61 protein-coding genes and 4 pseudogenes (1 of these 65 running past the window's edge) are annotated in these 54,881 nt (G+C 67.2%); 31 read left to right on the forward strand and 34 right to left on the reverse strand.

Annotated features, from left to right (window positions below):
• The first annotated feature begins 318 nt into the window (after window positions 1-318).
• The 3 genes from IEX69_RS20300 (at window position 319) to IEX69_RS20310 (ending at window position 3,295) form a co-directional block, all read left to right on the forward strand.
• A complete protein-coding gene (locus IEX69_RS20300) occupies window positions 319-1,146 on the forward strand; it encodes a M23 family metallopeptidase (RefSeq protein ID WP_085021889.1) in 828 nt (275 codons plus the stop codon).
• 116 nt (window positions 1,147-1,262) lie between these two features.
• Complete coding sequence (gene resB / locus IEX69_RS20305; RefSeq protein ID WP_229756509.1) at window positions 1,263-2,747, forward strand: cytochrome c biogenesis protein ResB; 1,485 nt, start codon at window positions 1,263-1,265, stop codon at window positions 2,745-2,747.
• Window positions 2,748-2,770: 23 nt separating this feature from the next.
• Window positions 2,771-3,295, forward strand: a complete 525-nt coding sequence (locus IEX69_RS20310) for a DUF3093 domain-containing protein (RefSeq protein ID WP_229756510.1) — start codon at window positions 2,771-2,773, stop codon at window positions 3,293-3,295.
• 436 nt (window positions 3,296-3,731) lie between these two features.
• Here the strand turns inward: IEX69_RS20310 and IEX69_RS20315 are convergent, their stop codons facing one another.
• Together IEX69_RS20315 and IEX69_RS20320 are read right to left on the reverse strand one after the other, a co-directional pair.
• The gene (locus IEX69_RS20315; protein ID WP_085021891.1) at window positions 3,732-4,010 is read right to left on the reverse strand and encodes a hypothetical protein; all 279 of its coding nucleotides are present in this window, start codon (window positions 4,008-4,010) and stop codon (window positions 3,732-3,734) included.
• Complete coding sequence (locus IEX69_RS20320) at window positions 4,007-4,240, reverse strand: hypothetical protein (protein ID WP_085021892.1); 234 nt, start codon at window positions 4,238-4,240, stop codon at window positions 4,007-4,009. The genes IEX69_RS20315 and IEX69_RS20320 overlap by 4 nt, the downstream gene beginning before the upstream one ends.
• A gap of 68 nt (window positions 4,241-4,308) precedes the next feature.
• On the opposite strand from IEX69_RS20320, the gene IEX69_RS20325 reads away from it, so the two are divergent.
• Window positions 4,309-4,584 (forward strand): SOS response-associated peptidase family protein, encoded by a 276-nt coding sequence (locus IEX69_RS20325; RefSeq protein ID WP_174604652.1) that lies wholly within the window; start codon window positions 4,309-4,311, stop codon window positions 4,582-4,584.
• Between the two features lie 11 nt (window positions 4,585-4,595).
• Here the strand turns inward: IEX69_RS20325 and IEX69_RS21015 are convergent, their stop codons facing one another.
• The 8 genes and pseudogenes from IEX69_RS21015 to IEX69_RS20355 all read right to left on the reverse strand — a co-directional run bounded on the left by IEX69_RS21015 (window position 4,596) and on the right by IEX69_RS20355 (window position 10,048).
• On the reverse strand, window positions 4,596-4,853 hold the full coding sequence (locus IEX69_RS21015; RefSeq protein ID WP_229756511.1) for a hypothetical protein: 258 nt from the start codon (window positions 4,851-4,853) through the stop codon (window positions 4,596-4,598).
• 183 nt (window positions 4,854-5,036) lie between these two features.
• A complete protein-coding gene (locus IEX69_RS21020) occupies window positions 5,037-5,270 on the reverse strand; it encodes an ATP-dependent DNA ligase (protein ID WP_229756512.1) in 234 nt (77 codons plus the stop codon).
• A gap of 104 nt (window positions 5,271-5,374) precedes the next feature.
• A pseudogene (locus tag IEX69_RS21235) lies at window positions 5,375-5,521 on the reverse strand (ATP-dependent DNA ligase); the annotation flags it as partial.
• Window positions 5,522-5,530: 9 nt separating this feature from the next.
• A complete protein-coding gene (locus tag IEX69_RS21025) occupies window positions 5,531-5,887 on the reverse strand; it encodes a DUF2188 domain-containing protein (RefSeq protein WP_229756513.1) in 357 nt (118 codons plus the stop codon).
• Window positions 5,888-6,120: 233 nt separating this feature from the next.
• The gene (locus IEX69_RS20340; RefSeq protein WP_157127537.1) at window positions 6,121-6,621 is read right to left on the reverse strand and encodes a ParB family protein; all 501 of its coding nucleotides are present in this window, start codon (window positions 6,619-6,621) and stop codon (window positions 6,121-6,123) included.
• Window positions 6,618-7,496: a ParA family protein gene (locus IEX69_RS20345; protein WP_085021896.1), complete on the reverse strand. Its 879-nt coding sequence runs from the start codon at window positions 7,494-7,496 to the stop codon at window positions 6,618-6,620. Before IEX69_RS20345 ends, IEX69_RS20340 begins: the two co-directional genes overlap by 4 nt.
• A 113-nt stretch (window positions 7,497-7,609) precedes the next feature.
• Window positions 7,610-8,131, reverse strand: a complete 522-nt coding sequence (locus tag IEX69_RS20350) for a hypothetical protein (protein ID WP_085021897.1) — start codon at window positions 8,129-8,131, stop codon at window positions 7,610-7,612.
• Between the two features lie 36 nt (window positions 8,132-8,167).
• Window positions 8,168-10,048 (reverse strand): hypothetical protein, encoded by a 1,881-nt coding sequence (locus tag IEX69_RS20355; RefSeq protein WP_229756514.1) that lies wholly within the window; start codon window positions 10,046-10,048, stop codon window positions 8,168-8,170.
• A gap of 751 nt (window positions 10,049-10,799) precedes the next feature.
• Between IEX69_RS20355 and IEX69_RS20360 the strand changes: the two genes are divergently transcribed.
• The 3 genes from IEX69_RS20360 to IEX69_RS20370 are packed head-to-tail and all read left to right on the forward strand — an operon-like array spanning window position 10,800 to window position 12,683.
• Window positions 10,800-11,294: a hypothetical protein gene (locus IEX69_RS20360; protein WP_085021899.1), complete on the forward strand. Its 495-nt coding sequence runs from the start codon at window positions 10,800-10,802 to the stop codon at window positions 11,292-11,294.
• Between the two features lie 2 nt (window positions 11,295-11,296).
• Window positions 11,297-12,277, forward strand: coding sequence for a hypothetical protein (locus IEX69_RS20365; RefSeq protein ID WP_085021900.1), 981 nt, complete (start codon window positions 11,297-11,299; stop codon window positions 12,275-12,277).
• On the forward strand, window positions 12,264-12,683 hold the full coding sequence (locus IEX69_RS20370) for a hypothetical protein (RefSeq protein ID WP_085021901.1): 420 nt from the start codon (window positions 12,264-12,266) through the stop codon (window positions 12,681-12,683). The genes IEX69_RS20365 and IEX69_RS20370 overlap by 14 nt, the downstream gene beginning before the upstream one ends.
• Window position 12,684: 1 nt before the next feature.
• Here the strand turns inward: IEX69_RS20370 and IEX69_RS20375 are convergent, their stop codons facing one another.
• Entirely contained in the window at window positions 12,685-12,999 is a 315-nt protein-coding gene (locus IEX69_RS20375; RefSeq protein ID WP_085021902.1) for an ArsR family transcriptional regulator, read from the reverse strand.
• Window positions 13,000-13,140: 141 nt separating this feature from the next.
• Here IEX69_RS20375 and IEX69_RS20380 point away from each other — a divergent pair, with 141 nt between their 5' ends.
• From IEX69_RS20380 to IEX69_RS20455, 15 genes are all read left to right on the forward strand, one after another.
• A complete protein-coding gene (locus IEX69_RS20380) occupies window positions 13,141-13,551 on the forward strand; it encodes a hypothetical protein (protein ID WP_188760999.1) in 411 nt (136 codons plus the stop codon).
• Window positions 13,542-15,053 (forward strand): hypothetical protein, encoded by a 1,512-nt coding sequence (locus IEX69_RS20385; protein WP_157127538.1) that lies wholly within the window; start codon window positions 13,542-13,544, stop codon window positions 15,051-15,053. The genes IEX69_RS20380 and IEX69_RS20385 overlap by 10 nt, the downstream gene beginning before the upstream one ends.
• A gap of 23 nt (window positions 15,054-15,076) precedes the next feature.
• Complete coding sequence (locus IEX69_RS20390; protein WP_157127539.1) at window positions 15,077-15,727, forward strand: hypothetical protein; 651 nt, start codon at window positions 15,077-15,079, stop codon at window positions 15,725-15,727.
• Window positions 15,724-16,017 carry a hypothetical protein gene (locus IEX69_RS20395; RefSeq protein ID WP_085021793.1) on the forward strand — a complete coding sequence of 98 codons (294 nt, stop codon included), beginning with the start codon at window positions 15,724-15,726 and terminating at the stop codon, window positions 16,015-16,017. The genes IEX69_RS20390 and IEX69_RS20395 overlap by 4 nt, the downstream gene beginning before the upstream one ends.
• A complete protein-coding gene (locus IEX69_RS20400) occupies window positions 16,014-16,766 on the forward strand; it encodes a DUF8175 domain-containg protein (RefSeq protein ID WP_085021905.1) in 753 nt (250 codons plus the stop codon). Before IEX69_RS20395 ends, IEX69_RS20400 begins: the two co-directional genes overlap by 4 nt.
• Window positions 16,763-18,364: a hypothetical protein gene (locus IEX69_RS20405; protein ID WP_157127540.1), complete on the forward strand. Its 1,602-nt coding sequence runs from the start codon at window positions 16,763-16,765 to the stop codon at window positions 18,362-18,364. Before IEX69_RS20400 ends, IEX69_RS20405 begins: the two co-directional genes overlap by 4 nt.
• Window positions 18,361-19,854 (forward strand): SCO6880 family protein, encoded by a 1,494-nt coding sequence (locus IEX69_RS20410; protein WP_085021907.1) that lies wholly within the window; start codon window positions 18,361-18,363, stop codon window positions 19,852-19,854. Before IEX69_RS20405 ends, IEX69_RS20410 begins: the two co-directional genes overlap by 4 nt.
• A gap of 2,083 nt (window positions 19,855-21,937) precedes the next feature.
• A complete protein-coding gene (locus tag IEX69_RS20420) occupies window positions 21,938-23,086 on the forward strand; it encodes a hypothetical protein (protein ID WP_157127543.1) in 1,149 nt (382 codons plus the stop codon).
• Window positions 23,083-23,346 carry a glutaredoxin-like protein NrdH gene (gene nrdH / locus IEX69_RS20425; RefSeq protein ID WP_085021910.1) on the forward strand — a complete coding sequence of 88 codons (264 nt, stop codon included), beginning with the start codon at window positions 23,083-23,085 and terminating at the stop codon, window positions 23,344-23,346. The genes IEX69_RS20420 and nrdH overlap by 4 nt, the downstream gene beginning before the upstream one ends.
• Window positions 23,347-23,385: 39 nt before the next feature.
• A complete protein-coding gene (locus tag IEX69_RS20430; protein WP_085021911.1) occupies window positions 23,386-23,748 on the forward strand; it encodes a single-stranded DNA-binding protein in 363 nt (120 codons plus the stop codon).
• Between the two features lie 3 nt (window positions 23,749-23,751).
• Window positions 23,752-24,171 (forward strand): hypothetical protein, encoded by a 420-nt coding sequence (locus tag IEX69_RS20435; RefSeq protein ID WP_085021912.1) that lies wholly within the window; start codon window positions 23,752-23,754, stop codon window positions 24,169-24,171.
• Window positions 24,168-24,788, forward strand: coding sequence for a DUF6668 family protein (locus IEX69_RS20440; RefSeq protein ID WP_157127544.1), 621 nt, complete (start codon window positions 24,168-24,170; stop codon window positions 24,786-24,788). The genes IEX69_RS20435 and IEX69_RS20440 overlap by 4 nt, the downstream gene beginning before the upstream one ends.
• Window positions 24,785-26,614, forward strand: coding sequence for a type IV secretory system conjugative DNA transfer family protein (locus IEX69_RS20445; RefSeq protein WP_085021914.1), 1,830 nt, complete (start codon window positions 24,785-24,787; stop codon window positions 26,612-26,614). The genes IEX69_RS20440 and IEX69_RS20445 overlap by 4 nt, the downstream gene beginning before the upstream one ends.
• Complete coding sequence (locus tag IEX69_RS20450; RefSeq protein WP_085021915.1) at window positions 26,605-27,294, forward strand: DUF4913 domain-containing protein; 690 nt, start codon at window positions 26,605-26,607, stop codon at window positions 27,292-27,294. The genes IEX69_RS20445 and IEX69_RS20450 overlap by 10 nt, the downstream gene beginning before the upstream one ends.
• Before the next feature lie 26 nt (window positions 27,295-27,320).
• Window positions 27,321-28,589, forward strand: coding sequence for a hypothetical protein (locus tag IEX69_RS20455; RefSeq protein WP_085021916.1), 1,269 nt, complete (start codon window positions 27,321-27,323; stop codon window positions 28,587-28,589).
• A gap of 75 nt (window positions 28,590-28,664) precedes the next feature.
• On the opposite strand, the gene IEX69_RS20460 is transcribed toward IEX69_RS20455, so the two are convergent.
• Both IEX69_RS20460 and IEX69_RS20465 read right to left on the reverse strand, forming a co-directional pair.
• Entirely contained in the window at window positions 28,665-30,278 is a 1,614-nt protein-coding gene (locus IEX69_RS20460) for a relaxase/mobilization nuclease domain-containing protein (protein WP_085021917.1), read from the reverse strand.
• Window positions 30,275-30,661, reverse strand: coding sequence for a plasmid mobilization protein (locus IEX69_RS20465; protein ID WP_085021918.1), 387 nt, complete (start codon window positions 30,659-30,661; stop codon window positions 30,275-30,277). The genes IEX69_RS20460 and IEX69_RS20465 overlap by 4 nt, the downstream gene beginning before the upstream one ends.
• Window positions 30,662-30,871: 210 nt before the next feature.
• Between IEX69_RS20465 and IEX69_RS20470 the strand changes: the two genes are divergently transcribed.
• Window positions 30,872-31,177: a hypothetical protein gene (locus IEX69_RS20470; RefSeq protein WP_157127545.1), complete on the forward strand. Its 306-nt coding sequence runs from the start codon at window positions 30,872-30,874 to the stop codon at window positions 31,175-31,177.
• Between the two features lie 573 nt (window positions 31,178-31,750).
• Here the strand turns inward: IEX69_RS20470 and IEX69_RS20475 are convergent.
• From IEX69_RS20475 to IEX69_RS20520, 11 genes are all read right to left on the reverse strand, one after another.
• Window positions 31,751-32,023, reverse strand: coding sequence for a hypothetical protein (locus IEX69_RS20475; protein WP_085021920.1), 273 nt, complete (start codon window positions 32,021-32,023; stop codon window positions 31,751-31,753).
• A 49-nt stretch (window positions 32,024-32,072) separates the two neighbouring features.
• Complete coding sequence (locus IEX69_RS20480) at window positions 32,073-32,459, reverse strand: ribbon-helix-helix protein, CopG family (RefSeq protein ID WP_085021921.1); 387 nt, start codon at window positions 32,457-32,459, stop codon at window positions 32,073-32,075.
• Window positions 32,456-32,725 (reverse strand): hypothetical protein, encoded by a 270-nt coding sequence (locus IEX69_RS20485; RefSeq protein ID WP_085021922.1) that lies wholly within the window; start codon window positions 32,723-32,725, stop codon window positions 32,456-32,458. Before IEX69_RS20485 ends, IEX69_RS20480 begins: the two co-directional genes overlap by 4 nt.
• Window positions 32,726-32,786: 61 nt before the next feature.
• The gene (locus IEX69_RS20490; protein WP_085021923.1) at window positions 32,787-33,095 is read right to left on the reverse strand and encodes a hypothetical protein; all 309 of its coding nucleotides are present in this window, start codon (window positions 33,093-33,095) and stop codon (window positions 32,787-32,789) included.
• Entirely contained in the window at window positions 33,092-33,421 is a 330-nt protein-coding gene (locus tag IEX69_RS20495) for a hypothetical protein (RefSeq protein WP_085021924.1), read from the reverse strand. The genes IEX69_RS20490 and IEX69_RS20495 overlap by 4 nt, the downstream gene beginning before the upstream one ends.
• Window positions 33,422-33,442: 21 nt before the next feature.
• The gene (locus IEX69_RS20500) at window positions 33,443-33,682 is read right to left on the reverse strand and encodes a glutaredoxin domain-containing protein (RefSeq protein ID WP_085021925.1); all 240 of its coding nucleotides are present in this window, start codon (window positions 33,680-33,682) and stop codon (window positions 33,443-33,445) included.
• Window positions 33,683-33,697: 15 nt separating this feature from the next.
• Window positions 33,698-33,925 carry a hypothetical protein gene (locus IEX69_RS20505; protein ID WP_085021926.1) on the reverse strand — a complete coding sequence of 76 codons (228 nt, stop codon included), beginning with the start codon at window positions 33,923-33,925 and terminating at the stop codon, window positions 33,698-33,700.
• A gap of 389 nt (window positions 33,926-34,314) precedes the next feature.
• Complete coding sequence (locus IEX69_RS21130) at window positions 34,315-34,440, reverse strand: hypothetical protein (protein ID WP_268235445.1); 126 nt, start codon at window positions 34,438-34,440, stop codon at window positions 34,315-34,317.
• On the reverse strand, window positions 34,437-34,982 hold the full coding sequence (locus IEX69_RS20510; RefSeq protein ID WP_085021927.1) for a hypothetical protein: 546 nt from the start codon (window positions 34,980-34,982) through the stop codon (window positions 34,437-34,439). Before IEX69_RS20510 ends, IEX69_RS21130 begins: the two co-directional genes overlap by 4 nt.
• A gap of 64 nt (window positions 34,983-35,046) precedes the next feature.
• Entirely contained in the window at window positions 35,047-36,543 is a 1,497-nt protein-coding gene (locus IEX69_RS20515; RefSeq protein WP_157127546.1) for a ParB/RepB/Spo0J family partition protein, read from the reverse strand.
• Between the two features lie 92 nt (window positions 36,544-36,635).
• Window positions 36,636-37,019 carry a DUF3846 domain-containing protein gene (locus tag IEX69_RS20520; protein WP_085021929.1) on the reverse strand — a complete coding sequence of 128 codons (384 nt, stop codon included), beginning with the start codon at window positions 37,017-37,019 and terminating at the stop codon, window positions 36,636-36,638.
• Window positions 37,020-37,402: 383 nt separating this feature from the next.
• Here IEX69_RS20520 and IEX69_RS20525 point away from each other — a divergent pair, with 383 nt between their 5' ends.
• The gene (locus IEX69_RS20525; RefSeq protein ID WP_085021930.1) at window positions 37,403-37,729 is read left to right on the forward strand and encodes a hypothetical protein; all 327 of its coding nucleotides are present in this window, start codon (window positions 37,403-37,405) and stop codon (window positions 37,727-37,729) included.
• A 96-nt stretch (window positions 37,730-37,825) separates the two neighbouring features.
• Here IEX69_RS20525 and IEX69_RS20530 read toward each other — a convergent pair whose 3' ends face one another.
• Window positions 37,826-38,731, reverse strand: a complete 906-nt coding sequence (locus IEX69_RS20530; protein ID WP_188761009.1) for an ArdC-like ssDNA-binding domain-containing protein — start codon at window positions 38,729-38,731, stop codon at window positions 37,826-37,828.
• A gap of 594 nt (window positions 38,732-39,325) precedes the next feature.
• Between IEX69_RS20530 and IEX69_RS20535 the strand changes: the two genes are divergently transcribed.
• Both IEX69_RS20535 and IEX69_RS20540 read left to right on the forward strand, forming a co-directional pair.
• Window positions 39,326-39,496 carry a hypothetical protein gene (locus tag IEX69_RS20535; RefSeq protein ID WP_188761011.1) on the forward strand — a complete coding sequence of 57 codons (171 nt, stop codon included), beginning with the start codon at window positions 39,326-39,328 and terminating at the stop codon, window positions 39,494-39,496.
• 313 nt (window positions 39,497-39,809) lie between these two features.
• Window positions 39,810-40,049, forward strand: coding sequence for a hypothetical protein (locus IEX69_RS20540; protein WP_085021863.1), 240 nt, complete (start codon window positions 39,810-39,812; stop codon window positions 40,047-40,049).
• 7 nt (window positions 40,050-40,056) lie between these two features.
• Here the strand turns inward: IEX69_RS20540 and IEX69_RS20545 are convergent, their stop codons facing one another.
• Window positions 40,057-40,251 (reverse strand): hypothetical protein, encoded by a 195-nt coding sequence (locus tag IEX69_RS20545; protein ID WP_085021864.1) that lies wholly within the window; start codon window positions 40,249-40,251, stop codon window positions 40,057-40,059.
• A 94-nt stretch (window positions 40,252-40,345) separates the two neighbouring features.
• On the opposite strand from IEX69_RS20545, the pseudogene IEX69_RS21240 reads away from it, so the two are divergent.
• Window positions 40,346-40,525, forward strand: a pseudogene (locus IEX69_RS21240) (hypothetical protein); the annotation flags it as partial.
• 1,061 nt (window positions 40,526-41,586) lie between these two features.
• Here the strand turns inward: IEX69_RS21240 and IEX69_RS21035 are convergent.
• Window positions 41,587-41,754, reverse strand: a pseudogene (locus IEX69_RS21035) (IS3-like element ISTesp3 family transposase); the annotation flags it as partial.
• Between IEX69_RS21035 and IEX69_RS21245 the strand changes: the two are divergent.
• Window positions 41,746-41,886 (forward strand): annotated as a pseudogene (locus tag IEX69_RS21245) (DDE-type integrase/transposase/recombinase); the annotation flags it as partial. The pseudogenes IEX69_RS21035 and IEX69_RS21245 overlap by 9 nt on opposite strands.
• Window positions 41,887-41,948: 62 nt before the next feature.
• The gene (locus IEX69_RS20555) at window positions 41,949-42,143 is read left to right on the forward strand and encodes a hypothetical protein (RefSeq protein WP_157127530.1); all 195 of its coding nucleotides are present in this window, start codon (window positions 41,949-41,951) and stop codon (window positions 42,141-42,143) included.
• On the opposite strand, the gene IEX69_RS20560 is transcribed toward IEX69_RS20555, so the two are convergent.
• The 6 genes from IEX69_RS20560 to IEX69_RS20585 form a co-directional block, all read right to left on the reverse strand.
• The gene (locus tag IEX69_RS20560) at window positions 42,128-42,460 is read right to left on the reverse strand and encodes a DUF7882 family protein (RefSeq protein WP_085021866.1); all 333 of its coding nucleotides are present in this window, start codon (window positions 42,458-42,460) and stop codon (window positions 42,128-42,130) included. The genes IEX69_RS20555 and IEX69_RS20560 overlap by 16 nt on opposite strands.
• 575 nt (window positions 42,461-43,035) lie before the next feature.
• The gene (locus IEX69_RS20565) at window positions 43,036-45,666 is read right to left on the reverse strand and encodes a carbohydrate-binding protein (RefSeq protein WP_085021867.1); all 2,631 of its coding nucleotides are present in this window, start codon (window positions 45,664-45,666) and stop codon (window positions 43,036-43,038) included.
• Window positions 45,667-45,764: 98 nt separating this feature from the next.
• Window positions 45,765-47,426 (reverse strand): hypothetical protein, encoded by a 1,662-nt coding sequence (locus IEX69_RS20570; RefSeq protein WP_085021868.1) that lies wholly within the window; start codon window positions 47,424-47,426, stop codon window positions 45,765-45,767.
• 43 nt (window positions 47,427-47,469) lie between these two features.
• Window positions 47,470-48,750, reverse strand: a complete 1,281-nt coding sequence (locus tag IEX69_RS20575; protein WP_085021869.1) for an ABC transporter substrate-binding protein — start codon at window positions 48,748-48,750, stop codon at window positions 47,470-47,472.
• 43 nt (window positions 48,751-48,793) lie between these two features.
• Window positions 48,794-49,729 (reverse strand): carbohydrate ABC transporter permease, encoded by a 936-nt coding sequence (locus IEX69_RS20580; RefSeq protein ID WP_085021870.1) that lies wholly within the window; start codon window positions 49,727-49,729, stop codon window positions 48,794-48,796.
• Entirely contained in the window at window positions 49,729-50,667 is a 939-nt protein-coding gene (locus IEX69_RS20585) for a carbohydrate ABC transporter permease (RefSeq protein ID WP_085021871.1), read from the reverse strand. Before IEX69_RS20585 ends, IEX69_RS20580 begins: the two co-directional genes overlap by 1 nt.
• Window positions 50,668-50,778: 111 nt before the next feature.
• Between IEX69_RS20585 and IEX69_RS20590 the strand changes: the two genes are divergently transcribed.
• A complete protein-coding gene (locus IEX69_RS20590; RefSeq protein WP_085021872.1) occupies window positions 50,779-51,819 on the forward strand; it encodes a LacI family DNA-binding transcriptional regulator in 1,041 nt (346 codons plus the stop codon).
• A gap of 812 nt (window positions 51,820-52,631) precedes the next feature.
• Window positions 52,632-54,113 carry an apolipoprotein N-acyltransferase gene (lnt, locus tag IEX69_RS20595; RefSeq protein ID WP_085021873.1) on the forward strand — a complete coding sequence of 494 codons (1,482 nt, stop codon included), beginning with the start codon at window positions 52,632-52,634 and terminating at the stop codon, window positions 54,111-54,113.
• Here the strand turns inward: lnt and lgt are convergent.
• Window positions 54,106-54,881: the 3' portion of a prolipoprotein diacylglyceryl transferase gene (gene lgt / locus IEX69_RS20600; protein ID WP_085021874.1), read on the reverse strand. It continues 169 nt past the right edge of the window; only the last 776 of its 945 coding nucleotides appear in the window; its start codon lies beyond the right edge, outside the window — the gene reads right to left on this strand; its stop codon occupies window positions 54,106-54,108. The two genes, lnt and lgt, sit on opposite strands and share 8 nt — an antisense overlap.

Below are 54,881 nucleotides of genomic sequence, written 5' to 3' on the forward strand. Positions count from 1 at the left end.
GGGCGCGACGCCGGAACTCCGGCGACTTCGCAGCAGGCATATCGGACTCCTCACTGAGACGATCATCGCCTCAACTCAGGTGTCCGGGAAACCGGGTCAAGCTCCGATCTTGCCACGGCTCAACAGACCGCGATCACACTGACCACCAGATGGGACGTCGCTCAAGGCGAAGCTGACGCAGCCGCGGCACGGGAAGCGCAGCTACTGGACCAGGTCAAGCGTGCGGAGACTGAGGCGGCGAAGACCAAGCTGACTGTCGGACAGCTGACTGCACAACTCACCCGCGTAGGAGGAACCGACCAACTCACCGCACGGCTCATGCTGAGCGGAGACACTGCTGATGACTTCCTGAGCCGGCTCACCTCCAGCAGTCAACTCACCTCCTCGATCTCTGCTCTTTACAATCAGGCGAACACCGCAGCGAACAACGCCGCCGCACTCGCCGACCAAGCCCGCATCGCAACCACCGAGCGTGAACGCCTCGCCGGCGAAGCCGCTACCGCCATGCAGGAAGCAATATCTGCGTCACAAAAGGTCGAAGCGAGCCTGGTCGAACAGCAGGCAACAGCCGAGACACTGCGAGCTCAGCTCGCGGTACTCACTGAGAACCGTCAGGCCACAGAAGCGGACTACGCCAAGGGCGAGGAGGTGCGGCGGGCGGCGGCAGCCGCCGCCGCCGCGGCCGCCGCCGCCGCCCGCGGATCAGCTTCGCCTCAACTGGACAGCGGACAGCTCTCGGACCAAGGCTGGACTCGACCCGTGGGAGGCCGAATCTCCGACGGCTTCGGCCCCCGCGTCGCCCCTACCGCCGGCGCCAGCACATACCACAACGGCGTCGATCTCGGAGCCAGCTGCGGCACACCGGTGTACGCAGCGTCGGCAGGGACCGTCAGCTACGCCGGGTGGTATGGCGGATTCGGCAATTGGGTGCAGATCAGTCATGGTTCTGGCGTGCAGACAAGCTACGCCCACAACAGCCAGCTCCTCGTCAGCCCCGGCGACACCGTCGCCGCAGGCCAGTTGATCTCGCTTGCTGGCACAACCGGCGTGTCGACAGGATGCCACCTGCACTATGAGATCACCGTCAGTGGAACCCGGATCGACCCTGAACCCTTCATGTCGGCCCGCGGCGCGACGTTGGGATGATCGTGGCTCGCACTGCCGACGCAAGTCGACCAGACGATCACGTCGACGCCGCGCTCAGCCCAGCCCCCTCCGCGGGAAGGGGCTGGGCACGGTGGGCGTGGCGACAACTGACGAGCATGCGAACAGCGTTGTTTCTGCTACTCCTGCTTGCGCTGGCGTCCATTCCAGGATCCCTGGTCCCTCAACGCAGCTCGGACCCGAACGGCGTCATCCAGTATTTCAAAGACAACCCCGACCGTGCCGCGATCCTCGACGCTGTCCAAGCCTTCGACGCATATGGCTCACTCTGGTACTCCAGCATCTACCTCCTGCTGTTCATCTCGCTGATCGGCTGTGTTCTTCCCCGTGCACGCCATCACTGGGAAGCGATGCGAACAGCTCCCCCCCGTACCCCCTCGCGCCTGTCACGACTGCCTGCTCACCTCACTGCAACAATGGGCGCCAGCACAGACGACGCACTCAACTCCGCGCAATCGCTGCTACGCAAGGCCGGCTACCGCGTGGCCCGATACGAGACCCCCTCCGGGCCCTCCCTCTCCGCTGAACGGGGATACCTTCGCGAGACCGGCAACTTGGTCTTCCACCTCTCGCTTGTGGGAGTGCTGGTCGCCGTCGCTATAGGCGGCCTTTACGGGTACTCCGGCCAGCGAGTCGTCATCGAGCAAGAAGGATTCGCAAACACTCAAGGCGCTTACGACAGCTTCAATCCCGGGCGCCTGTTCACCCCTGAGATGCTGCCGCCGTACTCCCTCGCCCTCAACGAGCTCGCCGTGACGTACGAGACCGGCAACCGCAACGCACTCGGTCAACCTCTCGACTTCACCGCCAACGTCTCCGTGACCGGAGCCCAGGCAGAATCGACATCCCGCACAATCCGCGTCAACGAACCGCTCGAGATCGCCGGAGCCGACATCTTCCTTCTCGGCAACGGATACGCACCGCAGATCACCGTCCGTGATCCCACAGGAAAGACCGTCTTCTCCGACGCTGTCGCATTTCTCCCCCAAGACTCCAACCTGACCTCGCTAGGCGTCGTCAAGGTCCCGGACGGACTTGAGCAGCAAGTCGGAATGCTCGGCTTTTTCTACCCCACAGAGGCAACCAGCACCAACGGTGCGAAGTACTCCTCTTTTCCTGACCTTATCTACCCCGCCATGACACTCAACGTATTCACCGGGGACCTCGGACTCGACTCCGGAGCACCCAAGTCCGCCTATTCCCTGGACACTGACTCCCTGACCCAACTCACCGGCTCAGAGACCGGCACGGAGTCTCTCCGCCTCCGCCCGGGCGACACCGTAGACCTCCCACAAGGCCTCGGAACAATCACACTCGAATCCGTGCGCCGCTTCGCGTCCTTCGATCTCAGCTACGACCCGGCCCAGGACGCAGTCCTACTGTTCGCCATCACAGCCACAGCCGGCCTCCTCACGTCACTGTTCATCCCCCGCCGCCGCCTCTGGATCAAGGCCACACCCGCGGACAACGGTCCACTCCAAATGCACTACGCCGGACTTGCGCGCGGCGATGATCCTCGGCTCATCGACGCCGTCGAAAAGCTGCGCGAAGAACACCTCACTCGAATGGGAGAAAACACTTGAGCCGTTCGCAACAGACCGCATCGGTGATCTATCGCGAACGCATGCGACCCTCTATCACCGTCTTCTTCTCCACTGCTTTGGTCATCCCCGCCAGCCTGGTCGTCTTCATCCCCATCAATCCCGAGTCCGACATACCAGGCCCCGTCGTTGGAGCCACAGTCGGAGTTCTGCTCTACAGCGGGATCATTGCCTTGCTATATTTCAGCTCCCCCGTGATCGGTGTGACCGCCACAACGCTGTACGTGGGACGGGCCCACATCCCCCGAGAGCACCTCGGAACGGCGTCCGCGCACACGGGTGCCGATGCCACCGCCGAGCGAGGACCTCGCCTAGATGCGCGCAGCTACTTTTGTATACGCGGCTGGATCAGGCCCGTCCTCAAAGTCACCCTCACCGACCCCACGGATCCCACCCCCTACTGGCTTTTTTCCACCCGGCAGCCCAACCGACTACTCCAGGCCTTGCAGCTGCCCCTTCCCACCTCCTTCACGCAACCCGCGATCGGAAAAGACGCCCCCGAGAATCCCGCGCAGCCCGAGGCGTTGTAGCAGAGCCGCAATAGTGGTCCCTGAAACCTGACCTATAAGGCCTGCACAGTTCGATCCTGACGTCAGATCGAGGATCGTGACAAGCATCACAACGACGATGTCAATTGCCCGTCGAGCGTCAAAGCGAAAGTGGTGGTAGACCCCGGGTTATCGTCCATCTGGCTGGAACGCCAACTATGACGTGACTGCCACCTACACCTCCGTGATGGCCGGCGACCACTGCGCCGAAAAGATCGACTGCGACGCCGTCTGAAACTCCCCGGCCGACGCGGTTGAAGACCCCGGCGCCGCAGAACAATGCCCGGATCGAGAACATGACCATCTCTACACCGGCGATGGGGCCGTCATGCTGTGGCGGCCGGACGCCGAGCACGACGTCTCGCCCGCCAGTCGGGGTACTCCGACGTCGCGTCGCGCCGATCGACCGCGAACCCCCTCACGGCGCCTCCCTCCGCGGATTCGTGACGGCCGAGCGCCACACCCACGCCCGCTGAGTGCCGCCACCGAGCACGCCGTACTCGACCAGGGCCACGCGCTCGTTGAACGCCAGTACCCGGCCCTCGACCTCGACGGTGGCCTCTGGGTAGCGCACCCACGCCTTTACCCGAGGCGGCGTGGCCGGCTCAGTCGTCTCGCCTTCGGACCGCAGCTCCTCGTCGGTGAGGGTGATCGGCTTGGGATGGGTCAGGAAAGCGTTGACGGCCTTCCATGTCACGCGAACATCACGGCGATGATGAGTTCCGGTGCTTCAGACGCGAGTGGTGCCAGCCACTGCACGAGGAAGTAGGAGTCGATTCCGAGTGAGGTACCGGAGTCGACCATCGCTGTTGCGAACGGCTCTGCGGCGGTGAGGATGATCGCGGCTGCCGCAACGAACATGGCGACCACGGTGATGCGGCGTGGCCTCGTGGGCATGTCGGCGATGAGCTTGGCGGCGCCGACCAAGTCTTCTTCGTGTTCGGTCTCGGCTTGGCTAGCTCGCCACAGGTAGAAGGCGAATCGACGATTGGGATGTGCGGTTCGCGATCATCACCCGCGAGGCCCGGGACGCCTCCGGCGAGATCCACGACCGCATGCCCGCCTTCCTCACCCCCGACGCCTGGGATGCCTGGCTCTCCCCCACCGACCTCGACGACCCGTCCGAGACGGTCGACATGCTCATGTCGACGTCAGAGACCGTGGCCTCTACGATCACCACGTACCCGGTGAGCAAGGCGATCAACAACGTCCGCGCCCGGCCCGTATGGGACGACCCCGCGCTCCTGGATCCCGTCGAGGTGAGCGACTAGCGGACCGACGGTCAGCGCTCCCGCTCGGCGACGTCGGCAGGGTCGAGCCCGGGTCGAGCTCGTAGGTAGCGGACGGCGTGCCGGAAGGACCGACCCGACCAGGCGACGTCGGTGGAGATCTCGACCATGATCGGCTCGACGAGCGTGAGCTCGACGAGCTCGCGTCCGCTGGTCCCGAACCGGCCCAGTGCGCCGGGCTTGATCTGCGCCGGCCAGGGATGCCCCTCCCCCACCGCCGGCCGTAGCTCCCCATCAACGGGCAGGCCCACCACGAGCTCCTGGGGCTAACGGGCAGGGCCGATGACGGCGGCGCAGATCACGTCGAGGGTGTCGCGGTGCTTGACCTTCACCCACTGCCGCACGCCCCCGCCGTACCGGTCACCGGCACCCTTCATGACGAGCCCCTCGATCCCGGCCGTGTGCAGCTGCTTGAACCATGCGGTCGCCTCGTCCTAGTCGGTGGTGGCAGGCGAGAGGTTCAGGGGCGGGGCCCAGTCCTGGGCGAGCTGCTCGAGGAGGGTCCGGCGATCGCGGAGCGGTAGCGAGCGTGCGTCCTGGCCGTCGACGGCGAGGAGGTCGAATGCGGCATAGGACGCCGGCTGCTGGTGGGCGAGGCGCTGCACCGCGGCAGGGCTGGTGAGCCGCTTCTGCAGCGCGTCAAAGACCAGCCGGTCCTCGGCCCACACGACCGCCTCACCGTCGACGACGTAACCCTCAGGCAGCTGCTCCCCGCGGCCGCCGCGAGGTCCGGGAAACGCCGAGTGAGATCCTTCCCCTGGCGAGACCACAGCGTCACGTCGGCGTCGCGGACGATGACGAGACGGAACCCGTCCCACTTGGGCTCGTAGAGGCACCCACCTGGCAGCGCGTCCGACCCCGGGATCGTGTCGGCCAGAGCAACCTCAGGCGGGCGCAGCCCGGCCGGGAGGCCGCTCATGACCGGGCCTCAGCCGGGGATGTTGCGGGGGTCGTGGCCGTAGCTGTTGCGTTCGCCGATCTGCCCGTTCTCGTTCCGGATGATGTGCTCCCGCTCCAGCCGGCGTGCCTGCTCCCGGCCCGCATCCACCGCTTCGGCCTTGGTCTTGAACGGGCTGCTGGTGCCCTTCTCCCCCTCGACCCGGTTGTGCCAGGCACCGTCCTGGTGAAACGTCTCAACATCTCCTGCAGGCATGACAACTCCGTTCTGTATCAGTCGACGACGGCTGCACCGAGAAGACCGCAGCGCACGAGCTTCGTCGCGCCCGCCCGCGATCCCGACGGCTGCCGCGCCAGCCAGGATCACCGCCCCGAGGACCCATCCCATGAGCGCGACCATACGCCGAACGATCGATGTCGGGGATGCGAGCTACAGCCTTGAAGGTCACCGCCGTCATCCGAACGATCGCGACCCAAGAAGTCACCGGCGAGGGCACTGACTACGATGCCGCCCGGGCAGCTGTCGACGCGCAAGCGCCCGAGGGCTTCCAAGTGCTCTCGTACTCCGTGGAACGCTGTGTGGCCCGCGAGCGAAGGCGGGACGGCCTCGGGCGCTGAGGTTCAGCGCCCGGCGGGGCGGCCCTGCCGGAATCCCCCGTCGTTCTCTTCGAACGGCTGCCCCTCGTTGAACTCCTCCGCGAGACGCTCGAGCTCCCGCACCAGGGCTCCCTCCACCAAAGCCGAGAGCGAGACGTAGCCGCCTTCAAAACGGCTCGTAGAGAGCACTGCGGTCTCCGCCTTCTTCTTCAGCGACTGGCGAATGGCGAGCGTCGTCGGGATCTTCGGATCCGGTACGAGAACCTTCGGCGCAGCTTTGCGCGCGGGCGCCTTGGCCCGCGCGGGCTGGGCCGCTGGGCCGCTCTCCCCTGCCACGGAAGGTTCCGGGGTCGCTTCGATCGTTGGCGCAGCTGAGGTGCTACCGACCCCGACCTCGAGCGGCCGCTGCGTCCCCTCTCCCTCTGGCTCAGTGGGCGTCGACGGTGTCCGAACGGTTTCCACGTGCGGCGTGAGCTTTTTGATGGGGCTGGCGGATCCTGGTCGCTGGCGCTGCGGTGCGCTCATGCGTTGCCTCCGTTCGTGAGAAACGATCGATCGAACCGTTCGGCGAGGGCGTCGAATAGGCCGACGGTCTTGCGGGAGTTGCGGTCGTTGTAGGCGGACAGCGACACCGCCGCCGCGTCAGCCTCTACGAAGCGTGACCAGTCAGGGATGTATGGCGGATTGACCGTCACGCCGCCGTCCGGCCAGTGGATTGGTCCTTTCAAGTTCCAGACCAGGTCGCCGAATTCCTCCTCGATCCCCTTCACCTGGAAGTCGTGCTCGGCGGTGGGTTTGCGCCGAGTCACCACTACGCCGCCAACAGTAAGCGTCGGGTTGTCGAGGTCTTCAGCGTGGCGCTCCACGAAGTCGCGCACTCGGATCGCGGCCTCGATCGAGTCGAATGTCGGGTCCGTGGGGATCAGGATCGAGTCAGCAGCGGCCATTGCCATCTGCACGAGGTGTCCGAGGTCGGGACGCGTGTCGATCAGGGTGACGTCGTACTCCTTCGTCCACCCCCGCAGGGTCTTCTTCAACCGCTTGACTGCGCCGAGTTGCGCGGCCTCGCCTTCGCGATTGATCAGATCGAATCGTGCCGGGAGAACGTCGATGAATGCGGCTTCTGGAGTCGGTTCTCCAACGTCTGTGCGCCAGCCGGCCGGGACAACTGCCCCCTCCCCCACTCCTTCCTCGCCAGACTTGACGACTTCAGACGTGGTGACGATGGGGTCGTCAGGGTCGACGGTGATACCCAGGCGACGGGTTGAGTTGGCTTGTGGGTCGAGGTCGACTACGAGAACGCGGCGCTGGCGGCGTGCCAGCGCCGCCGCCAGCTGAACCGTGAGGTTGCTCTTTCCGACGCCACCCTTGTTGTTCGCGATCACGGCTGTGAATGTCATGGCCGAGTCCTCTCTATCGCAATCAATAGTGCCATACTGCCATCAATAGTGCTATACGTAATTAATGCAATATCTCTGTATTGTATTAGTTACGTATATCTTGTACGGCGGGATCAATCTTGTCGGGAGGGCTCGTCTGTGTAGCGTTCGACGTACTGCACTTCAACGCTCAGCTGAAGAGCAGCAGCAATCGCTATCGAGCTCCAGCCCGCCTCGACGCAGAAAGGTCGCTCGGCGGAGGCAGAGATTTGCACGAGCTCGATCGACTGCGGATCGAGCCACGAGAGGAACCCGTCCGTATCGCCTTTAAGGATGTGCGGCAGCACGGCCGGTATGACGGCGGGGTCGTCAGCGCTGCGCCAGCGCCGTTCCGGGCTTAGGTACGCGATCTGGGACGCCTCGACCGAACGGCCCACAACGTCCATGAGCGACCCCAGTCTGTCGAACGGGATTCCGTCGAGGGGGAGCGGATGGTCCTGGTCGAGACGCACCCATTGCTGGGCGAACCAGGCGAGCCCCGCTTGCGTCTGGGAGCCACCGTTGGCGCCCTGGATGCGAAGGATCGCGTCGCGTGCCCGCTCTAGGGCCTGCCTGAGCCCGTCCTTCTCGCCCGCCTCGGTAGTTCCTGTCTCCACCTCGTCCCCTCCCGTCTCGTCGCCGCCCGCACGAACTTATGCCACGTCGCCAAGGTACTGCCAGCGGCTCTCGGGACTCACGACGCCAGCCGCGACGAGGGAACGTGCCGCCCGGTGCTCGGCAAGACCTGCAGGCGTTCGCGGGTATCGGGGCCACGACCGCTCTCCGGGGGAGGACCCCTCAAACAGCGGTCGACTTGTCGCGTGGCCTCGCCGTCGACGTCTGCGGGGAGCGGTGTGCATCGCGTCCAGCTCCGCCAACCACCAGCTCCACACTTCGCGCTCGAGCTGGTAGCGCTCGGACCGCCTCTGAAGCACACCTCCTACGCCGAGCTCTTTGGCCACAATCGCACGTCTATCGCGAGGGTTCGGCCGCCAGCTCAAGTCCGCGTGGCGCCGGATCAGCTTGTGGTGGGTTAGACGACTCATGGCACGTCGTGCGTGGCGTAGGACCGTCCCCAGCACGCGCGCGGCGTCAGCTTCATCGGTCACCGTGCGCTCCCTCGTCTCTGCGAACAGCCGTCCAGCCATGTGTCCGAGACCTCCGCGCGTGAACACATCGTGCCGACCGTCAACAAGCTCATTCTCCAGTTCCACAGCGAGTGCGCGTCGGCGGGCGAAAACCTCTGGAGCTGTAGGGGGGCGGGGGTTCTTGATGGGTTGTGACCGGACTGGTACGGAAGCTGTGGAAAAACGGTCGCTGAACCGCCATTCCGCAGCGTTCCCGGTGTCGTCGCTGGCGACGCTCCGACGGAGCAGTCCGTCGTCCGAGAGCCGCCGGAGTGCGTCTGCAGCCGTCGTCCGTCCCAGTCCTGTGAGCAGCGCGACAGTGCGGATGGGGGCAGCCACGGTGGCCTTCCCTGTGGCGATGGTGAGGTAGGCGATCGCAGCGAGGACGCTTCTGGCGCTCTGGCCCGCCTCGGTGTGCGCCCATCGGCCGGGGGTGGCTCTGATGTGGGTCATGGCGGCCTCGATGACGTCGAGGCGCTGAACGAGGTCGTCGACGTCGATTGCCTCGGCCGGAGGGCCGCTTGGGCCCAGTACGGCGTGAGTGCCCGCGATCTGCTGGGCTTTCGCCCATTGGCGCTCGAGGCGAGCGTGGCGCTCGGTGGGGTGGCGGGGCCGGCGTGCGCCGCCACGCCCGGTGTTCTTCGTTCGGTAGTGCTCCATTCCCGGCGCCGTCTCGGCGGCGCGCTGGACGTCAGCGAAGCTCCACCCGGCGTGTGCAGCGGAGAGGAGACACATGAACCCGGTCCAGGATGGGTTGTCCCCACCCCGGATTGTGGCCATGTGGCTCTCGCCGGCCGACGACAGCCTCCGGTGGGCTCGTCTGGTCTTGGATTGCGGCTGGGATGACGGCGCTGCCTCCGGCACCAGGGGCGGGCAGGCGGCGAGGAGCGCCTCGCACAAGCTGTCGATCTGCTCGGCGGATACTTCCGAGTGCAGGAGAGACTCGGGGGACCCGCGGAGGATCTTCGATCGGGATCCGTCGCGGTGGGGTGAGAGAGGAGGCCGCGCCGCTCCTTCTCGTGCGTTGGCGAGCATCCCGTGGTCAAGCGTCGAGTAGAGGGCGCGCGCGGCGCGACCGAGACGCCCGGCGAGGGCCTTGTCGATGCCTCCGGGGATGTGGACCCAGATGTGGCGGCCGCCGGTGCCGGAGGACTCGCAGAGCGCGTGGGTCACCTGGAGGCGGTCGAGGATGCGTGAGAGCGCGTCGGCGTCGTCTGCGGCGGCTTCCATGAGGTCGGGGTCTGGTTGTCCGGCCTTCTTGCCGTCGAAGTCGAAGCAGAGCAGCCGGAATGTTCCGGTGTCGTCGGCGAGGTACATCGCCCACGGCGTTGAGGGAGCCTGGACGCGCACGGGGTGCCTGGCGGGGTAGGAGTTACCGGCGAGCTGCCCGTACGCATCGCGGCGCATGACCGTCACTCGATCGCGAGGGGACAGCCAGCGCGTGAGTTCCCATGCCGCCTCATCAAGCGAGAGGCCCCCAGGAAACGCCGAAGAGAGCGTGCGCGAACGCGGGATATGCGTTAAAGTCAGAGCTAACTCCTTTCGGAGTGCGGAAGAGCCTCCCGGCTCAACCGGGCTTTCGTTTCGGATGAAGCTCTGAACCTCAGCGTCGCCAAACTTTGAGGGTTTAGAGCTCCAGACTTTGGGAGCGGCCCGTCACCTCGGTGGCGGGCCCTTTCTGCTTATGCGGCCTGGTTCGTGGCCTCCTGGGGAAGCGGAAGTTCGTTGGCACGGTCCCGGGGCTGGGAAGGTGCGTACTCGGGCATGCCGAGCGCTTGGGCGGCGAGCGCAACGAGGTACTCGCCGTAGGACAGGCCTTCCCGATCAGCGTTCTCTTTCAAGATGGCGCCGAAAGGCACGGGTGGTCGCGCGAGAATCGCGTCGCGCTCACCCTTGTTCGGCCTCCCTGTGCGATGTCCCATGTGGCGAGTCTCAACGAATTTCGTTAAAGAAAAGTGCGGACACGCCGCAGCTGGGGGAATGGAGCATCGAGAATCTGCAGCTCGGCACTCGGACATGGGAGCCATGCTATGCACAAAATGGGAGACCGGTGAATATTAAGCATCGCACCATTTATGAAGCAAAGCTTTCCGGATAGACTTGCCGCGCTGGTAAGTGGGGGCAACGCTGGCCTGAAGAGGATCGGAGGGGTCTTCCAATGGGTAGTCGCAATGTACGTCGTCTCGACAAGTGGGCCAAGGAGCAGCTCGACGAGATGGGTTTCCCGGCGGTCATTGCTCCAGGCGAGTTGCACGCCATGATCGAGGAGCGGTTTGGCAAGGGAATCTCGATCAGCCCCGCCGACGGGAGCGTGATACCGAATACGACAGTGAGCGCGAAGGGCGCGCGGATCGTGTCTCCCGCCCGAGACTTTGAGTGGTACCAGAACCACGAGTGCAATCACGAGTATTGCCATCTTCTCCTCGGGCACAACCTGGCGAAGGCGACCGAGGAGGCGCTTGCTGAAGTTACGCCCGATCTGCCTCTGGGAAAGGTGCTGGAAGCGGTGACGGTCTATTACCGGTGTGATCTCGACTCGATCGAGGAGCAGCAGGTTGAAGCCCTCGCCGACGAGCTGAGCCTCCGGCAGCAGCGCGGACTGCGCCCTGCTCGGGCTACCTCCGGTTTCGAGAAGGCTCTCACGGACGGCTGACCGTGGAGATCGCACTCGCAGCAACCAGCGCTCTGGCGATGCTCTCCATCTGGGGGCTCGTGACCGTGGCGCTGCTCGCTAAGGGCTTCCTAGGGACGAAGCACCTGCTGATGGGTGCGTTCTTCACCGCTACGGGCGTGACCCTCCGGCAGTGGTGGGCCTTCGACGTCGTCGAGGGCCTCACCGGACACCGAGGGGTGACCGTTCTTCTGTTCGAGGCCTCTTCAATCCTGGCCATCATGTGGCTGACGTGGATCGGCTTCTTCGTCATGGGCGGCGAGGACCTGGTGAGACGCCACCGCAATGCTTCCGTGACCGCGGCCGCGGTCGCTCTGGCGGTGCTGGTCTGCCTCTTCGTTGGATCGGACTGGCACCCCACGGAGGCATTCATGTTTTCGGAGCTGCATGACTGGCGTGCAGCGGCGTTCACGTCCGTTCAGTGGGTTGCGATGGCCTGGATGGCCATCGTCGGCTACCTCGCTGTTCAGCGCGACTTCAAGATCTCTGCGACCCGCACCAGCAAAGCCACGGTCATCCTTATCGGTATCGGCAGTCTTCTGGCCATGGTCGCGGTCCTGTTCCAGGGGCTGCTAATCGTCCTCGCCTCCACGGGTGTGCCTGCGAGCGACTGGCTGGACTGGGGCAACATTACGATCAACGTTTCGGGCGCCTTCATCATGGGCGGGCTTGCGGTGGCGCCGCTCGCAGCACTGCCAGCGGCGATTCGAAGAGACCACAGGAACCGGGCTTTGCTGATTCGCTCGTACCCGCTGTGGCGCAAGCTCGTCGACGCCGATAGCCGGTTGGCTATGAACGCAGGCGCCGCGCGGTTGCGTGACATCCTCGGGCCAGCCTCTGATCGGATGGTGTGGCGGCGCCGAGTTGAGATAGTCGACGTGTTCTCCCGAACCAGGGTCGACCTGGACGAACACGATCGAGCAGTGCTGAGAGAACTGGTGGGCGGAGCAAATGGACGGTATTGAGCAGCGCAAAAAGGAACTCGCTAGACGTGTCAATCTGCTGATCGACGCCCTCGTCAAGGACGACGAGCGCGCGACTATCTATCGTGACATCTCGGCCGCCCTCAAAGAGGACGGCCTGTCGATGTCGCGGGTGCGCTGGGGCTATCTCCTTTCTGGGGACGGCTACCTGGTGAGTGACGACGCACTACTTGCGGGAATTGCCCGCTACTTCGAGGTCGACCCGACCTACCTGACGACGTGGGGTGAGGCTCCTCTTCCTGACCGGGTGGAGAAGCAGCTCGACCTCGTCAAGGCGATGCGTGAGCAGCGGATTACCGCGTTCGCCGCCCGCACCTACGGACGGGAGCTCTCGAAGGACGCGGTGGAGAAGATCACCGAGATCCTTCGACAGGACTTCGAGTCCTGACCTAGGACTGCCCGAGCTCCTGACGCTCTAGCCAGAGCTGCAGGAGCTCGGCGTAGAGCGGTCGGTTCAGCCGATACTGCAGCGTCATCCCCGGCCGTATCAGTTCGCGCGGCCGATCGGCTTGCACGATTTCAAGCTCCATCAGTGCGCGGAGATGCCGATCCAGCGTGGCCCCTTTCAGCTCGGTGGCCGACGCGAGCTGCGCTAGACGTACTCCAATGTGGGCGGGCTCCTTGGCCAGCGCCGCGAGGATGAGCTGGCGCGGGAGAGAGCCGAAGGCCTCGTCTACGAGTTGCCGCTTATCCACGCCCACCATCTCATCATTCTCTCAACTATCAGGCACAAAGACACGTCGGTAGGTTCGCATCACAAATGATACAGGCATGACACTGTTTGTGTAGGGTTCACTGTATAGGCGACACTATCCATAGTTAGCTACTCAAACAGGGGACGCGACGTGAAGCAGACTCGAACCTCGGCCGTCGTGGACGCCTCGGCCATTCCCTCGCTTGAGGCCGAGGCTGTCCCTGTCGGCACGGTGCTGCGCTGGCGTCGCCTGGATTGGGCGCCCGTCGGCACCGAGCCCGACGCGGCCCCGGACGGCGGCCAGCTGATCCGGGTCACCGCGCACACTTTCAACGGCCGCGCCTGGCACCTTCGAGCGCCCGCTGCCCCTGTCGCTGCACGAACCCTCGCGACAACGGGGATCCTCGGCAGCCTCGCCGACGTCGCGACCTGGATCGAGGACACCGTCACTCGCGGCGGCTGGGGGAGTGTCTGCGCCCTCGGCCTGCGGGCTCTCACCGCTGGTCAGGGCGTGGCGGTCGACGCGCTGCTACGAAACCGGGAGACGGACTCATGGCAGTGAGCGCGGGGACTCAGACGACGGTCTGCGAGAGCTGCCATGCCCCGATCCGGCGCGCGCATGCACGGTTCTGCACCTCCTGTGGTGCCGCGATCGACGCGCCCGACATCAGCGACCTCACCATCCCTCGACGTGTCGCGCGCGACCTGATCGGAGACCTCCGACAGCCCGCGCCTGCGCCTGCGGAACCGTCGGCACCGGTGATCGTGGTCGAGGCGGAGGACATCGACGACGTCGTGGTCAGCCCTCCGATCCAGCTCGACGCCGACGAGCCCGCCAGCGCGGCCGAGGACGGCCTGATCGACGTGCAGCCGCTCCCGGCCGCGGCGCCGCAGCTTCGCGTGCTGGATCTTCCCGGCAGGGTTGCTCCGGGTAAGGAGCTCGTGCTCCGTCCCAGCCGGGCCCTGGCCCGGCGGGTGCTCCCAGTTCGTCCGTTCCGCCGGCGAGGTCCTCTCGTCGCCGCGGCGGCCGGGGTGGGCGGGTTGGCCCTCATCGCCGCCGTGGTGTGGGGTGTGACCGGCCTGCTCACCGGGCCGTCCACCACGACCGGGCCGGCGCCGGCCGCCGCGGCTGCAGTTCCGCTGACGGGCTGGAGCGCCGCGCCGGTCTGGTCGTGGTCGGGCGCGGCCGACGACGTCGTGCTCAGCGCCGGCGGCTCCCGTGTTGGGATCCTCGGCGACGGAGAAGCGACCGTGCTGGACAGCTCGGGCGTGACCGTGACGACTGAGACGGCGACTGATGCGGCGGAGTTCCTCCCCGTGAGCGTCGGTGGCGTTTCGGGGCTCGTGCTGCTGGATGGGTCGACCCTCACGTCCTGGATCGGTGACGCTGCTCCGGTGCAGGCTCAGCTGCCGGACGGCGCCACCGTCATCTTGAGGGCAGGGGCGCTCATCGCTGGCGCTGAGGGGTGGGTGACGGCGCAGCTGCTGACTTTGGACGGTCTGGTGACCTACACCAGTCCGCGCGCGGGCACGGTCCCGATCGGGGTCACCGCCGACGACGGCATGGTCTGGGCGTCGTCACGCGGGGAGGCGCTCGTCGGTTCTCCGGTCGGCACCGTTGCCCGCACCATCCCGATCAGCGCGCCGGCCCAGGGTGTGACGCTCTCGGGCTGGCTTGCGGCGACTGGCGACACGATCTTCACGACGTGGTCGACGCCGGCAGGCCCGGCCGTCGTCGCGACGTCGGCGACAAGCGGCGCGCTGCACGGCCAGGCAGCGGGGACCGATCTGGTGTGGTCGCAGGACTTCACCCAAGCCGCCTCCGGCGCCGCAGTGTTCGACGCGGCCACCGGGGCCGTGTCGACGCCGGGTGCGGGGTTCACGGCCACGACCGGTTTCGGGTCGGGGTTCTACGGCGCGTCCGGCACCCGTCCCGCCGTGCTCGAGGACGGAACGGTCGTGGTCTCGGACCAGACCCCGCCGTCGACGCCGACTGGGCTCACCTCGTCCGGAGATCTCGTCCTGGCCAAGGGCGACTCCGTCACTGCTTACCCACATCGCTAACCCCATCGGAAAGGCAGACCACCATGTCCAGAAAGCTCCACGCCACGGCGACGGTCACCCTGATCGGTGCCGCCGTTCTGGCCGGCCCCGCCGTGCTCGCCCACGCCGATCGGACCGATCCAGAGGCCAGCCCTACCGTCTCGGCGCTTCCCGCACCCCTGCCCGCGCAGGCGGCCGCCGACGCGGACGACCCCACGGACCCGACGGACCCCACCGACCCGACCGACCCCACCGATCCCACCGATCCCACAGACCCCACAGACCCGACCGACCCCACCGATCCCACAGACCCGACCGACCCAACGGACCCAACGGATCCGATGGATCCGTTCAACCCCGTGGATCCCACGGATCCAGGGGAGCCGGCCGTGACCCCGTCCGAGCCTGCATCACCGGCTCCTGCGGCCGATCCGTCGAATGAGTCCTCCGACAGCGGACCCTCCACGTCCGGGCCCTCGAGCGGCAGCCGCAGCGGCGGCAGCTCCTCCGGCGGAAACGGGTCGGGATCCCCGACCTTGGCACACACCGGCGCCGACATCGACGTCCTGGCCCCGGCCGGGATCGTGGGCCTTCTCGCGGTCCTTGGCGGCGGGCTGCTGCTGGCCGTGAAGCGTCTGTCCCCGATCTTCGCCGCGCCGCGGCGGAGCACCTTCAAGAACGGAGCGAACCGATGATCCTGCACACCCTCACCGACCTGATCCAGGCCGTCCCCACCGTGGACTTCCCCGAGCCGTCCGGCGGCAACAACATGCCCGGCGCTGACAAGGTCAGCGCGATCCTGGGCGTGATCAAGTTCTACGCCCTCGGCGTCGGTGTGGCCGGCATCATCATCGCCGGAGCCCGCATGGCCATCAGCCACGGCCGAGGTGACGGCGCCGCCCACATCGGCACCCTCGGCTGGGCGGTCGCGGGAATCGCGGTGGTGGCGATGGCGGTGTCGATTGTCGGATTCGTCGTGTCATGACCGACACCCGACCGCACTCCCACCGTCGCACGATCCTGCTGATCGTCGCCGCGATGATCCTCGTCGCGCTCGGCGCCGCGATCACCTGGATCATCACCACGAGCCCGGGGGAGGGCGACGCGATCCCGGTCACGCCCGCCCCATCGGCTACGGACGACTCCTGGGCGGAGTCGGTCTGTGGCCTGGAAGGCTTCGAGGAATCCGGTGAGCTGACCACGGCTCCGACGGTGTCGTGGGAGAGCGTCGAGGGCGGGCAGATGCCGGTCAGCGACACCGCCGGCCCGGGGAAAATCTCGGACGCCGGCGTGCGGACCTGCTTTGCGCACACCCTGGAGGGTGCGGTCCTCGCGGCCGCCTGGGCGGAGTTCCCCTACGGCCAGTCGTGGGCCGCTGAGCGGGAGTATTGCGAGGAGGGCCTGACGGAGGGCGCCGGTCAGGACGTGTGCCGCAGCAGCCACCCCACCGTCGACCCGCCCGCCGGCAACTGGGTGCCTACCTCCTACGGTGTCTCGGTCGTCGGCGTCCAGGTCGAGTCCTACACCGCGACGGATGCGGTGGTCCAGGTCGGCACGACTTCCACCGTCGGCGCGTACCCAAACTCGGTCGACACGGTGCGTCTGCGCTGGGTGGATGGGGACTGGAAGCGGTACTACAACGAGAGCACCGGCGGGTCGCTGCCGATCTATGAGTTCGACACCGTCAAGTCCTTCGACGGGCTCGGGCTGCTGCCGTGGGGGCCGGCATCGTGAGCGTGATCGCTGCGAACCCGATCGCCGACTGGTGGCTGCAGGACATCGCCGACAAGGTCGCCGAGTTCGTCGGCACCGTCGCAGGCTCGATCGGTGCCGGGTGGCTCGCCATTGGCACCCCGAACCTGATCGGCCACGCCAACGGGACCTCTTCGTCCAGCGCCGCTCAGGCGCCGAACGCCGCCAACGTGACGGAGCTGCTGGGCGCGGTGCAGGTCATCAGCGTCGTCCTGGTCCTGGTCGGGGTGATGGTGGTCGGCGCCCGGATGGCGGTGGCGCACCATCGCGGCCACGGCCTGCTCGAGGTCGGGAAGCTCGGCTACATCGCCGCCGCCGGCCTGCTGGTCGGGGCGGCCGGCCTGGTCGGGTCATATGCCCTCCCCGGCATGTCCGGTGGCGGCGGGACGGTCCCGTTCGTGCGCGACGCGCTGTGGTGGTGGACCGCCGCCGCGGTGGTGTTCTCCGTGCTCTTCGCGGCCGGACGTACCGCGTTCACGCTCCGGAAGGAGCCGTTGATCGACCTGTTCCGGTCGTTGCTGACTCTGCTGGTCGTCGCGGCCGCGAGCTTGTGGGGGATCCAGCTCGCGGTGCAGGCCGCCGACGGGTTCTCGATCTGGTTCATCGAGCTCACCGCCGGACGCGAGGGCGGGTTCGGGTCGAACCTGATGGCACTGATGGGCGGCCTCACCGCGCCGACCGGGGGAGTGGGCGCGCTCGGGGTCGTCGTCGTCGGGATCATCGCCGCGCTGGCCGGGATCGTGCAGATCGGATTCATGCTGCTGCGCTCGGCAATGATCGTGCTCCTGACCGCGACACTGCCGACCTCGGCCGCGTTCACGAACACCGACATGGGGAAGTCCTGGTTTAAGAAGAACCTCGGGTGGCTGATCGCGTTCATCCTCTACAAGCCCATCGCCGCGCTGGTGTACGGGATCGCGTTCCTCATGGTCGGCGCGGACTGGACCCAGGGGTGGGACCAGCTGATGACGATGATGCTCGGCGTCCTCATGCTCGGCCTGGCGCTGGTGGCGCTGCCGGCGTTGATGAAGTTCATGGTGCCCGCCGTGTCACCGCTGATGGGTGGTGGCGGCGCGGGCGCCGGGGTCGCTCTCGCCGCGGCGGCGGGCAGCGTCGGCGGAGAGCTCGCCTCGCACGCGATCCGCAGCAGCAGCTCCAAGTCCCAGCAGAGCGTCTCGTCGTCCAGCTCGAGCGAGCAGATCACCACCGGCAGTGGCTCAGGGCCCGCGCCGAGCGTGTCCCGCACCGGTGCCGCGCCGTCGACGTCGAGCCCGTCCACCTCCGCAGGTGAGGGATCCGCCGCGGCCACGTCGGGTAGCAAGACCGCCGCGACCGGGTCCGGGAGCGGCACCGCGGCCGCGAGCACCTGCACCGGAGCCGCCGCGGGGTCGGGCGCCGCCGCGGCAGGATCCGGCGCCGCTGCAGGCTCAGGAGCTGCCGCCGCGGGATCCGCCGGCGCGGCCGCCGCGGGCCCCGCGGCCCCGGCAGTGATCGCGGCTCAGAAGGCGGCGGAGCTGGGTCTCGCCGCAAAGAACGCTGCCGCGCAGGCGGCCGAAGGAAGCACAGGAGAACAGTCATGACCAGCACGCCGGCGCAGCCTCGCGTCTACTCTCACGTCGACCGGATCCGCTCGGCCGGGATCCTCGGCCTCAGCTTCGCCGGAACGATCGTCCTGTTCGGCGGACTGATCGCCTCGATCATCACCCTCATGGTGTCCAACCTGTGGGCGGCCCTGGCGGTGTTCGCCCCGGTCGCGGCCGCGCTGTGGGTGACCAGCCGGAAGGACCAGCACGGCCGCTCGCTGTCGCAGAAGGCCCTCACCCGCATGGGATACGCCTCCGCACGCCGCGCCGGACGGACCCGCTACCGGTCGGGCACGGTCGGCGCTATCGCGTCGGGCCGGAACGAGCTGCCCGGGCTCGCGGCGGCATCGACGATGAGCGAGTTCCGGGACTCGTGGGAACGCCCGTTCGGGCTGATCCACCACCCCCACCCCGGCCACGTCGTCCTCGGTTTCGCGGTCAGCCCCGAGGGCGGCGCGCTGGTGGACAACCACCAGATCGACTCCTGGGTGCGGGGCCTGGACGAGGCGCTGCGCTCGTTCACGGTCGAGCCCGACGTGATGGCCTGCCAGATCATCGTCGAAGCCGCTCCCGGCACGGGCGCGAAGCTGCACCGTCTCGTGCAGACCTCCGTCGACCCGAACGCCCACGCCGTGCCCCGACAGGCGCTGGACGAGCTGCTGCAGCTGCTCTCCTCCGGCGCCGTCGTGCTCCAGGCCTACGTGACGATCACGTTCACCACCCGCACCGCGGAGGGCGGGAAGCGGTCGGTGCTGCAGATGGGCCAGGACCTCTCGGCCCGGGTGCCGTTCTTCGCCGAGATCCTCGGCATCACCGGCGCCGGCCAGGTCCGGCCCTTGTCGGCGCAGGAGTGGTGCGAGGTGATCCGGGTCGGTTACGACCCGGCCGCGCAGACCGCGATCGAGGCCGCCCACCACGACGGCCAGACCCCGGACCTGTCCTGGTCCGACGTCGGACCCGTCGCCGCGGACGCCGAATGGAGCCATTACCGGCACGACTCGGCGGTGTCGGTGACGTGGCAGATGACCGGCATGCCGCAGGGCATGTGGACCGCCACCGTCCTCGCGCCGCTGCTGGCCCCGCACGCGCGCATCGCCAGGAAGCGGGTGACGCTGCTGTACCGGCCGATCGACGTCGCCGTGCAGAACACCGTCGCCGTCGCCGACCGCAAGACCGGCGGCTTCCTCTCCTCCGGAGGCGCCCAGGACACGGTCGCGCTCGAGAACGCCAAGCGCCGCGAGGAAGCCGTCGCGCAGGGAGCGGGGCTGGTGAACTTCGGGATGCTCATCACCGCCACCCTCACCGACGAATCGCAGATCCCCGACGCCGTCGTGGCGATCGAGGGCATGACCGGTGCCGCGCGAGTGCAGACCCGGATCGCGACGGGGATGCAGGACACCGCATTCGCGGCCGCGCTGCCGCTCGGGATCGTGCTGCCGCTGCACCGGGCGATCGGGAAGGCCACCGCGCAGAGGAGGGGCCGCTGATGCTCGCGACCGCGACCAAGCTCGGCAAGAAGCTGCTCGGGATCCCCACCACCGAGAACGGCACCCGCGGGCCGGGGCTGCTCGGCTGGCGCGGCCCGGACATGGGGACGGCGGGGGTGGCGTTCACGGCGCCGGAGTTCCGGGCGTCGACGAACCAGATCTGCGGCATGTGGCCCTTCGCCGCCGGCTCCAGCGTCCCCATGGTCGGCACCCCGCTCGGACGTCACCAGTTCACCGGAGCCCCGGTGTGCTGCGACCCGGTGTCCTGGTTCCGGGCGGGCCTGATCCGGAACCCGTCGATGTTCATCCTCGGCGAGCCCGGCCTGGGGAAGACGAGCGTCATCCACCGCATCTGCACCGCCCTGTATGGGTTCGGGACGATCCCGATCGTGCTCGGCGACATCCGCCCCGACTACATCGGCATGATCCGCGCGTTCGGCGGTCAGGTCATCACCATCGGCGACGGGGAGCACTACCTCAACATCCTCGACCCCGGCGACCTGCCCGACGCGATCCGGCTCCTCGAGGACGCCGCCCGCGCCGCCAACGTCGCCGGCGACGTACAGAAGGCCGCCGACCTGCTCCAGGCCGCCGAGGGGCGTCTCGCGTCCTATCAGGCGCAGCGACTGTCGCTGGTGGTGATGGTCGTCGAGCTGTCCCGCCGGGAGCGACTGCAGACCGTGGAACGCAACATCATCGCCGCAGCCCTCTCCCACCTGGACGACACGATCACGGATCGCGTGCCGGTGCTCGCGGATCTGCTCGAGGTGGTGCAGAACCCACCCCAGTCGGTGCGCACGGTCAGCGTCGACCGGGGCGATGACGACCGCTACCGGAACAAGACCGAGCAGCTCGAGGAAGACCTGATCGCCCTCACCCAGGGCGTCGGCCTCGGGGCCGCGTTCTCCAAACCCACCAGCGAGCCGATGCGCCGGGATCGGCCGGTGGTGTTCGACCTGTCCGCGATCAACGAGGACGACAAGGCCCTGCTGGCCGCGGCGATGCTCGCCTGCTGGTCGGTCGGGATGATGACCACCAAACTCAACTCCGTGCTCGCCGACCACGGCCTCGCGCCGCGCAGGCACTACTTCATCGTCCTGGACGAGCTGCACCGGGCACTGCAAGCCGGATCCGGGGTCATCGACCACCTGGTGCTCCTGACCCGCCTGAACCGGTCCCGCGACTCCGGACAGGTCATGGCCACACACACGATGGCCGACCTCGAAGCCGTCCCGGACGAGCACGACCGGGAACGGGCCCGCGAGCTCGTCGCGCATTCCCAGATCAAGGTGTTCGGCGGGCTGCCTCCGGTGGAGGTGAAGGAACGCCTCACCCGGATCACGGAGATCACCGGCCGCGAGGCGGACCTGATCGGGTCCTGGTCCGACCCGGGGGTGCTCGATGAGCGCACCGGCGAGGCCATCCCGCCCGGCCGCGGGAAGTTCCTCATCAAGGTCGGCCGCCGCCCCNCCTCGGCGACCCCACCACCAGCCCCGACCTGCAGGAGGACCCCGATGACGACTGGGAGTAACCGACTCGCCGGCGTCAGCGCCGTGGCGATCGCCGCCGCCCTCGCCCTCACCGGATGCGTCGCGGGCCCACCCGGCAGCGGGACGCCGGGGGAGGCGCCGTCGACGTCGACCGGCCCGACGTCGACACCCGGCGCACCCACCGCGGCGGGGGAGGGGTCGCCGGCGCCGACGGCGGCGCAGGACGACGACACCGCCGTGACCGGGGATGCGCTGTCGCAGGCGCAGACGGCGGCCGCGCAGGCCGCCGTCGACACGGTCGCGATCTTCGCCCGCAAGGACCTGCCCTACGACGCCTGGTGGCAGCTGCTCGCTCCGCACCTGTCCGAGCAGGCGCAGCAGGCCTACCAGTACACCGACCCGGTCAACGTTCCGATCCATGGCGTCACCGGGAGCCCGGTGCCGCTGGAGGAGACGTGGACCAACAACGGCCGCATCGCGGTCCCGACCGACGCCGGCACCTATGAGGTTCGGCTGTTCCGGCCCGACACCGCCTCGGCCTGGCTGGTGTGGGACATCGTGCCCCCGGATCGACAGAACGGATAGAGGACCTCGTGAAGGCGTTTGGTGGGGCCGCGGCCGCGGTGGTCGCAATGCTCGTGCTGATCCTCAGCATCGGCGTCATGGGGAGTACGCAGACGGCGGCCGCGTGCGGCCAGGGCGGCAGCAGCACCGTCACCCTCCCGCCCGGTCTCACCGTGGACGGGTTCACGCCCGAGCAGCTCGGGAACGCCGCCACGATCATGAATGTCGCCGCGCAGCGGCAGCTCCCGACGCAGGCGCAGCTGATCGGGGTGATGACCGCGATGGGGGAGTCCTCGCTGGTCAACATCGACTACGGCGACGGCGCGATCAACCCGGACGGATCCGTCGCGGACTCGATCGGGCTGTTCCAGCAGCAGTCCTCGTGGGGAACCGTCCAGCAACGTATGGATCCCGCGGCCGCGGCGGGCCTGTTCTACGACCGGCTCGTGAACGTGCCGGACTGGTCGACGCTGCCGCCGTCCCGGGCTGCGCACGCGGTGCAGCGCAACGCCGACCCCGACCACTACACGAAGTACGTCGATGGCGCCCAGCGCATCGTCGACGCCCTCACCGGTGCCGTCTCCGGCGCACCCGCGCCGTCCGGTGGTGCGGGTCCCACCGGCGCTCCCGCGGGAGCGGGTGGGTGCGCGGTCAGTGGTGACGCGGTCGCGTTGGCGCAGGAGCTTGTGGCCGCCGTCGATGCCGGCAAGCTCGTCGGCTCTACCCCGGACCACATCAAGGAGATCCGGTGGATCGCCGAGGGACAGACCGTCCCCGACTGCGGCGTGGATGTGCGGATCCTGCAGATCATCGTCATCGCCGTCCGCTCCTTCGACAACGTCGGAGTCTCCGACATCAACCGCAAGTGCACGGGACAGATCGAGGGCGCCGGCACCGCGTCCAGCCACTACATCAACGGCGGCGGCCACGCCGTCGACTTCTACCGCCTCAACGGACACTCCCTCACCGGCGCCGATGACGACTCGATCAAGCTCATCCAGATCCTCGACCCGATCGTCCCCACCGGCACCAACGTGGGCCAGTCCTCCTGCCGCGCCGCGGCCGGGATCTCGCTGCAGCTGGTGCACCTGCAGCCGTTCGACGACACCTGCAACCACTTCCACATCGACGTCGGACACACCGACGGATCCCTCACCCCCGGAGGTCTGCTGTCATGACCGACCGCATCACCGTCTACACCAAACCCGACTGCGTGCAGTGCAAAGCCACCGAGACCGCTCTCGACCGCTCCGGGATCCCCTACAACCCCGTCGACCTCTCCACGAACCCGGCCGCGCTCGAGTACGTCACCGAGGAACTCGGCTACCTCGCCGCACCCGTCGTGGTCGTCGACGAGCACGACCACTGGTCCGGGTTCCGACCCGACCACATCGCCCGCATCGCCGCCCTGGCGACAGCGGCCCGGGATGCGTCCTAACCGGCGGCCATCCCACCCCTCACGAGTAAGGAGCAGCACATGTCCACACCGCGCACCATCACCGGCAACCTCGCCGCCGACGTCGAAACCGTCCAGGCCGGCAACGTCCAGATCACCAAGTTCCGGGTCATCGAGAACACCGGCGAATACCGGGCCGGGAAGTACCTCGAGCACCCCAACCCGACCACCCACTTCGTCGAGGCGAAGTTCGAGCTCGGCCAGAACGCCGCCGCCACCCTTCACAAGGGAGACGCGGTGATCGTCGTCGGCCGGGAGCACACCGTCTCCTGGGGTCCCGAGGACGCCAAGAGCTACGGACGGGTCATCGACGCCGACAGCATCGGCGTCGACCTCGCCCGCCAAACCGCCGTCGTCACCCGAGTCGCCCGCACCGAGGAGTAACCCATGACCATCCCCGTCCCCTCCTTCCCCGTCATCCGCTCCACCCTCCGCGACGACGCCACCGGCGAGCTGGTGGTCAACGACACCTCCTACCCGCTCGCCGGCGACACCATCAGCCGCACCCGCACGGGCGTGATCGCCTACACCGCCTCCCGCGCCCGAGAGCTGGGACGGCCGGTCCGGCTGCGAGCCACGGAACCCGGCGGCGGGACGTTCGACGTCGCCGTGAGCGGTGACGGGTACGTGCAGACCCTCCGGCCCGACCATAGCGTCGATGAACCCCGGCCCGGGCAGACCCGCCTCGTCGAGCAGGGCACGTGCCGGAGCTGTGGGGGAGAGACGGACGTGAGCGAGAACTTCTGCGCCTTCTGCGGCACCAAGGATCCGTTGTCCGCGATCGTCACCCCGGGAGAGCACGCATGAACGCCCCCAGCAGGTTCAGCCGCCACACCCCAGAACCGGCCGAGAACCCGTACCTGACCAAGCCCGAACAGGCACCCGTACTCGATCCTGGCCGGCAGGTGCGAGCTTCGCGCGTATCGGGGCCGCAGCCGTTCGTGACGGTCCCCGACCTGGTCGACGCGCTCCCCGCGCGGGCGGTGCGCGCGCAGGCGTCGCTGTGGGTGGTCGGGGTGCACGGCGGCGCCGGCGTGGACACCCTCACCCGGCTCGGCACCGGGTGGGCCGGCATCGGCCGTGCCTGGCCGGCGTACCCGGACGGCGCACTCGTCGACGTCGTCCTCGCCGCCCGCACCCACTACGCGGGCCTGCGCGCGGCACAGAACGCCGCACGGCAGTGGGCGGCAGGTCAAGTCCCGCACGTGCGCCTGCACGGCCTGGTCCTCACCGCCGACGCCCCGGGCAAGCTCCCCAAGCCGCTCACGGAGCTCGCTCACCGCATCGGCGGGGGAGTGCCCCGGGTGTGGGTGATGCCGTGGGACGAGAACACCCGCCGCACCGGGCAGGCACCCGCTGCCCCCGCCTACACGGAGTTCGCGGCAGACCTCACCACGATCCTTGAAGGAGGACCCCAGCGATGAGTGAACCGAACCGCCGCAGCCAACCGGGAAGCGGCCGAGACCAGCTCATCCTCTTCGCACTCGGCATCGGGGGAGTCCTGGTGCTCGTGGGCGTCTATCTGGCCTTCCGGGTGGGCTCGGAATGGGACGGCGTCAACGCCGATACCCGCGAGAACCCCGTCAAGGCGTTCTTCGGCATCGGCAGCGGATCCGTGCTCTGGCCGGGCTCCGCGACGCTGCTGCTGGTCGGCGCCGCCGTGCTGCTCACCGCCGCGGCGGTGCTCATCAGCATCCCCGTGCGGCGTGCCTCGAAGAAGCGGACCCGCGTCGACCGGTTCTCCCGGTACATGGGTCAGGGCTCGGCCCTCGCCGCGTACACCGACGCGCGAGCGCTGCGGGGCAAGGCGGAGAAGTTCGGGGGCACCTGGACCGGGATCTCGGTGGGGCGCACGGTTGTCGGGAACCGCGAATTCATCTCGGGCCTCGAGGAGGTCTATATGGAGATCGCCGGGCCGCGGACGGGAAAGTCGACGTCGCGGTGCATCCCGGCGATCGTGAACGCGGTGGGTCCGGTGCTGTCGACATCGAACAAGCGGGACCTGGTCGACTCGACGCGGGACATCCGTGCTGAGAAGGGGCGGGTGTGGGTGTTCGACCCGCAACAGATCGCCATGGAGCCGGTCACCTGGTGGTGGAACCCTCTGGCGTACATCGTCCCCGAGCCGCTGGACCCCCGGTATCGGGAGGCGTTGACCACGGCGGACGTGCGGGCGGCGAAGCTGGCAAGCCACTTCGCCAACGGCTCGAAGGCGGACGGCGCGAAGGGGGATGCCTTCTTCGAGCCCAAGGGCGAGAACCTGGTGAAGAGCTTCCTGCTCGCGGCCGCGCTGGATCAGCGCTCCATCATCGACGCGTACATGTGGACCACGGAAATCTCCGTGACCGAGGTGGTCGACATCCTCGCCCGGCACGGGTTCACCACGGACGCCGCCAGCGTGCGCGGCAACGACAACGCCGCGCCCGATCAGCGCTCGGGCGTGTTCGAGACCGCAGCGAAGATGCTCGCCTGCCTCCAATACGCACAGATCCGGCCCTGGATCACCGGCGCCGGCCCCTACGACTCCCGGCCCCGGTTCGACGCTCACGAGTTCGTGCGCACCACCGGGACCCTCTACTCCCTCTCCCGCGAGGGAGCCGGCACCGCCTCCACCCTCGTCACCGCCCTGACCGCGGAGGTCGCCGAGGCGGCCGAGGCATACGCCACCGAGCAGGGCGGCCGCCTCCGAGTACCGATGGTGTGCGTCCTGGACGAGGCCGCGAACGTGTGCCTGTGGCGCGAACTGCCGCAGCTGTACTCCCACTACGGCTCCCGCGGGATCCTGCTCATGACCATCCTGCAGGCCTGGTCGCAGGGCGTCCGGGTGTGGGGCAAGGAGGGCATGGACCAGCTGTGGAGCGCCGCAAACGTGAAGGTCTACGGCGGCGGTGACGACGAAGACGACTTCCTCGGCAGGCTCAGCCGACTGATCGGCAACTACGACAAGCAGACCAGCACCGTCACCCACTCCCGGCAGGGACGGTCGACGTCGTTCCAGCTGCAGCGCCAGGCGATCATGGAGATCGGAGATCTCCGGGCTCTGCCCCGCGGCCGCGCCGTGGTCCTCGCCTCCGGCGCGCCGGCGACGATGGTGCGCACGATCCCCTGGATGGAAACCGAGCACGCTGACGCGATCGCCGCGTCTGTGCGCGCCCACGACCCGGGCGCGCAGAAGACCCTCACCGACCTCGAGGCGGAAGCGGCGAAGGTCCGCGCTGAGCAGCAGAGCTGGGAGCGGACATGGGCGTGAACCCTGACGAGCTCGGCGAAGACACCGACGTCGACGAGCCAGAAGAGGAGGAGAGCGAACCGAAGGAGCTGGTCTACGGCAGCGTCAACGAGTTCGTGCGCGAGTACCTCAGGAACGTCTACCGGCGCCGCATCGACGGGCAACCGTGGATGTGGGTGGGGGACTGGTGGCGCTACCCCGAAGCAGAAGACGTCCTCGACGCACTCTGGCGGGCCTGGGAGCATCTGAACCTCGACGGTCGCACCGGTAAGAGCGTGTGGTGGCGGGACCATGCGCGCCCGCACATGGAGTCGCTGATGACCAAGGGGACCTCACCATTCCCTGCCGAGGCGGTCAAAGCGCAGAGCACGACCGTGCTCGACCCGCTGCCCTACGTCGAGCCGCCCGCGGGCAGCTACCCGGATCAGCGGGGGCCCGCCGCGGTGGCGGCCGCGATCGTGCACCTGCTCGCCCACCGCGACCTGCCCGACTGGGACACCCGCATCACCGGCTACCTGGCTCACCCGGGCGCGGTCGACCTCGACGAGCTGCCGGTGCCGGCGGCCACGAGCGATGCCGTCGAGGTCCTCGACGGCGAGGGCGAAGCGGTCGACGTCGTTGTGGGTGACCTGCTCGTGCAGCTCGCCCGGACCGCGCCCGCGGATCCGTGGCTGGCCACCGACATCCAACCCCTCACCTGACCGCTGAGACGCCTAGGAGGCATCCGATGGAACACGAACACGAAGACCCCACCCAGCACGCGACCCGCACGATGCAGACAATCCTGCTCGCCGCATCGCAGCTGGCCGGGAGGATCAGCGCGGCACGGCAAGACATGCTGCGTGCAGCACAGGCACGCAGCGAGCAAGCCGCCCGAGCCCTGCAGGCGCAGCTGGACGCCCAGCGCGCGTCCGAGCTGGCGCAGCTGCGGCCCGTGCACGACTCTCGCTGGTGGGACACCGCGACGCCGGACACGATCGCGGAGAAGTACGAGATCGCGTCGAGGTGGCGTGAGCACGCGCCTGACGATGCCACCGCCAAGGCGATCGCCGACGCGGACGCCGCGATCGCGCAGAACGTCCGTGACCGGTACGGGGTCGACATCTCGACACTCTCCGCGCCGCCGGCAGAGGTGATGGCTGCCGCGGCGGAGATCGCCGACAAGCGCGCGGCCGAGACCCGGTTGCGTGCTAGCTCCGACGTCGACCGGGCCAAGGCCGAGTTCCTGCTCGCGGAAGCGAACGCCTACGACACACTCGCGAGTGAGCAGCGCGAACAGGCGAGCGAGCTCCGTGGAGGTATCGACTGGGACCGGGGCTCTACCGACGACGTGGCGCAGTTCGAAAACGCCGAACGCTTCGACGACGCAGCCGCCGCGCTCACGGGCGAAGCGGACCGGTCCCGTGCAGAGGCGAATGAGGCGCTCGGGCGGGCGGACTGGGCGGACGGCCACGCCGACAGGCTCGGCACGGACGCAGCGCAACAGGAGGCCGCGCTGAACGCTACGTCGGGGCAGCAGCCGGTCGAGCGGTTGCGGGAGGACGCCGCGGCTCGCGACGCCGCCGCGGCCGAGGCGAGCACGGAAGAAGCTCGCCTCGCCGACGTCAAAGCGGCGCCGCGCACCGCCTCGGCCGACGTCCCGCACGACATCGACGACAGACACGCCGCCGCGGCACAGGCCACTCAGGTGGCCCAGCACGGCGCTGCTGCGGCGCACGAGCGGGCCGGTCAGCCTCGAACGCCCGCGGAGCGGTCGACGGCAGAGGACTACCGAGCCAAGGCCGCCGACTGGGACACACCCCAGCGGCTCGACCGGCTCCGGGAGAGCCTGACTAACCGGAACGTGGACCCGCAGCTGATCGACTCACGCATGGTCACCGAACGCGGTCGCCGCACCCCACCCAACGCCGCGGTGCAAGTCGCCAAGACGGCCGCACCCAAAGCCAGGAAGAACACCGGCCGAGGCCAGGGCAAGGACCGCACGCTCAACATGTGACGGTGTTACTCCGAACACGGTCCGAGAGGGGCCCGGCACGTGGCGTGCCGGGCCCCTCAGCGCGTCTGAGCTCGCCTACCGGCCCAGCGTCGGCCCCTGGGTGGGACCGTGCCGACGCCTTGTGTACGGGACGCTCCCATCGGTTCCGGGGGAACCGCCACGGGCGTTCCTGGTCTGCGCCTCTCGGATCTCTCGGAGCCGGTCGCGTGCCCGTTCCTCGGAGGTCTTCGGTACCGGGGGAGAGGCCGGCGCACCCGCCGGTTGGACTGCGGCGAGCGTGGCCGTGAGAGCCCGCTCGGTGCGCTCGGCTTCGCGGGTAAGGCCGGCCTGGTCCTTCCACTCGATGATGCTTCGGGTCATCGCGGTCAGCTGCCGGGCGAGCATGAGATAGGCCAGATCGGAGGATGCCTGGCCGGACGCGACCATGAGCAGCATCCCAGTCTCGGCCGCGATAAGCCGAGGACTCGTAGACGGCGATCGCGTCGCGTCGCGAGCGGGTGTCGCAGCGATCTTCCCGAGCTGCCTGGACACCTCGCGCAGCGGCCCAGGCTTGGCTCCCTCGACCCGGTAGGACCACGCGGAGTAGACGCCAGCGACCTCGCGGGCAGCGGAGGTCCACGCGGCTCGATCGGTCGCGGGAGTGCTCTTGAGTCGTTCCGCTGCAGCCTTCAGCTGTGTCGCCGCGGCTTCCCACGACTTCGTCGACGCAGCTCCCGGTGAGCTCACTCGGGAGGTCCCATCGCGGGTCGACCGCCAGGCCGCTTCCTGGACGGCGGGCGAGGTCGGTCCCCACGCGTCACGCAGCCGCGGAAGGGTGAGCTCGCGGGACAGCCGCCCTCCACCGAACCACACCGGGTCGCTGCCCGCTCGAGGTCGCGCGGCCACGGAGTAACCGGTCACTTGAGCGCGTGACCCCTTGGCGTAGTAGGGGCGGATCATCACGCCCGACGCGCGGACGGCGTCGACGAATGTCAGATCGTTGCGCGACGCAGCCGCGGCGGCACGCACGACCCTTTCCAGCCTCTCGCGCTCGGTCTCGGGCAGCCCCTCCCGCACCGTTCGGGCCTGCTCGGCGGGCTTCACACCGCGCGATCCGACGCCCATGTCCCGGGTCTCCAACACCCGCAGGCCGTGCTCCCGCTCGAGCTCCCCGGCGACGATCTGAGACCGCCGATGGGAGTAGCCGAGGTCGACCTTCGCACCGTTGGTGCGCACGATCGACACGGCGAGGTGAATGTGGTCGTTGCCGTTCTTCGACAGGCCGTGACGGATCGCCGCCCATCGAACACTGGGTGCGTCGTCGGTGGCGCCGAACCCCATCCGGTCGATGTAGTCGTGCGCGATCTCCGCCCACTTCTCGTCCGTCAGCTCGCCTTCGTCGGCCGACAGAGACAGGGAGACGTGGAACACACCGGCGTCGACCTTTCGGTACGACACCTTCCCTGTCTCGGCGTCGACCTGCTTCACCGAGCGGCGGCAGTCGACGTCATGCTCCCTGCGTGGCGCGTCGATGTGGCGAGCGAGCGACACCACATCGGCCCGGCCCAGAGGGGCGCCCGCGAACTCCATCTCCACGTACCGCGACCCCGCGATGACGTGCTGGTTGGTGTGGTCGTTCTGCCTGCCAGGGCCGGCCAGGTAGGAGACCAGCCCGGTCATGTTGGCGCCCTCGACGACGTTGGGGATCACGTCAGATCCCAGGACTGTACGGTCGCTTCGATGAGCCGCGCCACGCGCCGGACTTCCTCGAACGTGGCCTCCGCGTCGGAAGGGTAGACGCGCTCCGTGTTGGCGAACTTTGCGAGCTGGTTGACGTTGTTCCCGATCGCCGCCAACCCGTCCTGCAGCTCGAAGACACCCGTGATGAACTTCCGCACGTCCGAGCGGGTCTGAACGTTCGCGTTCATCGCCGACTCCACCAGCAGTCGCGGCACAGTGATCCCGCCCGCGACCACGGCGCGGGCCTCCAACGCGGCCTGCTCCTCAGCGTTCACGTACACCACGTACCTCTTGTCGCGCGGCGACTCCGAGTTCTCCCGCCGCGACCGGCCGAACAGCTGCGAACGCCTCACGAGCAGCTCCAATCCACGCCAGCGCAGCGACCCCGCACCCACATGGCGCGGGGACCACCGAGGCCATTCAGCCGCGGTGAGATCAGGTTACAGCATGTAACCTGACAGCTTGCTCCTGACTCTGACTCGCAAAGCGGGTCCAGACGGGTGCTCCCAGCGCGACCGGGAGGTCGCTGACCGTCGTGAGCGGTCGTCCTTTAGGCTTGCCTCATGAATGAGCCCATCCAGAATGTTGAAGCGTCGGTGGCAGTCGCGCGCCGGTTGGTTGAGGCGGAGACCAACGCGAGAGTCGATGCGGTGCGCGCGATCGTGGTCGCCTCGAACGAGGTCGAGTCTTTGGAGGCGCGGCTTCGTGACGCGCAGGCCGCGCACGACTCGGCCTGGCAGGCGGCGCTGCGGGCCGGGTGGAACGAGAAGAGTCTGCGCGCCACCGGTGCCCGTGGTCCGGGCCAGCAGGGTCGTCGCCCGCGTCGCCGTGAGGCCGCGTCGGCGGCGCCGGCGACGGTGGGGGAGTGACGCCTTCGGCGTCAAGGTGGGTGCGGTCTTGATCCCCCTGACCACCTGTGGACAGCACGAGCTCTCTCCTTCGGGCTCGTGCTGCCCACAGGTGGACAGCGGGACCCTCCACCCGGCCGCACACAGGCCACACGTTCCGTCCCGTAGGCGTGGTCGCGTAGGGAGCGGTGTGGCCTGTGCACGGCCTCATCGAGTGCAACTCGACACCAGGGATGGCGCAGCGCAGCTGCTCCCAATCGTCGGGACTAGCTACCCCCGGGATCAGCACCCGCCAGTTCCAAGCGCACCGCGACTGAAGGGTGCGGCGGTCGTCCCCACTGTGCAGGACACCCACCGAGAGGTGTGCTGTGCACCATTGGGGGCGACCGCTCTCGGGCGGCTGGCATCCGCGATCCGTGGTTGTCCCCGGGCCGCTCAGCCCGGCGCCCGTCCAGGGCTGCCGGGACGCGGGCGGGGCGTCAACCACCCCTCCCTACTCATCCCAGCCGTTGCCGTGATTGGGGGAGCGCGAGGGCGCCGAGCCCTCGCCGCCGGCCCTCGGAAAGGGCCGGCGAGCCACCTCGGAGCGGTCGGCTATCCGAGTTCGAGGGAGTGCAGCTCGGAGAGCAGCATCATCACCTCGCGGCGCGTGAACGAGTGCTGAAAGTCCAACGTCAGCACCGGGTCATCTACGCCGACCGGGCCGTCCTCGTAGACCGCCTCGATCGCGGCGTGCTCCAGCACCGAGCGGACCCGCGCGGCGACCTCCGGTGAGGGTTTGCCCGCGATGATCGACAGCAGCACCGCGGGCGATAGCTCCGCGTTCGCCGCCGTCGCGTTGCCGATCGCGGGAATCTCGTCGCTCATCCCCGCGCCCCAGGCGGCGTGGGTGTTCGGGCAGCGGTCGGCGTCATGATCAGGAGGCGTCGAGGTAGCGTGCCAGGGCGTCGCGCATGAGCGCGCTGGGCTTGCGGTGTTCCCGCGCGGCGCGCGCGCGAAGCGCCGCGTCGAGGTCTGGAGTGAGGCGCAGGCTCATCATCGGGGACTTGCCCCGCGCTCCGGTCAGTGAGGGGCGGCCGCCCGTGGCTCGCTCGACAGCCTCGGACGATCCGAGTGCCTGTTCGAGCAACTCGAATCCGTCCTCCGGGCCCGTCGCCCACTCCACGACAGCGTCCGCGGGGAGGGCCGCGTCGTCGTCGCTTTCGGCGCGAGCGGCAAGGCGCTCTCCGAGCGCTTCCTGCTCGGGCGTGGCCGCCGCGAACAGATCGTCGATGGTCTTAATGTGCTCGTCCTTGCCAGTCATCCTCGGCTCCCTTTGACTCGATCCCACGTCTTCCGCCGAAGCGGCATGACGTGGAAGATGAACAGGTCCCGTGGTGGCGTCACTACCGCCATCACCTCCAACATGGTCCCGTCCGAAGCTCTCCCGATGAACAGGTCAGGGCGCGGCCCGCCGTCGCGGGCGTCGTCGAACTTCTGGACGTGAACCAGGCGGGTACGGATAGCCAGAAGCGCATCCGCACGGTCGATACCGTGCTTGTCAGCGCTCGAGGAGAAGGTCACCGCCATAGCATTATTGTAATGCAAAACATCGCGTAATGTAATGCATTACTGAGCCCTGTTGCGGTGCTCATGATGCAGGCCTAAGGCTCGAATCGCGGGGGCGCTCGTAGAGTGCAGCACGTCGCCGTTCCATCTCCCCATGCGGCACCACCGCCCGGACGTCGGGGCGGGGTGAGAACGCGATGCGGTAGTACCGTTCGACGTCCGCGAGAGCCTGCGCGAGCTCGGCCTGCGCGCGGGCGAGGTCGGTGAGGGCGTCGTCGGTGATCTGCTGCATGACGGCGGCGTCGTGCTGGTGGGCGTCGAGGGCGTCGGCGTAGCCAGCGACATACACCTCGAGCTGCTCCGGAGTGAGCGCGGCGAGGTCAATGCTCATGACCGATCCCTTCCGTAGGCGTCACCCTCGTACTGCTCGTGCGCGGCCAGGAAGGCGGGGGAGTGGGTGTCGTAGCGGGCGATCGCGGTCGCGGTGCCGGTGAACAGGTCGGCGTTGCGGTAGAGGCGTCCGCAGGCGGGACAGAGGGTGTGCTCGTCCGGGTTCGTGCTGGCGCTGCAGCAGAACGTGACCGCGCCCGTGGTGTCGGCGGCGTACCAGTCGGCGGCGTAGGTGTCGTTGCCGCACGCGCACGTCTGGTTCTCGCCGTCGACGTCGACCACCGCGCATCCGTCGACGTCGACGACGGGGTAGGAGAGCGTGTACACGGTCGGGTCTCCTTGTCTGGTTCAGGCGGCGGCGAGGGCGCTGATGAGGTCGGGTCGGAAGCCCGCCCACGACCCTGCCTCGGTGTCGGTGATGACGATGGGGGCGGTGAGCCCGATGCGGGTCTTGAAGTCCTCGATGACGCTCTCCGGCTGGTCCTCCAGCAGGCGGGGCTCGTAGACGATCCCTGCCCGGTCCAGGGCGGTCTCGGTGGCCTTACACTGACCGCAGAACCCGGCCTTGGTGTAGACGATGACGCTCATGATCCATGCCCCCTTTCAGCGGCCGAAGTGGCGGTGACGGTCAGCGATCTGCGCGGTGACGAACCCCGCAGCGAGGAAGAGCACCCCGACCCCGACCGCGACGATCGAGACGATCACCGATGCGGTGCCCTGCCCGACCAGGAACAGGACGAACCCGACGATCACGCCGACGACGATCACGCCCACGGCGGTGATGTAGAGGGTGGCGGAGAGCTTGTCTGCCCGCTTGGTCTTGGTGTTCATCTGTCCTTCTCCTTCACTGATTCGCGGTATCGGATGTGACCGGTTCATTGAATAAGGGGACCGTCCTGCCGGCCGCCGGAGCCTGTCAAGCGACGCTCCCGCCCCCACCCGCCTGCACGAGTGTTGGACCGCAGGTGCGGAGCACCTTCCCGAACCATGCACCCATCGGGGCGAGGCGCGGCGCTTGACAGGCGGAGAGCGGCCGGAAGTACGATCCACCCTTCGATGCACCGGACACCCCACCGGCGCCCGGCCCCTGCAGCCGACCACACGACCGGCGACCCGTCCCGTTCTGCCGTGACCGGAGGGCGCGGACGCCTGGGGTGGTCGGAGGGGCCGGCGAGAGCCCCTCCGGGCCGGCCCCGGGGTGGGGCCGGCCGCCGCCACTCTTACGGCAGGACGGACCTGCACAGCAGCACCACGAGCAGCAGCCCACCCAGCACGGCCAACGCCAGGACCACGCCCCGACCGGCCTGGGGCCGGGCGCGGGTGTGGGGGAGCGGCTGGCCGCTCACGACGCCGCTCCCTCCGCGTCGCGGAGCTGGCCGAGCAGGTGGCGGATGCCCTGCTCGTACCCGAGGACGATCGCGTAGGCGATCGACACCGGGTCCGCTCCGGGGGCGTAGTTGACGGCTCCCGGCTTGCCATCTGGTTCGAGGTAGCAGCCATCGCACACGTACTCGAACACGTCCGCATAGGTAGCCAGGTCCGACTCCTCGGACCCGGACTCGATCGCATCGGCGCGGATCACGTCGAGCTGGCCGGTGATCGTTTCGGGGATCTCGACCTCTGCGAGGATGAGCCACCCTCGGACCCGTTCGAGGTCGGATGCCTCTCCGACATCGCCCACCCAGCCGCGTGCCTGCCCGTCGGTCATCCACCACATGCGGGGATCGTCCGACACGGGCGGCGGTGCGGTGAGCAGGCCACGCTCGCGCATCTCCTCGGTGATCGCTTCGAGTCGGTCCTGGTCGCCGACGAGTTCGTTGAGCACGAGCTGGTGAAGCTTGCCCAGCTCGTTGTCGGTGCGGTCCTTCACCTGGTCATCGATCGCCATGGTGCTTCTCCTTTCGATTAGTGGGGGGTGGGGCAGCGTGTAGCTGCCCCACCCCCTTGCCGGATCAGGCCGCGACGGCCTCAGCGGACTCGGACTCGGACTCGACGTCGACCGCCTCGGCGGGCGTATCCACGTCCGCGCTGGTGGGCTCGGGGTCGGGCTGATAGCCCGCCGCGATCCGCTCCACGGGGGACAGGTGGTAGCCCCACGTCTCCAACTGGCGCAGGTACGCCGCGTGCTCCGCGCGCGGGTGCCGCCACGACTCCCTGCTCGTCGCGTGCTCCCGCGCGGACAACGCCACGGCGAGGGAGACATAGGCGGCGCGGGTCGGGGTCTTCTCCACCTGTCCGGCCATGGCTTCCCGGTTGTTGTAGCCGGTGATGCCGAGCAGGTCGCCCGCGATCCCGTCGTTGTCGTTGCTGAGGTCCCAGCGGTGCCGCGTCATCGTGACCGCGACGAACGACCCCACACCGGTCGGGAGCTTCTTCCGGCTCAGCAGGGACTTGAGCCAGTCGATGCGGACGGTGGTCGCGGTGTTCCACGCCTTGTTGTTCGCGATCAGAGTCCGTCGCTCCTGACGCTTCGCTTCTGCCTCCGCCTCGGCACGGGCCTCGGCTTCCTCGGGGGTCAGCTCCGGCTCATCCGCCGCGGCGCGGGCGGCGGTGTTGTAGTTGCGGTAGATGGAGCGGTGCAGCTCCTTGCGGGTGCAGTACGCGGTGACCTGCACGTCGCTCTCATCGAGCCCGTAGACCTCGACTCGCACGACGTGCCCGAGGCAGGCCTTGTGGGCCTCCGGGTCAAGGGCGGGGCGCTCGTCCGCGTCCTCGTCGGCGTCGGTAAGGCGACCCAGCTCGGTCATGGTCGACCAGTCGTAGCGCCGCACGACGGTCAGCCCCTCGGCCTCGTACTGGGCGATGAGTTCGGCCTGGCGGACGCGGATCACGTGCTCGTCGCGCTGCTCCTGGGCGACGAACTCCAGGTCCTCGTCGTCGCAGTCAGTGACCGCCGAGATAGCGTCCTCATCACCCTCGAACTCCGCGATCAGCAACAGCCGGTCCAGGCTGTACGTCCTGTATCCGGCGTACTCGGTGGCCTTGGCCGACTTCGCCACGGTCAGCGCGCCGGTCACGTGCTCCGCGGTCTGGCCCGCCGTCTTGGCGATCTTCTCCACGCTGATGCCATCCAGGGCCAGCTGCTCGTAGGCGGCGATCCGGTCGGTGAGGGCCAGGTCGGCGCGGGCGAAGGTGCGCAGCTGATCCTGGATGCGCCCCGTCTCGGTGCCGGTGGCGTCTTCCAGACCGAACACGGCGAGCATGGAGGTCACGCCCGCCTCACGGGCAGCGAGGAGGCGACGCTGGCCGTCGTACACGTACACGGTGCCGTCTGGGGTGCGGCGGGCCAGGACGGGCTCCCGGACGCCCTCGGCGCGGATCGACTCGACGAACTCGGGCGGCAGGATGACCTGGGTGCGGATGTTGGGGTCCAGTTCGACCTGGTTCGGGTCGATCTGCTCGATGCTCACCACGGGGGCGGCAGCGGTGGGGGTAGTGGTCTTGGCCACGATGAATCTCCTTCAGATAGGGTGTTTCGTAGTGGTCAGGGACCGAAGCATTACGACTGTTTCGGTCCCTGACCTTTTGGGTACTGCGGGGGTTAGACGAAGCTGGCGGCGGCGAGGTCCGCGGTGGGGCTTGAGTGCAGCCACCACTGGACGACGGCGAGAGCCTGGTCCTGGGACAGGGACGCGATATCCCCGTCCTCAGTCGAGGCCAGGAACACCCCCGCCCCATGGATCGGCGTCTGCTGCGGCACCGACTGACGGACCACGGCGGTGAGCATCGGGTTCGGGTCCTGTCGGTACAGACCCTCCTCGTCCACCCACACGGTGACGCCGTGGTGGACGTCGACCGTCTCGACCACGTCGCAGCCGATCAGCCGATAGAGCGCGGCGAGGCGGTCGTGCACGTCCTCAGCGGCGAACTCCACGATGTGGATTGACCCCTCCGCGTCGATCTTCACGCCCAGATAGCTGGTCATCTGTTGTCCTTTCTCTTCCCCTTGTTGTTTTGCCTGGAAGGCGGTTTACCGCCGCTAGGGACTGGGCGGGGCGCGCAACCCGAAGGGCGGTGGAGGAGAGAATTTCGGCGCGAAATAAGGCCACGCAGTGGCCGCGTGCCGAAAATCTCGGGGGGGCCGGCCGCGCAGCGGCTTGCGCCCACCGGACTCGCCCGGATGCTGCCGAAGGCTTCCAGGCAAAACGACAAGCCACCCCCTCGGGGTGGCGCCTCAGCGCCGGCCTCTGGCCGGCTCCGCTCAGTGAGACAGCGGACGCCGGCGGCGGCCGGGCCTCATCCCGTCCTGCCGCCGGCACCGGGCGGCCTGATCTTTCCCGTGTCGGGGGCGGGAGCTACCGTGGGTGCATGGACGAGGACTACAGGCGCTACCCCGGAGCGGTCAGCGACGGCCTCTACCGAGGCCTGCGGATCGCTGGGTTTGTCGGACTCGTCGTCCTCGCCGCGGGGAGCGTGCTGCAGCTGGCGCTCAACGGCGCCGGGATCGAGACCTCAGGCTGGGCGATGGCGCCGCAGTGGATCGGCACCACCCTGTTCGTGACCACCTCGATCATCCAGAGCATCGACGACCGGCAGCGCTACAAGGCCATGCTCGAGGCCGAGCACACGGCTGCTGCGGCCGCGCGAGCTCGGCGAAACCCGCTGCGTTTCCTGGTCCCGGGCCGGTCTCGGTAGACCCACCACACCGCGCCCCACGGCGGTCTGGTGGGGAGCACGAGGGGCACCGCGCCCTCGTGGCCGGCCCCCGGGGTGGGGCCGGCCGACACCACCTCACTCCTCGCTGAGCTTTTCCTTGGGTGCGGGGTTGAGAATGTCGTGGATCTGGTGCGCGACCCGCAGCACCACCGCGGCGGTCGACCGGATCAGAGCAGAATCCGCGTCGGCCCATCCCGCGATGTAGCCGATCGAGTAGGCGGCGGTGTCCAGACCGAGCATGCCCGCCACGACATAGGCGACCGACTCGGCTTCAGTCTCGGCGCGGCCGCGGTGCTCGGCGTAGTCGTCGAGATCCTCGACGTGCCCGGCGAGAATGTGCGCCGTCTCATGAATCAGGGTCTTGGCAGCCTGCGCGGGGGAGAGGTCCGCCCGGATCGCGACCGACCGGTCCGAGGGCCGGGCGTATCCGTTCTTCCGGCCTGGCATCGGCTCACGCTTCACGCTCCAGCCCTCCCGCTCGAGGTGCCCCGTCAAGGCGGCGATGATGCCGTGATCGTCGGTGCCCTCGATCCGCTGGGTGAGCTCACCAGCTGCGGCAAGCTCCGCGTCGACGACATCGGTCTGGGAGACGTCGAACACGGACAGGATCGGGAACCGCGGCGACCTGGTCTCTTCCTCCTCCCCGTCGTCGTTCAGACGGGTTCCCTTTTTGGTCGAGTAGCCGATGATCCGCAAGCCCCGTTCACCCTTCCGCACCGCTCGTCCCAAGGTCAGCCACTTCCGGAACCCCGCCACCTGAGACGCCTCCGGGCACTGCTGCAGCAGGAGTAGAACGTTGGACAGGGAGTAGGTGTGGAACGCGGACGAGAACGCCAGGAACCGCTCCCACGCGCCGGTGTCGCGCAGCTGCTCGACCTGCATCGCGATCTGCTCGTGCAATGCTTCCGCCTGCTGCTTGCGCTCCTCCACACTCACGCGCGGCCGTGTCGTCTTCCGGGCCTTCGTTGCTGTGGTGACCATCAGATCCTCCCTCTCTTCCCCCTCGTTGTTTGCCGGGGAGGCACGAATGTGCCGAGCAGGGACGGGAACCGGAGCGCCACCCGGAGGGCGGCGGGGGAGAGAATCTCGGCGCGAAATAAGGCCGCGCAGTGGCCGCGTGTCGAGAATCTCGGCGGAGCCGGCCGCGCAGCGGCTTGCGCACTGGCGCCCGGCCCGTACGATGCCGAAGGCTCCCCGGCAAACGACGAGCCACCCCACGGGTGGCGACACAGCGCCGGCCCCCAGGCCGGCTCGACCCAGACCGGACCGGCCGCCGCCGCGGCCGGTCCGCTTCGGGTGTGCAGGATGCGGGCCGCCGGTCGTTCCCGAGTACCAGACGGCCCGCGCCGCCATCTTCCCAGAACACCGCTGAGGACTCATCGACGGATCGGCGTCACGATTCGCCGCGAATCGCGTCTCTCTCAGTGAAGGCCACGGCTTCCCGACCCCCACCTGGGCGGCCGTGGCCTTCGCCCCGCCTCCAGCGGGGGTCGCCGTAACGGTTCGGCACCACTTCCCGAAGGAGCACGCCGCCTGGATATCTACCAGCTACCCTCGATGACGGGGGTCACAGTCATGAGCGAAACCATCACCACCGCAACAGGCACCGCACCCATCACCCGTATTGAACCCGCCGTCGAGCAGACCGCCAAGGGCGGCACGTGGGAGGTCGTCGTGCTCGGCAGCGCCTGCGCGATCACCGTCCTCGCCGCACTGGCCTCCTTCTGCACTCTCGGCGTGCAGTAGACGGCACGGTCGGTCCGCATCCGGGATCTCTGAGCGTGTCACGGCCCCGGCCGTGAGTGCTTCCAGCTATCCCCGATCCGCCCCTCTCCTGGCATGACGGAGGCGCTCTGCGGACTCGCTATAGATGAGCCTTCAGACCCTAGTCCCCGGGCGCTGCAGGGGCTACGGTGGTGCACGCACGCGCATCAGCTGTCCCCCCACAGAGCGCGTGTATGCGCCCCGCTGGCTTCCCCCGAGCCGCGGGGCGCCCTCGCTACTCAGCTCAACCTGGTGTCAGGCTCCAGTGTCGTCCGTTCTCGGTAGCGTGACGATCATGGCCGACGACATCCGCACCATCGCCGCCCGGCTCCTGGGAGCCCTCGATGATCCGAACGCGCCGCACCTGGTCATGGTCACCGACCCCGAGCTCGTGCCAGGTTTCTGCGACTTCTACGGGCCCTATCCGAGCGCGATGGCCGCCGCAAACGCGATAGATGATGTGCGGGCCACCATCGACCCAAGGGGCAACTGGACGTACACCGTGCACCGCCTCGAAGCACCCCCGACCCCGTAGCACCCGGTCAGCGCCCCTCAGGCTGCACCGGGGGCAGGGTGCGGCCGATCTGATTCCCGTTCCGGTCGAGGAGGAGACGTCGCCCGTCGGTGAGTTGAACGCGCATCTGCTTCACGGCATGGATGACGTAGACGTGGGCGAGCTGGTCGCCGTAGATCGCGCGGGCGCAATCCCAATAGGGCTGATTGTTGTGGCTAATCACAGGGTTCCCCTTCCCCGGGTTCGAGCCACTGTACGAGAAAGCTTGACCACACACTCGTAGCAAGGCGGCGGCGGGCTAGAGTCCACGCAAACGGATGGGAGGGTGCAGAGTGGCGCGTAAACCGCGAGTGCACGAGATCGCGGCTGAGTTCGGCCTGGATTCCAAGACGACCCTGCGGGCGCTACGAGAACTTGGGCAGTACCCGAAGGGGCCCAGCAGCTCGATCGAGCCGCCCGTAGCTCGACGCCTCCGACAAGCCCTCACCGCAGCCGGCCATTCATCTCCCTTCCCCGGACTCGACGGAGACGGTGCCGAGCGGGCCAAGACACTCATCGACGCGCTGCCTCGACGGATGCCGAACCTCATTGATTTCCTACTTCACGACCACGGCTCGGGGGCAATGACCAGCATCCTTGCTCGCGCCGCTGCGGACCGATGGTTCTTCTTCGCGCCTGGACGCGCACATTCGGCCCTCTACGGTCACGCGAGCACGCTTGACCGGTTCCGGTTGACGGACCTGTTGGCCCCGACAGGTCTGGCACTCATCGAACGCCCCAACTCCCACCTGCTGCTCGGCTGGGTGACCGATCCTGGCATGCTTTCCCTGGCGTCAGCAGACTTCTCCACGACGAGCGGCCGCCTCTCGGTCACTCAGACGCAGACGCACAGCGCCGCCATCGACGAAGCGAGTTCGGTCATACTCTCGCCCAACACCGCGCTCTCGACGCTGGGCTCACTGAGCTCGGTGATCCCTGACCGTGCGTCTGGGTCCTCCGTAGCACGCACTGCATCGCACGACCGGGTCACGGAGGCTCGTATCGTCGACAACGAGGAGACGCGCGTGATCTACGCCACCCGCTCGACACTCGGTAAGGCGGCGCAAAGAACGACCGGAACCAGTGCGTCTCCACGCGCCGGCCGTTGGGAGGTGCGGGGCCACTGGAGAAACCAGTGGCACCCATCCGTGCAGGATCACGAGCGAATCTGGATCGCCGAACACACTGCCGGCGCCGCTGAAGGGTCTGTCAGCAGACGCGATCGCGTCTACCTGTTGTCGCCGCGCGCCTCGAGCACGAGCCGCACGAACGAGACAGACGCGCTCTAGCGTGAGCGGGGGACGGTCGCTCTCCTGCCCACGGAAGCGGCGCCCTTCACCGGCCTCATCCACCTCGTCTGCTCGGCGCATAAACCTGTCGCACTCCGGGCTCCCAGTCGGGCGGTCGGTCCGTGGAGGCGTCGATGAGGGACCACCCTTCGGGCACTCGGGGGCCGGCGGCTTCTTCGGGAGTCTCTGCGGTCCTACCGTCGACGGTGAATCCCATGGTGAGCCCGTCGACGCATGTGGTCGGCGACTTGCCAGCCCGCGAGCTTCCGGGAGCCGAGATCGATGCAGGACGCGAGGTAGAGGTTCGTGCCGTCGGCGATAGGCAGGTAGGTGATGTCGCCCACGTAGCAGCGGCCGGGGTCGCCGACGGAGAAGTCCCGTCCGATCAGCGTACCGAACTCGTCGAAGGCGCCCTCCGTACCGCGCACCGCGACCGCGGGTCGCTGGTCGGCGCGATCTTCCACTCCGACCACGGCAGCGTCTACACCTCGAAGGCCTACGCCGCGCTCTGCGAGCAGCTGGGCGTGACCCCGCTCCACACCTGACAGCAGCCGCCCGGCCGGCGGCCCGGGGCTGCGGGATAATGCGGCTCATGAGGTGGCCGTGGCAGCGACGACGCCCACCCCGGCTGCCGTCGCCGGCGCCGCCCGACGACCCCTACCGTGCGTATCTGGTGTGGGTCGAGGCGGGCAAGCCCGCCATGCAATGGCCAATCGTCGCGTCCGCTCCTGCGGACGACGACGCTCCCGAGGATCCCGTCGGCGGGACGGGTCAGTACCGGCCCTGATCGGTCGAGCCGGTGTCCCGCGGGTCGGGTTCGTCGATGAGGTGCAGGTCGCCGCTGGCGGCGATCGCGGTCAGTTCGTGGATCCACTGCCGGTTCAACGACGGGCGCCGGCCGCCGTAGAAGGCGAACTCGAGCGGGATCGCGGGCGAGATCCAGATGGTGCCGCGGCCGCTGCCCTCGCTGGAGGCCTTCTCCCAGGAGAACGCGAACGACTCCCCGCGCCGCAGCTTGGACAGCATCACGATCTGCAAGTGGGCCAGCTCACGGTCCTCGATCTCGATGTCGCGCTGATGCGGCCCGTACAACAGCTTTCCCATGCCCACATCGTCCCAGACATCCCGATCATTGGCGCAAGAACCTAGGGTGGCGTCACGCAGCTCCCCGCTTCTTCTTGGACGATAGGGCGGGGAGCTGCGGCCGCCTATAGCCGGTCCAGGCAAAGCAGGGACGCACAGCACGCGAAACGCTGATGACCAGGATTGAGCAAGAAACGTATAAGCAGCTTCACCGGCACAAGGTACGAGAGGGGCAGGATTCGCACGACCGCACCCCTCCGTTCGCCGCTGGGAGCGCACATAATCGACCATGGACACCTCACGGATGGCGGCAGACCTTCTGCGCGAAGCCATCGCGGCAGGTCAGGCCGCGCGTGAGATCACGCCATAAGACGACGTGCCAGCTATCCGGTCCGCCATTCGGCGTCTCGCACGAACACAAGGCGTAAGACTTCGGACCGGACTCGTCGACAACACTGTGCTCGCAGTGGTGCTCGTCGACGCTGCTCTCTGGCATGAGCCGGAACGAGTCATGCGAGCCAAACTCTCTCCCCCACCGCGCCTCGATAGGCGACTCTGATACGCGACGTTATGTGAAGCCCACTGGCCAAGCAGTCCTACTGTCGCCACACCTCGACCTGGTCGAGTGACGCCCAGTTATTCGCCGACCCCTTCGAATACATCCCGACCGTCAACTGCCCGTTCGTCACGACGACTCCACTTACGCTCAATCTCCGCCAGTTCGGATGACCGAGTGCGGGAAGGTCTGACTTCAATTCGGGCACACCCGCGCCATAGTTCTTCACCGAGAGGAATGCGGCGCTCTGACCCCCTCCTCCTTCGCCCCATGCCGTGACGGTGTATGTGCCGTTCGGCAGTGCGATGGTCTGATCGGTGAAAACCTCGAATGCGGCTGCCTTGTAATGCGTCAGCCGCTTGGTGCCCTCGAACGCGTTCGTCTCGGTGAAGTCGGCATCCGCACTGGCGCCTGACGCCCCACCCCAGGTTCCCCACGAGGCGGGGCTCTGTGTCGGAGGGTTCGCTTCGAACCCACGGTTCGGAACCGCGACGTCAGAGATGGCACCGTACACCGGCTGTGGCGCAGCGCCGAGACGCAGGTAGTCGAGCTGCACATAGCCGCCACCTGTCGCCGGTTTCGACAGCTTGATGGTGTTCGATCCCGCGGCGAGCGTCACGGGCACGGTAACGACGTTTCGAGAGAATTGACCCCACGCCTCTGTCCTTGGAAATGGCACAGTGGCTTTCGTCGCTCCGTTCACGGCGAGAGCGAGGCTGCTGAGGCCACCAGAACCATTGGCTTGGACGATCTCGGCACGGTACTCGCCGGCCGCCGGTGCCGTCACGGTGAACTGCACGAAGTCTCCAGGGTCGTCGATACCCCCGACGTACGCCCCACCTGAAGCGGTCGCGCCGGTCAAGATCTCCGCGCCGCCTCGAGAGCTGGATTCCGCCTCGTAGAGGGTCGTCGAGGGTTGGCTGATCTGCACTACCTCGATGTTGTCGATGGCGGCAAACCCGGTCGGGCCGGGCGGCAGATACAGGCCCACCTCGCTGGTAGTCGACGTCGCCGTGAACTCGATCGACCGGTTCACCCACTGATAGTTAGGCGAGCCGTAGGTCGCGACAACGGAAGCGTATAGCGGTGAGGAACCTGAGTTCACAGTCAGCCGCGCATTCTGATTCGCTTGGACAAAAGCGCTGACCCGATAACTCGCTCCGACCTGCAGACCGCGAACTGTGGTCGTCAGTTTGGCCTCGGGCACTTCCGCGTCGGTGACGATCGTTCCCTTCCACGCTCCCGACTGGGCGGTTCCGTTGGCCTCTGCGTACACGTTGGGCGTGCCGGGGTCGGCGCCGGGCGTCCAGGCGGTCCATCCCGCAAGGGTTCCGCGCTCGAAGTCGGCGTTGTCGATGAGAACGGTCTTCTCGGGCTGGATGGTCTGGGCGTTCACGTAGAAGTTTGTGGCATCCTGCGATCCACCTCGCGCGACGATCTGTGCTGCGGCGTTGTCACGGTAAAGGGCGGCGAGGGAGTCCCACGACTGGCTGCGAGGGTAGTCGTTCTTGATGTATGGCGGGAACCCGGTGACGGCATCGTTGATGTAGCGACCCGCCCCGTTTTGGTAGATGCGGTCCTTGAACTCCTGAGGTGTGCCGGCCATGCCCTTGATGATGCCCATCAGTCCCGCCACTCCGGAGGCCGTGCAGTCGGCGTCGTTGCCTATCAGCGATGCGATCTTGAGGGTGGTGAGGTAGTCATTGTCGCCATACAGGATCGCTATAAGCAGCGATCCGTTGTTTCGATCGGGGATGGCCTGTTGGTTGTCCTGTCCGTAGACATTCCGCACGAACGACATGAGCTCGCCTTGGGCCCACCGCCAGTCGGTGGAGTTCTGTTGATGGAGCGCGGTCACCTTCTGATAGATCTGGTAAGGCCAGCCGTTTCGAGGGAGAGCCGCCGATGCCTGGGCCAGCACGTCGCGTACGTCGGTCGCGAAGTACGCCAGGGAGTACGTGGTGCCGTAGAACTCGGCCCAGGTGACGGAGTCCCATTCTGTGGTTACGGAAGCGAATTTGCCCGTCAAGTCGCGTGCGGTCGCGGGCATGCCCGGGGCCACCATTCCGAGGGTGTCGTTCTCAATGTAGGCCTCGGTCAGCCAGTAGAAGCGGTTGTACTCGGCTGAGCCGGTTGCAGGGGGGAGGTATCCCTGGTTGCGCATCAGCCCGTTCGCGAGTTCGCCGGGTCCCCAGTCGCCCACGTTGTGCGCTACCCATTCGTCTTTAATGTCCTGCGCTGTCGTGTCCGGGCCGTGCGCGGCGAGAATGTGTTGGTTGAAGAAGTCGATGTGGTAGTCGTCGTCACTGCCCACCTCGTTCGATGCAAAGTTTGGTGCCCCCACCCGGTCGTAGCCGGGGTATCCGTTTGGTGTCCAGCACGAGGCGGGGGCGTCGCCGGAGTATGGCCCGTATGCAGGACGGAAGCAGGTCTCATCGGTCATCGCCGTGGTCTGCTTGTACTCATAGCCGGTGACGACGCCACCGACCTGCCCCAGGATGCCCGCCAGGGTCTTGTCCAGATAGGTGGCCTTTGAGATGGTCAACGTCGCTGCCTCAGCTGAGCTGACAGGCACGGTCGCGACGATTGTGCCTGCGAGAAGAGCGCAGAGACCGGTTGCCGCCACTGCGCGACGTAGTCGATGAAATCCGGGGACGGGGGTCTTGCGCATGCGGGCTCTCCTTCGAGCTGATGCAAGGTGCCGCGACCGGCCGGTCGCGGCAGGAGGGAGCGTGGGGGCGGGTCGGCCCGCCCCCACGCCGGCGCATGTCAGGCGCGCGCCGTGACCGGCAGGAAGCGGTCAGCGTATTCGTGAGCGTCGGACACAATCTGCGCCACCCGCTCAGGTGCCTTGTCGAGCGTGTCCTCGACGATGCCGATGGTCGGGATGACTCCCTTCCGCACCGGCAGACGCCACGCCGACACGTACCCCGCCTCGTGCACGCCGGAGGAGCCGTGTGCCGGGTCGCCTAAATTGACGTGCCCGAACGAGCGGTTCGTACGATCGAAGAGTTCCGCGTCGGGAACGTCGTGGAACACTGGCACGTTGTCGTGATGTCCAGTCTGCACGAGAGGGGTGATGCCGCCGATCGCATCGAACCACGCCTCACCGGCTACGAGGTGGCCGGGGAGCTCGCTGTGGATCTCGTCGATCAGCGCTCGAAGGCCGGTTGTGGTGTCGCCGTTGGGGTCGTTCGCATGCATCGCGGTGATGTCGAGGAAGGTTGCATCGAACTCGAACCGGTGTTGCAGTGCCGCGATCTGCCCGACGAGGTGCGCACGCCAGGGCGCGAAGGCGGGGTTGATCAGGGCGCCGCTGTGGTCGTAGTGTCGGCTGGCGTCCCAGTCGACGGATCCCGCGTCCGTCAGTCCGCTCGGGCGCCTCAGCAGGCCGGGTTCGGCCCAACGCTCGAAACCGGGCACGTCGCGCGCCGCGACGTTGGCTCCGAACATAGGCATCACGTGTACGCCTAGGTCCCGCGCCTCGCTGACGAGCCGACGGAACGCGTCTTCACCGCCCATCACAGGGTCGACGTCGTAGCGCCCGTAGAAGCGGTAGTACCGCCCTTCCCAACCGGGCAGGTAGGCGAGGATGCGCGACCCGTCGATCTGCGACGCGACGCGGCGGATCTTCTGGAGCATACCGTCGTAGTCGTTGAAGACGCGGCCCGTGAAGTGCTGCCCGTGCAGCGTGAGCACGAGCGACTTCTGCCGGAGCCAATCGGGTACGTCCGCCCTGACTTCCCACGCCTCGGCGGGATACACGGCTTCGATGTGCTCGCGATGCGCGACGACTGTCGCCTCGGTAGCGGCGGGCGACGATGAGGTCTCGAGCACCCATGCGGGCGCCTCGAATAGTCGCGCCGGCGCGGTGGCCTCAGCCTCGACAATCAGCTCGATGTCCATCGTCGATGCCGCAGCGGCATCTCCGAAGTGCGGCACGAAGGCATACGTTTTGGGGCGCGGGCGATCGTCGAGCGAGCGCACGACGAGATCGCTGCCGCTCTGGCCGGTGATGACTGCATAAGGGCTCGCAAGGTCGAACCACCCGTTCGGGTAGCGGAGCAGCCGCCCTGCTGCGGGGATGTCGAGTGGCTCCTCGCGAACGCCGGTGATTTTCCCGACTGGCCGGTCATGAAGCGTGAGGCCGATCGAGCGCACCCCGTCGGCATGCTCGCCGGTCACGGCGATCATGACCCCCGCAGGGGTGGGCGTCACTGTGGCCGTGAGGGTGCCGGCACTGGTGCGCTGCCCACCCGCCCAGGTGAGGCGAGACGTGGTGATGCGCATCCCGCCGTCGGTGTCGGTTGTCGTGTCGACGCTCTGGGGGTCGACGCCGTAGACGTTGTCGAAGGTGTGCAGCCGGAAGCTGATGTCGCCAACGGATGTGTTGAAGCGCGGGTGCGGCCAGCGGAAGCTGAGGTCCATCATGCGAGGGGTCTCCTGATCAGGGTGTGGTGGGAAAGTGGGCGGGTCACTTCAGCCGCTCGTCCCACGCTGATTGCGTCGACTGGATGGCGCCGTCGCCCTGGCCGTCGATGACCCAAGAGCGAATGAACTGCAGGAACGGGCCGGTGGAGTCGATGAAGAGCGAGTTGTACTTCTCGGTCCTCGGCACCTGCGCCTCGGCAATGAGCTTGTTGGCGGTGACGCGGCGGGGATCGGCCGACGTGTTCGGGTTGTCGATCAGATCGGAGCGCACGACGAGCGATCCGGCCTTGGCCACGATGTCGGTCTGCACCTCATCGCTCATGCTCCACTCGATGAAGTCCCAGGCCGTGCCGGCGTTCTTCGCATTCGCAGGAATACCCACGATGTCGCCGCCCACGAACGACGCGGTTTTCCCGTCGACGCCAGGGATGGGGGTCACATCGAAGTCTGGCCCGTCGTCCGCTCCGTACAGACCGATGCCGAAGCTGCCGAGCGCGATCATGCCGATTTTGCCCGACTGGAAGGCGGTGATCCAGGTGGCGCCGGTTTCGTCCTGAGCCGAGCTCGGGATCAGCTTCTCCTCCCACATGGTCTGAAACAAGTTCATCGCGTCGGCGACGGCCGGGTCATCCAGAGTGGTGGCGGTGCCGTCCTCGTTCAGGATGTCGCCTCCGTTCGCCCAGATGAACGGGAGCGTCGTGTAGGCGTTGCACCCGGCGCAGTTGCCGGCGAAGTAGAAACCGTAGGTGTCGTTACCGAGTGCGGTGATTTTGCGTGCGGCGTCGAGGATCTCTTCCGATGTGGTGGGAGGAGAGGCTGGGTCCAGTCCGGCGGCCTCGAACAGCGTGGGGTTGTAGTAGAGCAGCGATACGTCGAGCTGGTGCGGGACCCCGTAGATCTGGCCGTCCTTGCTGGCGACGTCGACGGCTGCGGGAGCGAGCGCATCCCTGTAATCGAGAGCCTCCACTTTGTCGGTGATGTCGGTGAGCAGGTCCTGGTTCACGAGGGCCTGAGCGTTGGCGATGTCGACGACGGCGATGTCAGGGGAGTCGCCCGAACTCACTCCCTGGATGAACTTCTGCACGTACTGCGCATCGGGGATGGCTACGAGGGAGATTTCACGCTCGGGGTTCTGCGCGTTCCACTCTTTAACCATGGCCTCGTCGAGCGGGGCGTCTGCGGCACGCACCCAGAGGGTTGCCGGACCATTGCCGGCGTTGCCGTTGTCGGAGCCGGCATCGGGGGAGGAGCAGGCGGCGAGGCCTGTGATGAGCGCTGCGGCGAGGCCGGCCGCGACGATGCGGGAGGCGTTCTTCGGTTTCATGATTGCCTTTCGGGTGCGGGTGATGGGTGTGATGCGGGAGCGGTCAGCCCTTGACGGCGCCAGCTGTGAGGCCGGCGACGTAGTAGCGCTGAAGCAGAAGGAAGACGACGATGCAAGGCACAGCGGAGACGATGGCTCCGGCTTCGAGCACGCCCCAGTTGAGCGTGCCGAATGCCCCCGATTGCAGGTTCGCCAGCGCCACCGGCAGTGTGAAGGATTCCTGCTTCGTGGTGAAGATGAGTGCGGCGAGGAATTCATTCCAGGCGTTGAAGAAGGCGTAGATGGCGACGGTGGCGATGCCCGGCACCACCATCGGTGCCATCACCCGGGTGAGGGTCGTCCACACCGATGCGCCATCCATGATGGCCGCCTCATCGATGCCGAGCGGAATCGCTTGAAACGAAGCGCGCATGGTGAACACCCCGAAAGGGAGCACAAAGCTCGTGTAGACGAGGATGAGCCCGAAGACCGAGTTGGTGAGGTGCCCCGCGTTCAAAATGCTGTACAGCGCCGGGATGATTGACTGGAACGGGATCATGAGGGTGCTGAGCAGCACGATGAAGAGCACACCGCTTCCGCGGAACCGGAAGCGTGCGAAACCGTAGCCAGCCAGCACGCTGAGCACGGTGCCGAGGGCGACGGTACCGACCGCGGCAAGGGCGCTGTTGCCGACGTAGCCCCAAATGCCGGCGGAGGCCAGCGAGGTGTAGTTCTCGAGACTGAATTCTTCGGGCAGATAGGTGGGCGGCACTTGTGCGAACTCCGCCGAACTCTTGAACGAGCTGATGAACAGCCACAGCAGCGGCGAGGCGAAGAGCAGCGCTAGCAGTGCGGCGCAGATGTAGAACGTGGCACTGCGCCAGAAGCTGCGTGATGCTCCGGATGGGCGGCGTGGGCGCGGATGACGGCCTTCGGCGGCGACATCCGTTTCGATGCGTTCTTCGGCGAGTGCCAACGTGGGAGGAATGGTGGCGGTCATCAGTCGTTCGCCTTTCGGAGCACGCGGAACTGCACGATGGTGAGCAGGAGGAGCACGACCATGAGGATCACGGACAGCGCGGCGGAGTAGCCGAGATCGAAGTCAATGAAAGCGGCCCGGTAGATGAGATATACGACGGTCACGGTTGATCCGTCGGGCCCGCCCTGGGTGAGGATGAAGAACTGGTCGAAGGCGAGGTAACTGCTGATCACCGTGAGGATGAGCACCAGAGCGATGGTCGGTTTTAGGAGCGGGATAGTGATCGCGGAAAGCTTGCGCCACCAACCGGCGCCGTCGAGCTCGGCCGCCTCGTAGATGTCAGCGGAAATCGCGTTCATGCCCGACATCAAAAGCAGCATCGTGAGCCCGACGGTCTTCCACACCACCATGAGCACGACGATCGCGAAGGCGAGGCCAAAGTTACCGAACCACGAGATTGAGTCGTCGATCCAACCGAGGTCACCCAGGGCGGCGTTGATGACACCGATGCGACCGTCGAGGATCCAGAGGGTGATGTAGCTCGCGGTAGCGAAGCCGATCACAACCGGCACCACGAAGACTGTGCGGAACACTGGAGTGCCGCGACGCTTGCTCGTGACCAGGAGGGCAAGAGCGAACCCCACGACGAAAAGCACGGCGGTCACGACGACCGTGTACAGCGTGGTGAAGCCCAACGTTCGCCAGAAGCCCGGGTCGGCGACCGCGCGCTGATAGTTTTCGCCACCAATGAACGTCATCTTGCCGAGCAACGAGTAGTCGAAGAATGAGACCACCACCGTCCACACCGTGGGAGCGACGAACAGCACCGCCACGAGCGCGATCGCCGGGAGTACGAAGTAGAGGCCGGCGCGGTTGCGGCGTCGGAGCGGTGAGCGACTCCGGCCACGAGTCCGACTCGCGGTCGGCCGCTCGGGGCCGGTCAGGGGCATCGTTGCCATGGAATCCTCGGAATACGAAATCGATATCGGGGTACTTGATCAGAGTTGCATGGCCGATGTAGATTCGTCAAGCTAATTGCGATATCGTTTTCGCGTCGGAGAGGATGAGTTATGACGGATACCTCCGAGGCGCCGCGACGTCGCACAACCCTGAAAGATGTCGCCATACGGTCGGGCGTCACCGTCTCCACCGTCTCGAAAGTGGTCAACAACCGGCCGGATGTGGGCGCCGAAGTGCGCCGCCGGGTCCTCGAAACGATCGACCTAATGGAGTTTCGTCCAAATCCGGTCGCCCGAGGGCTGCGCACTCAGCGCAGCGACACGATCGCCATCGTGACCGATGACCTCGAGGGCATCTTCACCACCGCAATGATGCGAGGAGTTGAGGACGCCGCGTCGATTGCCGGGATGGGCGTGCTGCTCTGCAACAGCTATGGCGAACCTGAACGCGAGGCGCAGCAACTCCGACGCCTGCTCGACCGACAGATCGACGCCCTCATCTTCATGTCAGGCAACCGCGTGGGTCCACGGCCCGACCCGGCGCTCCCAATTCCGGGCGATGTGCCGGTGGCATACCTCTACGAGTACGGGTCACCGGACATCCCCGCGATTCTTCCCGACGATGAAGGGGGTGCGCGCCTGGCGGTCGAGCACCTCGCAGCCTGCGGGGCGTCGAGCATTGCGTTCCTGAACGGACCGCGAGAATGGGAGGCGACCGGTGACCGCCTGAGGGGCTACGAGGTTGGGCTGACGCACCTCGGCCGGTCGCTCGACCCCGGACTGATCGCGACATCGCCGTCATGGACACCGGAGGACGGCTACCACGCCATGAGCCAGTTGCTTGAGCAGCGCCCCAATCTCGACGCGGTGTTCTGCGGAAGCGACGATCTGGCGGTCGGTGCGCTTGCCTTACTTCGCGATAGGGGGATCGACGTGCCAACGGAGGTGCAGGTGGTGGGCTTCGATGACCGCTCGCTCGCGGTGCACCAGCGGCCACCACTGACAACCGTTGCTCTACCTCTTCACGAGATGGGCGTTCGAGCCGGCGAACTCGTGTTGAACCCTAGACATGCCGTAACAGAAGCTCCAGCTCTCGACCGCGTGCCCTGCACACTCATCGAGCGACAGTCCACGCGCAATCAAACCAGCTAATTTCCGTCCACGTTTCAGAAATAGGGTCGAGCCGCAAACCTGTTTCGAGCTACATCTCGTGGTCGCCCTCGAACAGCCGATAATGTACCTTATGTCAACAGTGCTCCTCTTAACCCGATACGTCTTGCGCTTAGAACCCTCCTCGCCCGAGTGAGAATCGCCGGTTGCGGGGTGGCCCCGGTGGCGGCGACGTGCTCTGCTGAATGCATGCAGCAAGGCCCTGAGCCACCTCGCTGGTCCTGGTACGTCCCAGTAGCGATCGTCGTCCTGTGCGCCTGCGCTGTGGGCTTTGTCGGCCTCGTGATCTGGGTAATCGCTTCCGGCACTAATCCGGCGCTCCTGTTCCTTGTCGGAGTACCCTCAGCAGGCTTTGGAGCAGTCGCTATCGGACGCATCATCACCAACAGAAAGAACGGCGCCCGGCGCACTGATATATGACGTTATGTCAATAGGCGGATCGCAAGTCCATGCCGGGCGCTCTGGCCGGTCCCGGACAAGCTGCGAGGGCCGCCAGCTCGCTCGTCGGAGCGGCGGGACGTAGAACCAAGGCACCTTCTCGCCGAGCACTTATGACTGCGCGGTTTTCGGCTCGTTCTGGTCGTTCGTGCAGTCATCGGGCCACGCGAATGCGTCCTCGTCGAATCGTTCTTACCCTTTGCCGATTGTTACAGGGCCGCCGCGCCCGCGTTTGGTTCTCAGCTTGAGCCGGGGCAACTCCCCAAGTCGGGCTCTAGTTTTTACTGGTGACACGGGCGCCTCGTTCTCTGCCGATCTGGTGTGCAGTCGTTCTCGCGGCTCTGTCAGGACCCGTGATGGATGCCGGATTCCCGGGGCAGAATGTGTGGCCGTTGACACTGGTGGGCGTCGCGATCGTTCTGGTAGCGGTCCGGGGCCAGACGCTGCTGCGGGGGTCATTGGTCGGCTTCACCGCTGGTTGCGCTTTCTACTTGGTTCACATCTCGTGGGCGGCAGAGTATCTCGGGCCGGTTCCCTGGCTGGCGTTGAGTGTTACGGAGTCGTTGTTCTGGGCGGGGTTTGGGGCTCTTGCCGCTTTGTCCTACGCCTTGATTCCGCGGGTGTGGCCTGGAACCTGCGGTCGCTATGTAGCGGTCCCTCTTGTGGTCGCGGCCCTGTGGGTTGGGCGAGAGGAGCTTTCCGGATCGTGGCCGTACGGAGGGTTCTCCTGGGGTCGGGTAGCGATGTCTCAGTCCACCGGGCCTTTCGCGCCGCTTGTCTCCTGGGGCGGGATGGCCGCACTGTCTTTCTCATTGGTAGCACTGGTGGCGGTCGCGGTTTCCCTTGTAGCCGATCGGGATCGCTGGCTTCAGGGGGCTACAGCCGTCGCAGCGGTGACGGCGCTGCTGCTGGTGGTGCCCGTATTCCCGAGCGAGAGTTCTGGTACATACCGGGTCGCAGCAGTTCAGGGAAATGGGCCCGCCGGATATTTCTCTGAAAGGGCGCGGGGAGATCTTTTCTCAGCACAGCTCAACGCAAGTGCGCCCGTGCGTGACGAGACGGTCGACGCAGTTGTATGGCCCGAGAATGCCAGCGAGTACGACCCGCTGTCCTCGGATCGGGAAGCAGAAAGGCTGTCGGGAATCGCTGCCTGGCTGGGCGCACCGCTGACACTCGGTACGGTAACTCAACGAGATGGGCTCTTCTACAATTCGACTCTCTCCGTCGCCCCAGACGCGGGCGTCGTGGACTTCTACGACAAGAAGCATCCGGTCCCGTTTGGCGAGTACGTGCCTGACCGTGCCTTCTGGGAGTCGCTCGCTCCTGACCTCATCGGTCTAATCCAACGGGAGTACGTGCCTGGACAACGCGATGGCGTGCTTCAGCTGGGGAAGATCACCGCTGGGTCAGCGATTTGCTTCGACATCACAGATGACCGGGCGATGCGCTCCCTCATCTCTGACGGCGCGGAGATCATCCTGGCCCAATCCAATAACGCCGATTTCGGAAGGACCGATGAAAGTGAGCAGCAGCTCGCGATCGCGCGGTTGCGGGCGATCGAGTTGGGGCGCACTGTGGTCAACATTTCGACCGTCGGCACCAGCGCGACCGTCGCCGCCGACGGCTCCACTCTTACCCAGCTTGAGCCCTATACGGCAGGAGTGATGTTTGCGGATGTCACCACGTCAAGGAGCGTGACCGCAGCGGCGCGCTGGGGTGAGTCCATCGCGATCTTCCTGAGCATCGCACCACTGGTGCTGCTGCTCACGGCCTTGGCGGCTACGTCCCGAGTCGGTCTCGGTTCGCTTTCGGGCAGAAGAAGATCGCCGATCAGCTAACGTGCGTCTGGTCCGCTGCGCTGGGGGTAGCCGCGACGTCTGTGCCGGATGCTCCGTCCACTCCCCCCTCCCCGAGCTCGCTGCCAAAGGTTGCCGACGGTGGGGTCCGCCACACCATCGTCTCAGCGCCGGGATGACGTATTGTCTGCGCGACGAGCAAGGCCGCACCCAATATGACTATGACGAACGATGCCCACACGTTCGCGGGGACGGAGAGGTACCCATCGCTGGTGGGATCTATCCGAATGGCCTCGAGCCAGCTGCGACCGAGGCCGTACCACATGAGGTAGACCGCGAGTGCTTTCCCCCAGCGCAGAGCGAAGCGGCGTTCGAGGAGCAGAATGATGCCCACCCCGAGGAGGTTCCACATGATCTCGTATAGGAACAGCGGGTGGAAGAGGGTGCCGTCAGCGAGTCCGGGCGGGAACTTCGGGTTGGAAGCTTCGATCTGCAGACCCCAGGGCAGCGTGGTCGGGAGACCGTAGAGCTCGTGATTGAACCAATTCCCGAGCCTGCCGAGCGACTGGGCGACCAGCATCCCGGGTGCGAGGGCGTCGGCGAACGACAGGAATCGAATATTCGCGCGAAGGCAGGCAATCCAGATCCCCAATGCTCCACCGATCATGGAGCCGTAGAGGGCATTTCCCCCGTCCCAGATGGCGAGTACGTTCCACAGATCAGCTCCGGGGTAGAAGTAGTCGCCCATATGCGTGAAGACGTGGTATAGCCGAGCTGCGATGATACCGAGCGGCACCGCCCACATCGCCG

This window comes from Cnuibacter physcomitrellae, from assembly GCF_014640535.1.
Taxonomy (GTDB): domain Bacteria; phylum Actinomycetota; class Actinomycetes; order Actinomycetales; family Microbacteriaceae; genus Cnuibacter; species Cnuibacter physcomitrellae.

Bases quoted from the DNA above. Each gene is read 5' to 3' on its own strand.
- IEX69_RS20585 (WP_085021871.1), bottom strand. From the start codon at position 50,667: ATGGCAACGATGCCCCTGACCGGCCCCGAGCGGCCGACCGCGAGTCGG.
- IEX69_RS20525 (WP_085021930.1), top strand. From the start codon at position 37,403: ATGGACGAGGACTACAGGCGCTACCCCGGAGCGGTCAGCGACGGCCTC.
- IEX69_RS20490 (WP_085021923.1), bottom strand. From the start codon at position 33,095: ATGAGCATTGACCTCGCCGCGCTCACTCCGGAGCAGCTCGAGGTGTAT.
- IEX69_RS20575 (WP_085021869.1), bottom strand. From the start codon at position 48,750: ATGAAACCGAAGAACGCCTCCCGCATCGTCGCGGCCGGCCTCGCCGCA.
- IEX69_RS20385 (WP_157127538.1), top strand. From the start codon at position 13,542: ATGGCAGTGAGCGCGGGGACTCAGACGACGGTCTGCGAGAGCTGCCAT.
- IEX69_RS20440 (WP_157127544.1), top strand. From the start codon at position 24,168: ATGAACGCCCCCAGCAGGTTCAGCCGCCACACCCCAGAACCGGCCGAG.
- IEX69_RS20345 (WP_085021896.1), bottom strand. From the start codon at position 7,496: ATGACATTCACAGCCGTGATCGCGAACAACAAGGGTGGCGTCGGAAAG.
- IEX69_RS21025 (WP_229756513.1), bottom strand. From the start codon at position 5,887: ATGGGATGGGTCCTCGGGGCGGTGATCCTGGCTGGCGCGGCAGCCGTC.
- IEX69_RS20535 (WP_188761011.1), top strand. From the start codon at position 39,326: ATGAGCGAAACCATCACCACCGCAACAGGCACCGCACCCATCACCCGT.
- IEX69_RS20435 (WP_085021912.1), top strand. From the start codon at position 23,752: ATGACCATCCCCGTCCCCTCCTTCCCCGTCATCCGCTCCACCCTCCGC.
- IEX69_RS20430 (WP_085021911.1), top strand. From the start codon at position 23,386: ATGTCCACACCGCGCACCATCACCGGCAACCTCGCCGCCGACGTCGAA.
- IEX69_RS20470 (WP_157127545.1), top strand. From the start codon at position 30,872: ATGAATGAGCCCATCCAGAATGTTGAAGCGTCGGTGGCAGTCGCGCGC.
- IEX69_RS20560 (WP_085021866.1), bottom strand. From the start codon at position 42,460: ATGGGAAAGCTGTTGTACGGGCCGCATCAGCGCGACATCGAGATCGAG.
- IEX69_RS20580 (WP_085021870.1), bottom strand. From the start codon at position 49,729: ATGACCGCCACCATTCCTCCCACGTTGGCACTCGCCGAAGAACGCATC.
- IEX69_RS20410 (WP_085021907.1), top strand. From the start codon at position 18,361: ATGACCAGCACGCCGGCGCAGCCTCGCGTCTACTCTCACGTCGACCGG.
- IEX69_RS20505 (WP_085021926.1), bottom strand. From the start codon at position 33,925: ATGAACACCAAGACCAAGCGGGCAGACAAGCTCTCCGCCACCCTCTAC.
- IEX69_RS20445 (WP_085021914.1), top strand. From the start codon at position 24,785: ATGAGTGAACCGAACCGCCGCAGCCAACCGGGAAGCGGCCGAGACCAG.
- IEX69_RS20530 (WP_188761009.1), bottom strand. From the start codon at position 38,731: ATGGTCACCACAGCAACGAAGGCCCGGAAGACGACACGGCCGCGCGTG.
- IEX69_RS20395 (WP_085021793.1), top strand. From the start codon at position 15,724: ATGATCCTGCACACCCTCACCGACCTGATCCAGGCCGTCCCCACCGTG.
- IEX69_RS20510 (WP_085021927.1), bottom strand. From the start codon at position 34,982: ATGGCGATCGATGACCAGGTGAAGGACCGCACCGACAACGAGCTGGGC.
- IEX69_RS20570 (WP_085021868.1), bottom strand. From the start codon at position 47,426: ATGATGGACCTCAGCTTCCGCTGGCCGCACCCGCGCTTCAACACATCC.
- IEX69_RS20370 (WP_085021901.1), top strand. From the start codon at position 12,264: ATGGACGGTATTGAGCAGCGCAAAAAGGAACTCGCTAGACGTGTCAAT.
- IEX69_RS20340 (WP_157127537.1), bottom strand. From the start codon at position 6,621: ATGAGCGCACCGCAGCGCCAGCGACCAGGATCCGCCAGCCCCATCAAA.
- IEX69_RS20360 (WP_085021899.1), top strand. From the start codon at position 10,800: ATGGGTAGTCGCAATGTACGTCGTCTCGACAAGTGGGCCAAGGAGCAG.
- IEX69_RS20400 (WP_085021905.1), top strand. From the start codon at position 16,014: ATGACCGACACCCGACCGCACTCCCACCGTCGCACGATCCTGCTGATC.
- resB (WP_229756509.1), top strand. From the start codon at position 1,263: ATGCGAACAGCGTTGTTTCTGCTACTCCTGCTTGCGCTGGCGTCCATT.
- IEX69_RS20475 (WP_085021920.1), bottom strand. From the start codon at position 32,023: ATGAGCGACGAGATTCCCGCGATCGGCAACGCGACGGCGGCGAACGCG.
- IEX69_RS20455 (WP_085021916.1), top strand. From the start codon at position 27,321: ATGGAACACGAACACGAAGACCCCACCCAGCACGCGACCCGCACGATG.
- IEX69_RS20480 (WP_085021921.1), bottom strand. From the start codon at position 32,459: ATGACTGGCAAGGACGAGCACATTAAGACCATCGACGATCTGTTCGCG.
- nrdH (WP_085021910.1), top strand. From the start codon at position 23,083: ATGACCGACCGCATCACCGTCTACACCAAACCCGACTGCGTGCAGTGC.
- IEX69_RS20485 (WP_085021922.1), bottom strand. From the start codon at position 32,725: ATGGCGGTGACCTTCTCCTCGAGCGCTGACAAGCACGGTATCGACCGT.
- IEX69_RS20390 (WP_157127539.1), top strand. From the start codon at position 15,077: ATGTCCAGAAAGCTCCACGCCACGGCGACGGTCACCCTGATCGGTGCC.
- IEX69_RS20300 (WP_085021889.1), top strand. From the start codon at position 319: ATGCTGAGCGGAGACACTGCTGATGACTTCCTGAGCCGGCTCACCTCC.
- IEX69_RS20375 (WP_085021902.1), bottom strand. From the start codon at position 12,999: ATGGTGGGCGTGGATAAGCGGCAACTCGTAGACGAGGCCTTCGGCTCT.
- IEX69_RS20590 (WP_085021872.1), top strand. From the start codon at position 50,779: ATGACGGATACCTCCGAGGCGCCGCGACGTCGCACAACCCTGAAAGAT.
- IEX69_RS20355 (WP_229756514.1), bottom strand. From the start codon at position 10,048: ATGCGCCGCGATGCGTACGGGCAGCTCGCCGGTAACTCCTACCCCGCC.
- IEX69_RS20555 (WP_157127530.1), top strand. From the start codon at position 41,949: ATGAGGTGGCCGTGGCAGCGACGACGCCCACCCCGGCTGCCGTCGCCG.
- IEX69_RS20565 (WP_085021867.1), bottom strand. From the start codon at position 45,666: ATGCGCAAGACCCCCGTCCCCGGATTTCATCGACTACGTCGCGCAGTG.
- IEX69_RS20520 (WP_085021929.1), bottom strand. From the start codon at position 37,019: ATGACCAGCTATCTGGGCGTGAAGATCGACGCGGAGGGGTCAATCCAC.
- IEX69_RS20540 (WP_085021863.1), top strand. From the start codon at position 39,810: ATGGCCGACGACATCCGCACCATCGCCGCCCGGCTCCTGGGAGCCCTC.
- IEX69_RS20450 (WP_085021915.1), top strand. From the start codon at position 26,605: ATGGGCGTGAACCCTGACGAGCTCGGCGAAGACACCGACGTCGACGAG.
- IEX69_RS20500 (WP_085021925.1), bottom strand. From the start codon at position 33,682: ATGAGCGTCATCGTCTACACCAAGGCCGGGTTCTGCGGTCAGTGTAAG.
- lnt (WP_085021873.1), top strand. From the start codon at position 52,632: ATGGATGCCGGATTCCCGGGGCAGAATGTGTGGCCGTTGACACTGGTG.